The organism is Pedobacter sp. N23S346, from assembly GCF_048515415.1.
Taxonomy (GTDB): Bacteria; Bacteroidota; Bacteroidia; order Sphingobacteriales; family Sphingobacteriaceae; genus Pedobacter.
On record NZ_JBLYEE010000007.1, the window covers coordinates 1 to 57671 of the forward strand.

At 37.7% G+C, this 57671-nt stretch carries 54 protein-coding genes (1 of these 54 running past the window's edge); 29 read left to right on the forward strand and 25 right to left on the reverse strand.

Annotated features, from left to right (window positions below):
• Window positions 1-921: 921 nt before the first annotated feature.
• The 5 genes from ACN1CD_RS13340 to ACN1CD_RS13360 are packed head-to-tail and all read right to left on the reverse strand — an operon-like array spanning window position 922 to window position 8016.
• Window positions 922-2487, reverse strand: a complete 1566-nt coding sequence (locus ACN1CD_RS13340; protein WP_419130891.1) for a malate:quinone oxidoreductase — start codon at window positions 2485-2487, stop codon at window positions 922-924.
• A 25-nt stretch (window positions 2488-2512) separates the two neighbouring features.
• A complete protein-coding gene (locus ACN1CD_RS13345; RefSeq protein WP_419130892.1) occupies window positions 2513-3700 on the reverse strand; it encodes a cation:dicarboxylate symporter family transporter in 1188 nt (395 codons plus the stop codon).
• A gap of 35 nt (window positions 3701-3735) precedes the next feature.
• Entirely contained in the window at window positions 3736-5328 is a 1593-nt protein-coding gene (gene pckA / locus ACN1CD_RS13350; RefSeq protein WP_419130893.1) for a phosphoenolpyruvate carboxykinase (ATP), read from the reverse strand.
• A 10-nt stretch (window positions 5329-5338) separates the two neighbouring features.
• Entirely contained in the window at window positions 5339-6646 is a 1308-nt protein-coding gene (locus tag ACN1CD_RS13355; protein WP_419130894.1) for a cation:dicarboxylate symporter family transporter, read from the reverse strand.
• A 14-nt stretch (window positions 6647-6660) separates the two neighbouring features.
• Entirely contained in the window at window positions 6661-8016 is a 1356-nt protein-coding gene (locus ACN1CD_RS13360) for a hypothetical protein (protein ID WP_419130895.1), read from the reverse strand.
• 180 nt (window positions 8017-8196) lie between these two features.
• On the opposite strand from ACN1CD_RS13360, the gene ACN1CD_RS13365 reads away from it, so the two are divergent.
• The 6 genes from ACN1CD_RS13365 (at window position 8197) to ACN1CD_RS13390 (ending at window position 13638) form a co-directional block, all read left to right on the forward strand.
• On the forward strand, window positions 8197-9282 hold the full coding sequence (locus ACN1CD_RS13365; protein WP_419130896.1) for a sensor histidine kinase: 1086 nt from the start codon (window positions 8197-8199) through the stop codon (window positions 9280-9282).
• Entirely contained in the window at window positions 9279-9956 is a 678-nt protein-coding gene (locus ACN1CD_RS13370) for a LytR/AlgR family response regulator transcription factor (protein ID WP_419130897.1), read from the forward strand. Before ACN1CD_RS13365 ends, ACN1CD_RS13370 begins: the two co-directional genes overlap by 4 nt.
• Window positions 9957-10079: 123 nt before the next feature.
• Window positions 10080-10823 (forward strand): hypothetical protein, encoded by a 744-nt coding sequence (locus tag ACN1CD_RS13375; RefSeq protein WP_419130898.1) that lies wholly within the window; start codon window positions 10080-10082, stop codon window positions 10821-10823.
• A 23-nt stretch (window positions 10824-10846) separates the two neighbouring features.
• Window positions 10847-11431, forward strand: coding sequence for a Crp/Fnr family transcriptional regulator (locus ACN1CD_RS13380; RefSeq protein WP_419130899.1), 585 nt, complete (start codon window positions 10847-10849; stop codon window positions 11429-11431).
• A gap of 62 nt (window positions 11432-11493) precedes the next feature.
• The gene (locus ACN1CD_RS13385; protein ID WP_419130900.1) at window positions 11494-12261 is read left to right on the forward strand and encodes a hypothetical protein; all 768 of its coding nucleotides are present in this window, start codon (window positions 11494-11496) and stop codon (window positions 12259-12261) included.
• Between the two features lie 264 nt (window positions 12262-12525).
• A complete protein-coding gene (locus ACN1CD_RS13390; RefSeq protein ID WP_419130901.1) occupies window positions 12526-13638 on the forward strand; it encodes a pectate lyase family protein in 1113 nt (370 codons plus the stop codon).
• Between the two features lie 182 nt (window positions 13639-13820).
• On the opposite strand, the gene holA is transcribed toward ACN1CD_RS13390, so the two are convergent.
• Complete coding sequence (gene holA, locus ACN1CD_RS13395; RefSeq protein ID WP_419130902.1) at window positions 13821-14843, reverse strand: DNA polymerase III subunit delta; 1023 nt, start codon at window positions 14841-14843, stop codon at window positions 13821-13823.
• A gap of 136 nt (window positions 14844-14979) precedes the next feature.
• Here holA and ACN1CD_RS13400 point away from each other — a divergent pair, with 136 nt between their 5' ends.
• On the forward strand, window positions 14980-15438 hold the full coding sequence (locus ACN1CD_RS13400; protein ID WP_419130903.1) for a type I restriction enzyme HsdR N-terminal domain-containing protein: 459 nt from the start codon (window positions 14980-14982) through the stop codon (window positions 15436-15438).
• Window positions 15439-16058: 620 nt separating this feature from the next.
• Here the strand turns inward: ACN1CD_RS13400 and ACN1CD_RS13405 are convergent.
• The 5 genes from ACN1CD_RS13405 to ACN1CD_RS13425 form a co-directional block, all read right to left on the reverse strand.
• The gene (locus ACN1CD_RS13405) at window positions 16059-17258 is read right to left on the reverse strand and encodes a Gfo/Idh/MocA family protein (protein WP_419130904.1); all 1200 of its coding nucleotides are present in this window, start codon (window positions 17256-17258) and stop codon (window positions 16059-16061) included.
• Entirely contained in the window at window positions 17258-18622 is a 1365-nt protein-coding gene (locus ACN1CD_RS13410; protein WP_419130905.1) for a 3-keto-disaccharide hydrolase, read from the reverse strand. Before ACN1CD_RS13410 ends, ACN1CD_RS13405 begins: the two co-directional genes overlap by 1 nt.
• Before the next feature lie 25 nt (window positions 18623-18647).
• Window positions 18648-20003, reverse strand: coding sequence for a Gfo/Idh/MocA family protein (locus ACN1CD_RS13415; protein WP_419130906.1), 1356 nt, complete (start codon window positions 20001-20003; stop codon window positions 18648-18650).
• Window positions 20004-20034: 31 nt separating this feature from the next.
• Window positions 20035-20898, reverse strand: a complete 864-nt coding sequence (locus ACN1CD_RS13420) for a sugar phosphate isomerase/epimerase family protein (RefSeq protein WP_419130907.1) — start codon at window positions 20896-20898, stop codon at window positions 20035-20037.
• Between the two features lie 299 nt (window positions 20899-21197).
• Window positions 21198-23888 carry a valine--tRNA ligase gene (locus tag ACN1CD_RS13425; RefSeq protein ID WP_419130908.1) on the reverse strand — a complete coding sequence of 897 codons (2691 nt, stop codon included), beginning with the start codon at window positions 23886-23888 and terminating at the stop codon, window positions 21198-21200.
• Window positions 23889-24217: 329 nt separating this feature from the next.
• Here ACN1CD_RS13425 and ACN1CD_RS13430 point away from each other — a divergent pair, with 329 nt between their 5' ends.
• Window positions 24218-24427, forward strand: a complete 210-nt coding sequence (locus ACN1CD_RS13430) for a DUF6434 domain-containing protein (RefSeq protein WP_419130909.1) — start codon at window positions 24218-24220, stop codon at window positions 24425-24427.
• Between the two features lie 20 nt (window positions 24428-24447).
• Here the strand turns inward: ACN1CD_RS13430 and ACN1CD_RS13435 are convergent, their stop codons facing one another.
• The 5 genes from ACN1CD_RS13435 to ACN1CD_RS13455 all read right to left on the reverse strand — a co-directional run bounded on the left by ACN1CD_RS13435 (window position 24448) and on the right by ACN1CD_RS13455 (window position 29266).
• A complete protein-coding gene (locus ACN1CD_RS13435; protein ID WP_419130910.1) occupies window positions 24448-25080 on the reverse strand; it encodes a Uma2 family endonuclease in 633 nt (210 codons plus the stop codon).
• Window positions 25081-25170: 90 nt separating this feature from the next.
• Window positions 25171-25803: a Uma2 family endonuclease gene (locus tag ACN1CD_RS13440; RefSeq protein ID WP_419130911.1), complete on the reverse strand. Its 633-nt coding sequence runs from the start codon at window positions 25801-25803 to the stop codon at window positions 25171-25173.
• 93 nt (window positions 25804-25896) lie between these two features.
• Window positions 25897-26529: a Uma2 family endonuclease gene (locus tag ACN1CD_RS13445; protein ID WP_419130912.1), complete on the reverse strand. Its 633-nt coding sequence runs from the start codon at window positions 26527-26529 to the stop codon at window positions 25897-25899.
• Window positions 26530-26622: 93 nt separating this feature from the next.
• Complete coding sequence (locus ACN1CD_RS13450) at window positions 26623-27255, reverse strand: Uma2 family endonuclease (protein WP_419130913.1); 633 nt, start codon at window positions 27253-27255, stop codon at window positions 26623-26625.
• Between the two features lie 28 nt (window positions 27256-27283).
• The gene (locus ACN1CD_RS13455; protein WP_419130914.1) at window positions 27284-29266 is read right to left on the reverse strand and encodes a heavy metal translocating P-type ATPase; all 1983 of its coding nucleotides are present in this window, start codon (window positions 29264-29266) and stop codon (window positions 27284-27286) included.
• 382 nt (window positions 29267-29648) lie between these two features.
• Here ACN1CD_RS13455 and ACN1CD_RS13460 point away from each other — a divergent pair, with 382 nt between their 5' ends.
• From ACN1CD_RS13460 to ACN1CD_RS13470, 3 genes are all read left to right on the forward strand, one after another.
• A complete protein-coding gene (locus ACN1CD_RS13460; protein ID WP_419130915.1) occupies window positions 29649-31685 on the forward strand; it encodes a M13 family metallopeptidase in 2037 nt (678 codons plus the stop codon).
• A gap of 227 nt (window positions 31686-31912) precedes the next feature.
• Window positions 31913-32689 carry a DUF2625 domain-containing protein gene (locus tag ACN1CD_RS13465; protein ID WP_419130916.1) on the forward strand — a complete coding sequence of 259 codons (777 nt, stop codon included), beginning with the start codon at window positions 31913-31915 and terminating at the stop codon, window positions 32687-32689.
• A gap of 14 nt (window positions 32690-32703) precedes the next feature.
• Window positions 32704-33168 (forward strand): DinB family protein, encoded by a 465-nt coding sequence (locus ACN1CD_RS13470; RefSeq protein WP_419130917.1) that lies wholly within the window; start codon window positions 32704-32706, stop codon window positions 33166-33168.
• Between the two features lies 1 nt (window position 33169).
• Here the strand turns inward: ACN1CD_RS13470 and ACN1CD_RS13475 are convergent, their stop codons facing one another.
• On the reverse strand, window positions 33170-33508 hold the full coding sequence (locus ACN1CD_RS13475) for an MmcQ/YjbR family DNA-binding protein (protein ID WP_419130918.1): 339 nt from the start codon (window positions 33506-33508) through the stop codon (window positions 33170-33172).
• A 298-nt stretch (window positions 33509-33806) separates the two neighbouring features.
• Here ACN1CD_RS13475 and mnmD point away from each other — a divergent pair, with 298 nt between their 5' ends.
• The 7 genes from mnmD to ACN1CD_RS13510 all read left to right on the forward strand — a co-directional run bounded on the left by mnmD (window position 33807) and on the right by ACN1CD_RS13510 (window position 39853).
• Window positions 33807-34469: a tRNA (5-methylaminomethyl-2-thiouridine)(34)-methyltransferase MnmD gene (gene mnmD, locus ACN1CD_RS13480; RefSeq protein WP_419130919.1), complete on the forward strand. Its 663-nt coding sequence runs from the start codon at window positions 33807-33809 to the stop codon at window positions 34467-34469.
• An 89-nt stretch (window positions 34470-34558) separates the two neighbouring features.
• Window positions 34559-35506 carry an aldo/keto reductase gene (locus ACN1CD_RS13485; RefSeq protein WP_419130920.1) on the forward strand — a complete coding sequence of 316 codons (948 nt, stop codon included), beginning with the start codon at window positions 34559-34561 and terminating at the stop codon, window positions 35504-35506.
• A gap of 250 nt (window positions 35507-35756) precedes the next feature.
• Window positions 35757-36866 (forward strand): AI-2E family transporter, encoded by a 1110-nt coding sequence (locus ACN1CD_RS13490; RefSeq protein ID WP_419130921.1) that lies wholly within the window; start codon window positions 35757-35759, stop codon window positions 36864-36866.
• A gap of 63 nt (window positions 36867-36929) precedes the next feature.
• Window positions 36930-37379 (forward strand): hypothetical protein, encoded by a 450-nt coding sequence (locus ACN1CD_RS13495; protein WP_419130922.1) that lies wholly within the window; start codon window positions 36930-36932, stop codon window positions 37377-37379.
• 10 nt (window positions 37380-37389) lie between these two features.
• Entirely contained in the window at window positions 37390-38196 is an 807-nt protein-coding gene (mazG, locus tag ACN1CD_RS13500) for a nucleoside triphosphate pyrophosphohydrolase (protein WP_419130923.1), read from the forward strand.
• A 2-nt stretch (window positions 38197-38198) separates the two neighbouring features.
• A complete protein-coding gene (locus ACN1CD_RS13505) occupies window positions 38199-38603 on the forward strand; it encodes a hypothetical protein (RefSeq protein WP_419130924.1) in 405 nt (134 codons plus the stop codon).
• A gap of 125 nt (window positions 38604-38728) precedes the next feature.
• Complete coding sequence (locus tag ACN1CD_RS13510) at window positions 38729-39853, forward strand: ATP-binding protein (RefSeq protein ID WP_419130925.1); 1125 nt, start codon at window positions 38729-38731, stop codon at window positions 39851-39853.
• On the opposite strand, the gene ACN1CD_RS13515 is transcribed toward ACN1CD_RS13510, so the two are convergent.
• Both ACN1CD_RS13515 and ACN1CD_RS13520 read right to left on the reverse strand, forming a co-directional pair.
• Window positions 39848-40222 (reverse strand): YchJ family protein, encoded by a 375-nt coding sequence (locus tag ACN1CD_RS13515; RefSeq protein WP_419130926.1) that lies wholly within the window; start codon window positions 40220-40222, stop codon window positions 39848-39850. The two genes, ACN1CD_RS13510 and ACN1CD_RS13515, sit on opposite strands and share 6 nt — an antisense overlap.
• Before the next feature lie 2 nt (window positions 40223-40224).
• Window positions 40225-41970 carry a DNA integrity scanning protein DisA nucleotide-binding domain protein gene (locus ACN1CD_RS13520; RefSeq protein WP_419130927.1) on the reverse strand — a complete coding sequence of 582 codons (1746 nt, stop codon included), beginning with the start codon at window positions 41968-41970 and terminating at the stop codon, window positions 40225-40227.
• A gap of 181 nt (window positions 41971-42151) precedes the next feature.
• Between ACN1CD_RS13520 and ACN1CD_RS13525 the strand changes: the two genes are divergently transcribed.
• Window positions 42152-42952: a tRNA pseudouridine synthase A gene (locus tag ACN1CD_RS13525; protein ID WP_419130928.1), complete on the forward strand. Its 801-nt coding sequence runs from the start codon at window positions 42152-42154 to the stop codon at window positions 42950-42952.
• A gap of 16 nt (window positions 42953-42968) precedes the next feature.
• Here the strand turns inward: ACN1CD_RS13525 and ACN1CD_RS13530 are convergent, their stop codons facing one another.
• The 3 genes from ACN1CD_RS13530 to gyrB all read right to left on the reverse strand — a co-directional run bounded on the left by ACN1CD_RS13530 (window position 42969) and on the right by gyrB (window position 46123).
• Window positions 42969-43667, reverse strand: a complete 699-nt coding sequence (locus tag ACN1CD_RS13530) for a hypothetical protein (RefSeq protein ID WP_419130929.1) — start codon at window positions 43665-43667, stop codon at window positions 42969-42971.
• A gap of 1 nt (window position 43668) precedes the next feature.
• Window positions 43669-44007 (reverse strand): PadR family transcriptional regulator, encoded by a 339-nt coding sequence (locus tag ACN1CD_RS13535; RefSeq protein WP_419130930.1) that lies wholly within the window; start codon window positions 44005-44007, stop codon window positions 43669-43671.
• Between the two features lie 157 nt (window positions 44008-44164).
• Window positions 44165-46123: a DNA topoisomerase (ATP-hydrolyzing) subunit B gene (gene gyrB / locus ACN1CD_RS13540; RefSeq protein ID WP_419130931.1), complete on the reverse strand. Its 1959-nt coding sequence runs from the start codon at window positions 46121-46123 to the stop codon at window positions 44165-44167.
• Between the two features lie 504 nt (window positions 46124-46627).
• On the opposite strand from gyrB, the gene ACN1CD_RS13545 reads away from it, so the two are divergent.
• From ACN1CD_RS13545 to ACN1CD_RS13555, 3 genes are all read left to right on the forward strand, one after another.
• The gene (locus tag ACN1CD_RS13545; protein ID WP_419130932.1) at window positions 46628-47227 is read left to right on the forward strand and encodes an OmpH family outer membrane protein; all 600 of its coding nucleotides are present in this window, start codon (window positions 46628-46630) and stop codon (window positions 47225-47227) included.
• Between the two features lie 66 nt (window positions 47228-47293).
• Entirely contained in the window at window positions 47294-47776 is a 483-nt protein-coding gene (locus ACN1CD_RS13550) for a nucleoside deaminase (RefSeq protein WP_419130933.1), read from the forward strand.
• A gap of 54 nt (window positions 47777-47830) precedes the next feature.
• The gene (locus tag ACN1CD_RS13555; protein WP_419130934.1) at window positions 47831-48601 is read left to right on the forward strand and encodes an EcsC family protein; all 771 of its coding nucleotides are present in this window, start codon (window positions 47831-47833) and stop codon (window positions 48599-48601) included.
• Here ACN1CD_RS13555 and ACN1CD_RS13560 read toward each other — a convergent pair.
• Window positions 48598-48996 carry an RNA-binding S4 domain-containing protein gene (locus tag ACN1CD_RS13560; protein ID WP_419130935.1) on the reverse strand — a complete coding sequence of 133 codons (399 nt, stop codon included), beginning with the start codon at window positions 48994-48996 and terminating at the stop codon, window positions 48598-48600. The two genes, ACN1CD_RS13555 and ACN1CD_RS13560, sit on opposite strands and share 4 nt — an antisense overlap.
• A 309-nt stretch (window positions 48997-49305) precedes the next feature.
• Between ACN1CD_RS13560 and ACN1CD_RS13565 the strand changes: the two genes are divergently transcribed.
• Together ACN1CD_RS13565 and ACN1CD_RS13570 are read left to right on the forward strand one after the other, a co-directional pair.
• Window positions 49306-50124, forward strand: a complete 819-nt coding sequence (locus ACN1CD_RS13565) for a 2,3,4,5-tetrahydropyridine-2,6-dicarboxylate N-succinyltransferase (RefSeq protein WP_419130936.1) — start codon at window positions 49306-49308, stop codon at window positions 50122-50124.
• Window positions 50125-50139: 15 nt separating this feature from the next.
• Window positions 50140-51345, forward strand: a complete 1206-nt coding sequence (locus ACN1CD_RS13570; RefSeq protein ID WP_419130937.1) for a glycosyltransferase family 4 protein — start codon at window positions 50140-50142, stop codon at window positions 51343-51345.
• Window positions 51346-51349: 4 nt separating this feature from the next.
• Here the strand turns inward: ACN1CD_RS13570 and ACN1CD_RS13575 are convergent, their stop codons facing one another.
• Window positions 51350-51916: a DUF4136 domain-containing protein gene (locus ACN1CD_RS13575; RefSeq protein WP_419130938.1), complete on the reverse strand. Its 567-nt coding sequence runs from the start codon at window positions 51914-51916 to the stop codon at window positions 51350-51352.
• Between the two features lie 193 nt (window positions 51917-52109).
• Between ACN1CD_RS13575 and ACN1CD_RS13580 the strand changes: the two genes are divergently transcribed.
• The 5 genes from ACN1CD_RS13580 to ACN1CD_RS13600 all read left to right on the forward strand — a co-directional run bounded on the left by ACN1CD_RS13580 (window position 52110) and on the right by ACN1CD_RS13600 (window position 57150).
• A complete protein-coding gene (locus ACN1CD_RS13580; RefSeq protein WP_419130939.1) occupies window positions 52110-52676 on the forward strand; it encodes an L-threonylcarbamoyladenylate synthase in 567 nt (188 codons plus the stop codon).
• 87 nt (window positions 52677-52763) lie between these two features.
• Window positions 52764-54218 carry a CCA tRNA nucleotidyltransferase gene (locus tag ACN1CD_RS13585; protein WP_419130940.1) on the forward strand — a complete coding sequence of 485 codons (1455 nt, stop codon included), beginning with the start codon at window positions 52764-52766 and terminating at the stop codon, window positions 54216-54218.
• 98 nt (window positions 54219-54316) lie between these two features.
• On the forward strand, window positions 54317-54961 hold the full coding sequence (locus ACN1CD_RS13590; RefSeq protein ID WP_419130941.1) for an IS1096 element passenger TnpR family protein: 645 nt from the start codon (window positions 54317-54319) through the stop codon (window positions 54959-54961).
• A 74-nt stretch (window positions 54962-55035) separates the two neighbouring features.
• Entirely contained in the window at window positions 55036-55989 is a 954-nt protein-coding gene (gene miaA / locus ACN1CD_RS13595) for a tRNA (adenosine(37)-N6)-dimethylallyltransferase MiaA (RefSeq protein WP_419130942.1), read from the forward strand.
• Window positions 55990-56061: 72 nt separating this feature from the next.
• Window positions 56062-57150, forward strand: a complete 1089-nt coding sequence (locus tag ACN1CD_RS13600) for a matrixin family metalloprotease (protein WP_419130943.1) — start codon at window positions 56062-56064, stop codon at window positions 57148-57150.
• A 66-nt stretch (window positions 57151-57216) separates the two neighbouring features.
• Here the strand turns inward: ACN1CD_RS13600 and ACN1CD_RS13605 are convergent, their stop codons facing one another.
• Window positions 57217-57671: the end of a G-D-S-L family lipolytic protein gene (locus tag ACN1CD_RS13605; protein ID WP_419130944.1), read on the reverse strand. 844 nt of this gene lie beyond the right edge of the window; the window shows 455 of its 1299 coding nt (coding positions 845-1299); its start codon lies beyond the right edge, outside the window; its stop codon occupies window positions 57217-57219.

The window sequence follows — 57671 nt, forward strand, 5'->3', positions numbered from 1 at the left end:
TTTACTGCGTAGCTTTCCGCTTCGCTACAGGTCAGCATGACGATTCGTGTTAACGCATCCTTTCAAAAAAATCGTCATTGCGAAGCAGATCTTTCATCTGCTGAAGCAATCTCCATCGAAGAAATCTTCAAATGAGATTGCTTCGTCGTGCCTCCTCGCAAAGACGATTCTGCGCGGGGATCTTGTTCCAGCATGATGCCAAAGGTTAGTTCCGCAGATCTAAATGATCACCGCAGGTTTTACAACTCGCTTCTGCGGAAATCTCCTTAATCTGCGGGAAAATTATTTGAGTGGTCTTCCTGAACCCACGAAGAATCGTCCTCCTGAACTTGTTTCAGGATCTTATCACAAAAGGTGCTGTTCTGAAATGAATTCAGAATGACGCTAAATTTACTGCGTAGCTTTCCGCTTCGCTACAGGTCAGCATGACGATTCGTGTTAACGCATCCTTTCAAAAAAATCGTCATTGCGAAGCAGATCTTTCATCTGCTGAAGCAATCTCCATCGAAGAAATCTGCACATGAGATTGCTTCGTCGTGCCTCCTCGCAAAGACGATTCTGCGCGGGGATCTTGTTCCAGCATGATGCCAAAGGTTAGTCCCGCAGATCTAAATGATCACCGCAGATTTTACTGATCACTTCTGCGGAAATCTCCTTAATCTGCGGGAAAATTATTTGAGTGGTCTTCCTGAACCCACGAAGAACCGTCTTCCTGAACTTGATTCAGGATCTTACCACAGAAAGGTGCTGCTCTGAAATGAATTCAGAATGACGCTAAATTTACGCCGTAGCTTTCCGCTGCGCTACAGGTCAGCATGATGATTTGGTTATGGTATTCCCAGATAGTCGTCCTCATAAATTCACAAAAGTTACTAACTCTACCAGCAATTAGGCAGATAGAGTTAGTAACTTTTAAATGTGCTAATCAAGCGTAAAATACTTTAGTCCAAGCGTAGTGCTATTTGCCTTTCTTACTTTATTGGCTAAATCCTTATCATCAGAAAGTTGCTGATCGTATGATGGAATCATTTCTTTCATTCTCGATTGCCACGCTGTTGTAGCCATTTCTTTTGGAAAACATTTTTTCAGTAAAGTAATCATAATATCAACAGAAGTTGATGCACCGGGAGAAGCGCCTAACAAAGCAGCCAAACTGCCATCTTCTGCACTCACTACCTCGGTTCCAAACTGGAGTACACCGCCCTCTTTCTCGTCTTTTTTAATAATCTGCACCCGTTGCCCGGCAGTTTCCAATTTCCAGTCTGAAGCTTTTGCTTCTGGAAAGTATTCTTTCAAGGCTTTTAAACGCTCTTCATCAGATTGTGTAACCTGACTGATCAGATATTTGGTTAACGGAATATTATCCGCTCCAGCCGACATCATTGGCCAAATATTCTTCAAAGTAATCGAACGGGTTAAATCTAAATAAGATCCCTGTTTTAAAAACTTAGAAGAAAAACCAGCATAAGGACCAAAAAGCAAAGCCTTTTTACCATTAATAATCCTGGTATCTAAATGCGGAACAGACATGGGCGGTGCGCCCACTCCTGCTTTGCCATAAACTTTTGAAATGTGTTTGGCAATCACCTCCTGGTTATTACAAACCAGCCATTCGCCACTTACCGGGAAACCACCGAAGCCTTTCCCCTCCGGAATTTGTGATTTTTGCAGTAACCTCAAAGCACCTCCTCCGGCACCAATAAACACAAACTTTGCTTTTATATTTCGCTCTTTCTCGGTTTTTTTATCCAGCACGGTAACCAGCCAGCTGCCATCATCCAGGCGTTTCAAATTTTTCACTTCGTGATTCAATTCTACCTTCACGCCAGCTTCCTTTTTCAGAGAAGCCACTAAACCCCTGGTTAAGCTTCCGAAATTAACGTCGGTACCAATTGCCATATAAGTTGCCGCAACCTTTTGCTTCCGGTCTCTGCCAGTCATTACCAAAGGCATCCACTTAGCAAGCGTATCAAAATCTTCAGAATATTGCATGCCTTTAAACAGTAACTGCTTGCTCAATACCTCATAACGTTTTTTAAGGTAGGCTACATTTTCATTACCCCAAACAAAACTCATGTGGGGCACATTGTTGATGAAAGATTTAGGCGCCGGAAGTTTCCCCTTGTTCACCATATAAGCCCAGAACTGCTTCGAAATTTCAAAATGCTCATTAATGGCGATGGCTTTATTAAACTCTATTGTTCCATCCGGACGTTGCGGTGTGTAATTCAGTTCGCAAAAGGCCGAGTGTCCTGTACCGGCATTGTTCCAGGCATCAGAACTCTCTGCCGCAACCAGATCCAAACGCTCGTAAATATTGATTTTGAGTTTTGGATTGAGTGTCTTCATCATCGAACCCAGTGTTGCGCTCATTACCCCCGCACCCACCAACACCACATCAGTCTGCTCATCTACCTCTTTATTTTTGCAACCTACACTTAAACCTATAAAAAGGATAAGCAGGTATGAAATTGATTTTTTTATCATTTTAATTTATTTTAATTGCGGAGCGTTATGATTCGCTCCTGGATATAATTAATGCGGCAACAGCATGCCCAATGGTATTGGTAATTGCCCTTGCCTCACTCATAAACCGATCTATGCTCAACAAAACAGCTAAACCTTCTATCGGGATTTTATGAATGCTGCTTACAGTAGTTACCAATGCTAAAAAACCTGTTCCCGGAATGCCCGATGCACCTTTGGAAGTAAGTAAAATAATCACCACAATCCCCGAGAGCTCGGCAAATGAAAAGCTAACATTATAAAGTTGAGCTAGAAAAATCACTGCCATTGCCAGGTAAATACAGGTTCCATTTAAATTCAACGAGTTTCCGGTAACCGTAACCAACGATACTACTGGTCTTTTCAAACCCACTTTTTCCAATTTCTCCAGCAGTAATGGAATAACAGAACTGGATGATGACGTTCCTAAAGCATAAAGTAATTCGTTTTTAATTGAGCCTAAATAAGTAAAAAGATTCACTTTCAAAGCCGCTAAAACCGACCCGAAAAGAATCACTACGAATAAAAACATCGTGATATAGGTTCCGGCAAGCATTTTTCCGATTGGAACCAGTGTATCCAAACCAAAGCGGCCCACCGTATAGGCGATGCCGCTAAAAGTAACCATTGGCGCCAAAATAAAAACATACCTTAGTAGCCGAAGTACAATCGATTTTAACTGTTCGAAAACATTTACCACCTGATCCCGCTTCGCCAATCGATTAATGATCATACCAACCACAACTGCCAAAATAAATAGCAGGAACATGCTGTTCTGCATCACAGTTTTAAGCCATCCTTCATAATTGGTCGAAATTAACCTGGCGGGCGAAATAGACTCTACCAAACTCCTGTCTATTCGCCCCGGCCGGATAATCAACGCGCTGCAAATTCCGAAAACAATGGCCAGTGTACTCACTACTGCAAAATAGATAATGGCTTTCCCTGTGATTCTTCCTGCTACTTTAAGATTCTCCAGGCTTCCGAAAACACTAACGATACTCAAAAATATCACCGGCGGAACCAAGGGCTCTATCACGGAAACGAACAATCTCCCTACCCACTGTAACTTTATCGCAAAATCTGGAAGGTACACGCCAACCAGGGTACCCAAAATAATGGCTATGAAGATTTGTAAGCTTAAAGACTTGTTTAGCTTCTCAATAATTGGATCTGTTTTATCTATCAGGGTCAAATTTCGTAGGAATGATCTTCAATATAACAAAAATTCTACACAAACGATGGCGCTGCTTCCTTAATTACTTCACTCGCCTGTTCTGCATAATTCGAAAAATGATCTTCAAACAAAAGGGCTAAATCTGCAGCTTTTTGATCATATTCATTCACATTATCCCAAAGCGCTCTCGGATTTAAAATTTCTGCCGGCACATTCGGACATTCTTGCGGTACCGCAAACTTGAAAACCGGATGAGATTCAAACGCAACATTTTCCAAATCACCACTCATGGCTGCCGCGATTAAGGCCCTGGTGTACTTCAAACTGATTCTGTTCCCTGTTCCAAAGGCACCCCCAATCCACCCGGTGTTGACCAGCCAAACATTGATTTCTGGATTTTCATCTAATTTTTTACCCAGTAACTCCGCATACTTCAGCGGGTGTAAGGGCAAGAATACCCTTCCGAAACAGGCAGAAAATGTAGATTGAGGTTCAGAAACACCCATTTCCGTACCGGCAACTTTTGCAGTATAACCTGAAATGAAATGGTACATGGCCTGCCCTTTATCTAGCTTGCTAATGGGCGGCAAGATGCCGAAAGCATCACAAGTTAAGAAGAAGATATTTTTTGGTGTACCTCCTACTGATACTTCTTTGGCATTATGAATAAAATCGATCGGATAGGCTACGCGTGTATTTTCAGTTTTACTGGTATCCGAAAAATCAACTGTGCCAGTTACTGCATCAACAACAAGATTTTCCAAAAGCGCGCCTGGTTTAATGGCCCCAAAAATTTCTGGCTCTTTTTCAGGATTCAAATCAATAGCCTTTGCATAACAACCACCTTCGAAATTAAATACCCCTTCATCAGACCAGCCATGCTCATCATCACCAATTAAAGAACGACTGGAATCTGCACTTAACGTTGTTTTTCCAGTTCCTGATAAACCGAAAAATAAGGAAACATCGCCACCAAGACCTTCGTTCGCAGAACAGTGCATACTTAAAACACCTCTTTCTGCTGGTAGAATATAGTTTAAGACACTGAAGATTCCCTTTTTCATTTCCCCAGTGTAAGCGGTTCCGCCAATTAGGATAATTTTACTGGTAAAGTTCACCACCGTAAAGTTTTTTTCCCGTGTACCATCAGTTTCAGGATCGGCCTCAAAACCAGGAGCCTGTAAAATCAGCCATTCGGTTTCACCAATAAGGATATTTTCTTCGTCAGGTCTTAAAAACAAATTATAGCAGAATAAATTTGCCCATGGCGTTTCATTCACAATTCTAATGCTTAAACCATATCTGGGATCAGCGCAAGCATGGGCATCTCTTACCCAAACTTCTCTTTCTGAGAGATATGCCCGCATTTTACTGTATAAGCCATGAAAGTGAGCCTGAGAAATTGGTCTGTTTACATCGCCCCAGTCTACCGTATCTCTAGTCGTATCGTCAATTACGGTAAATTTATCTTTTGGGGAACGGCCTGTAAATTTGCCAGTATCTACACAAAGTGCACCGCTACTACTCAGACTGCCCTGCCCACGCTCAAGCGTTTGACTAACCAGCTTTTCTGCGCTTAATTGATAATGCACCTGCTTACCATAAACGCTGAATCTTAATTCATTGAATGTTTCTGATGTATTCATTTTATTAGATTTAGTATACAAATTCTTCTTTAGCTAATCTCTTTTCCGTTTTGATCAAATCCGGCTCCTGCTCCACTTCAACCTTTGGATGAAATTCATTTTCACTTTTGGAGATGACGATAGTAGCCACACCGTTCCCGATAATATTGGTTAGGGCACGTGCCTCGCTCATAAATTTATCTACGCCAAGTAAAAATGCCAGACCTTCGATCGGGATTTTGTGGACAGCTGCCAAGGTAGAGGCCAGCACAATAAAGCCACTTCCGGTAACACCTGCCGCTCCTTTTGAAGTCACCATCAGGATGCCAATAATGCTAAGCATTTCCCAAACGGAAAGTTGAACGCCATAGAGCTGGGCAAGGAAAATAACTGACATAGAAAGGTAAATCGAAGTTCCATCCAGATTAAAAGAGTAACCTGTAGGGATCACCAAACCAACTACGGATTTACTACAACCCATCTTTTCCAACTTGAGTATGATAGAAGGCAATGCTGATTCTGAAGATGAGGTGCCAAGAACAAGTAAAAGTTCTTCTTTAATGTATTTAATAAACTTCCAGATGCTCATTTTGTAATACTTCATAATCCCGCCAAGAATTAAAAAGATAAACAGCCCCATGGTAAGGTATACGGTTCCCATCAGTTTCGCCAAAGGAACAAGCGTGTGTAAACCAAACTTACCAATGGTGTAGGCCATGCCGCCGAATGCACCCAATGGAGCGAGATACATTACGTACTTTAAGCCCATAAAAACAATTTTAGAGGCATAGCTTAAACCCTGTACCGCTTTTTCTCGGTGTTTAGAGTAATTTAAAATAATGCCCACAATGATGGCTGCAACTAACACCTGAATGGTTAGATTGCTCATAAAGAAGTTAATCCAATCAAAACCTTTTGCTGGTGCATTGGTATATTTGGAAGCATTTTGAATCTGTAAGCCAGATTTATCTATATTTCCCGGCCTGATTAAAACGGCCATCAGGATGCCGATGGCCAATGAAATGGTAGAAACCACTTCAAAATAGATTAACGATTTAAGTCCGATTCTGCCAACTTTCTTTAAATCGCCCATCCCACTAATGCCTAGCACAATGGTTAAAAATATGATCGGGGCAATGAAAAGCTTAATAATATCGATAAAGGTCTTACCAATAATTTCCATCTTTACCGCCGTTGCAGGTGCATAACTCCCAAGCACTACACCGGCAATAATGGCGATAAGTACCCAAAAGGTAAGGTTAGATAAAATTCGCATCCCAACGCTCCTGGAACGTTTGGTTTGATGATTTGCTGGTTGAGGAATTTCTTTAATTAACATGTTGTGCTGTTTTATTAATCTATATTGATATGGTACATGAGAACGAACATCATTTTCCTGTCAGAAACTTTGAGGTCGCTACCCTGAAGCGTGTAAATAGGTCTGCTTTGAGCATTAAAAACAAATTTGGAAGCATGATCTTTCAATAATAAGCTCAGGCCAAGATCGTAAGTAAACATGGGATCGGCCAAGCGATCAAATTTCGAATATTGAATGGCAATAGCTGGCATCAGTCTGGCTTTCTTTTTCTGCTGATTAAAGTAAGGTAAAGTAAACCCCGTTTGGAAAAGCAAACTATTACCCGTACCCACTACCGGATAACTGTTCCCCGAACCATTAAAAGAGGCCATATTTGCATCCAAACCATTTGCAGTGTTGTTAATGCCTAAATTGCGAACGTAACCGGGGCCATAATCATGATGAAAAACCGCCGCATAAACATTAAATGAAGTTCCTTTTTGTAAGTTGATTGGTGTATCATAAAATACATCAGCACTATAAAGCTTCATATCATTTAATACCGTATCTGTTCCGGCCAGGTGCCACAATAGGTCTTTCTGTAATTCTGCACCAACGCCAACAGCAAGCACTTTTTTCTTCCCCAGATAGCTCCCCGCGGATGTTGGCCCGGCATTGCTCTCCTTTTCAAAAAACTCCCATTTTACGTAAGCAGACAGATTTGGTTTAACTGTTAAATTGTTAAATCCAGAAATGCCCTGAACTGGTTTCGTGGTGGATGGCACATAAGGTTTTGCCAGGATTACCCTATAATCCAGTCTTCCCAATTGGCCTTTGGCGAATAAATTTAGGTTTCTTAAAGTTAAGTCTGTTTTATTTACATTTCCAAGATCAAGAAAGGGAACATCGTAAAGTAAGGTAGCGGTGGGCCCGGCAGCAAAGCGGGTAAGTCCTTTCCAGTTGGAACGCCCGGCACCAACGCTTAATTGATCATTGAATTTATATTCGCCGAAAGCATCAAGCAAATCAAAAGCGCTTTCATTATCATTTAAGTAAGTTAGATTAGTGGTACCTCCCTGAAAAGTAAGCGTTAAATTATCAGTGGGGGCAATAATCATTTTCATCCTCAGCCTGCGTAAAGAAAGGTCTGCCACATTTTTTTTAAGGCTTTCATTTACTTTACTTCCAGGATTAAGTTGTGTATACCTTGCCCAGAACTGTCCGTAACCAGAAAATTTAATAAAATGCGTTTTATCCTCATTAAGGTAGGCAATGAGTGGTTTATTTTGTTTTTTATCCTGAGCAGATACAGCGTTAATAAAAAGACAACAAATTATTGCAGGGAAAAAGTATCGTAAAATACGTGGCAGAGCGATATTTATTTTAAGAAAAAACGATTGACCAGCCATCATTGATTGTTGCCCATTAAATTGAAATAGTAAATCCTATGTTTATATTTGGTTAATTCAGATACAAAAACAGATGTAGCTGTTTATTAAAGATGAGTATAAGTAGTGCGCAAAAATATTTATATCAATAAACAACAGAAATTATAAACGAACTACAGAAACAACCCAAATGCAATGATCCTTTTGATTAATTTAGTCTTCCTGATTTTAGTACTCCGGCTATCTTTTGATAAGAAAGTAATGGATTTTCTGTTAAACGGAAGGTGGCCAGGGGTGATCACCATACAGCATATTTTGTTTTGGATAGCTTTTTCTGGCGTTTGCAGCTATATTTATGTCAGCTTTTTTAATCTTACTGAAGCAGCATTAGCCATGCTGTTTATGCTGGCCATAAATGTTCCGGTCTATATCCTGTGTTTCAAAAAATTAGTTCCAGAGTTTTACCAGCGGGCCAGATACGGCGAATACGTGCGCTATACTGCATCTCTATTTGTGATTTCTTGCCTGATCAGGATCTTGATTGAGCCAGAACTTTTTAGTGCTTTTAAATTTTCGGACGGTAAATACCTGTTTATGGTTTACTTTATGCAGGCAATGATTATTCTGGTGCCATCCATGCAAGGCATTTCAAAATATAAGCTTATTGCCGAGCGGGAATTATCTGCACTTACACTTCGGAAAAAAGAGGCAGATATGGAACTTTTAAAATCTAAAATCAATCCACATTTTCTCTTTAACACACTTAATAATATTTACGCTCATAGTTACGCTACAGATGGCAGTTCTGCTGATCTGATTAAGCAGCTCAGCCTCCTGATGCAGTATACTACTTATGAAATAGAGAAAAAAACCATTCCCATTGAGCGGGAACTTCAGATGATAGCTGCCCTTAGCAAACTTTATCAATTAAAAAGCAATAGAAATTTAAATCTGCTAATGGATTTTGAGGCGAGTGAACTCACGGGAATTGTAGAGATTCCACCAACCATTTACCTCACTCTATTCGAAAATGCGGTGAAATATGCTGCACTGGGCAGAGATGAAAAGGCACAGGTTACCACAGCACTGTCTTTTACGCCATCTACAGTAGAATTTAAGGTCTCGAATTCTATATCTGAAAAAAAAATAAAGGATGATGCTTCAACTTATCGTGGCGCAGGGCTAAAAGTGCTGGAAATGATTTTAGACCAGGGATACGGAGAAAAATACGAAATGAAAACTGAACAGAACGAAACTTCTTACTTCACCAAACTAACCATTAACATATGAAACCAATAAAGGCTATCTATGTTGATGATGAGGCGCCGGCACTTGATCTGATTCGCAAATATTGTGAAACCATTGACGATATCGAACTCCTGGCCTGCTTTCAGGATCCAACGGAGGCTGTAATTTATAACCGCATGGATGAAGTTGATTTACTTATTCTGGATATCGAGATGCCTGGCATTTCGGGCACAGAAATGGTTGAACTCGTGCCCAAAGGTAAACTTTGCATCTTTATCACAGCAGATCCAACTCATGCGGCGAAAGCTTATGAACTGGATGTGATCGACTATCTTGTTAAGCCCGTATTTCCTGAACGTTTTGTTAAGGCAGTTCAAAAAGCGGTAGATTACCTGAAGTTTATCGGCCTTGATCAAGAGCAAGATTTTTTGGTTTTTAAATCAGATTATATGGTGAACAAGATTCCGACTAAAGATATTCTGTGGATTGAAGGCTTTGGAGAGTACTTAAAAATCATCACCCGCTTTAAACAATATATGGTGTTACAGCGCCTCTCAGATTTTATTGAGAAAAATGAAAAACTAGGTTTTGTCAGGATTCATAAATCTTATATCGTTCATCTTAAACAGGTAAAATCACACAATTCGCAATTTGCTATTTTAGCAGATGATAAGCAATTACCCATCGGCCGGAAATTTAAAGACTGTTTTAAGTAGCAGATCTCATGAAAATCTGAAAACCATTTTTGTAAGATCAAATAGTTGATGGCTCGCTTTATTAAAAGAGTGGTGTAACAAGTTTCTGAAGATGGCATCAAACAGATACATTCAGTAAACTTTATGAAAAAAATCTACTTTACGCTGTTCTGGCTTGCCACTATACCCTTTTTAGGCTTAAGCCAGGAAATGATTACTCCTAAGAAAAACCTTATTGATAAGAAGTGGATTAAAAATCGAAGTTACCAGATGGTTTGGACAGTGGTTAGAGATACCAGCAAGATGAAGATAGGTGTTGTAGATACTAAAGTTGAAGTTGCAGGAGATCAAATCCTGGTTATTACAGCGGTAAAAATGAACGCAAATCCTTCACCCTGGATAGATTCTACTATTGTAAATCGTGCAGATCTTTCTCCAGTTTATCACGCTTCTTACAATATGCAAAGAGACATGTCACTTCATTTTAATGATGTAATTACTGGCTTCTATAAGGATAAAGCAGCGAACAAAACCACCGAAATTTCACAAAAAGTAGCTTCCGGTTACTTTGATAGCAACTTTTATCCTATGCTAATTAACTGGCTCCCTTTAAAAATGGGTTACCAGGCAGACTTTGATATTTATGATTATAATCCTAAGGGAAAAACAGGTGTAATTAAAGCGCATATTTTAGGCGTAAGTGAGGGAAAATACCGCAGCTCAAAACTCGGTGAAAGAAAAGTTTGGGTGGTAAATGTGAGCGATGATATTAGTGGCAGTGCCGATAGTAAAAGTATTTATGTGATTGATCAGCTCACGAGACAGCTTTTTGAACAGAAGATTACTGTTGGCAACCGCATTATGGAAATGACATTGGTAGAGAAGTGAGTAAAGACTTAAGTTTATTGTTAATGTATACCAAACTAAAGGAATATTGCAGCAAGCGCGTTCCCTTTTCCGTTTCAGAACTCGAACTTATTGATAAATACTTCGAAAAAAACATCTTAAAGAAAAAGGATTTTCTGCTAAAGGATGATCGGGTCTGCAATTTTATCGCCTTTATTGCAGAAGGTTCGATCAGGCATTTTCATGTTAAAGATGGTGTAGAAAAAACCTGCGATATTTCTTTTGATACGTTTTGGGTAACCGATTTTCAAAGCTTCACTTACGATACCGCCGGGAAGATGAATCTCCAGGCAATGGAAGACACAACAGTTTTCTTAATTAAAAAACAAAACCTTTTTAAGCTGTATCAGGAATGCAGTAAATATGAAACTTTTGGGCGCTTAATGGCAGAACAAGTGGCGCAGCGGGCTACAGAAATTGCAATGTCTTTATCTTCAGAGAAACCAGAAGAACGTTTTCAAAACCTGTTGAAAAAACAACCTGATTTATTTCAAAGGGTTCCACAAAAATATATTGCCAATTTTCTGGGCGTAAGTCCGGAAAGTTTAAGCCGCATACGAAACAGGATTATACAGAAGGAAAAGTCTTAACTTAAGTTATCGTTGCCGATAAATCTGCCCATGCATCTTTGTATCTCATTCAGATAACAAAAATGAAACACAGATTTATCACCTTAATTATTACAACGATGACATTCATCCAAGGCCTATCGGCTCAGCAACCTGAATTTTCTAAAGTTAAAACCTACATACATCAATTGGATAATGTAATGGAAATTATAGATACTACCGAATTGAAAGTTAAGCTTAAAGAAGTAGAACTCCAATTTCGCGAGGTACCAAATGAGTTAAATAAAGTACGACTTGGAATTATTTATCATGAAACGGCATTAAATCTCTCCTTCTTCTCTAAAAACGAATATAAAGGTTATGCTCAAAAAAGTTTTGATCAGTTAAGCAATTTGTTCAACTCATCGATTACCAACCAGGAACTCATGCCTTACATCACATCTTACCGGGCTTCTGCATTAGCTTTAGTGGGAGCCGAAACCAAGAAACTTAAACTCTTGGATGAAGCGTTTAAACTATTTGAAGATGCGATCACCAAATATGCAGCAGTAAGTTACCTGCCAGAGTTTTTAAGGGGAAGTGTTGCAGAAAATTTACCCTGGTTTTTGATCACGAAAAGAAAGCTTGCGATACAGGATTTTCAGAACATGATTAACAAACAAGAGAATAATCCAGAATATGCGGATTGGAAGATTATGAGTTTTACTTATTGGGCCTGGGCAAAACAACACCAGGGCAGAAAGTATCGGACAAAAGCTTTGGCCTATCTTGAACAAGCTATTGCTTTAGATCCAAACTATAAAGCCGGGCGACATAATGCTGAAGAATTAAAATCAAAGTTTGTGAAATAAACCCTTAATTAATTTGACACAAGCTAAAATCGGAACGACCAATATCTAAAGAGGCATATAATTTTTCATTTTAGTTCAATAGTAGGTGTTTTTAGATGCTTGCAATCGTTATCGGGAACGATTGCACAAGTTTTTATCCAAAAGAAGACAATTTTAACTGATACAATATGTAATTTTAAAAATACAATCATATCGTAATATCCGAATTCTCGAGAAAAACAGCGCTCCAACTTTCCTTTAAATTCTAACCAAATTAAAATCAAAATGAAAAATTATTTCGTTATTAGCCTCATGGCTGTCGCCGTGGCGTTTACAATGCCCGCCTGCAAAAAATTTAATCAATCTGATGATGCAAGCACAGTCGCAGGTCAGTCATTAACCATCCCAAAGGCAATTACCGAAGCTGCATGTCCATCAAAGGGCTGGTCATCTCAAAACGGTGGAACAACTGGAGGTGGCGAAGTTACCCCAACAATAGTAACCAATTATGCTACGTTAAAAGCGGCAATCCAGAATACTGGTGTTAAAGTAATCCAGGTGAATGGAACGATCACAATTCCTTCTGGCGGGAGAATATCTTTTCAGGATCAAACCGGAAAAACATTGTTTGGATCAGCTGGCGCAAAAATTGTTTCCGCAGATCAGAGTAAAGACAATTCAGGATTGATGTATATCAAGCGGTGCAACAACATTATTATCAGAAACATTATTTTCGAAGGCCCGGGGGCCTATGATGTAGACGGCTGGGACAATGTTACTGTTGATGCCTGCAATAATGTTTGGGTAGATCACTGTGAATTCAGAGATGGTGTTGATGGAAACTTCGACATTAAAAACACATCAGACTTTATTACGGTATCTTATACAAAATTCGCCTATCTAAAAGCACCTAAACCAGATGGACCAGGTGGATCAGATGATCACCGTTTCTCAAATTTGATCGGCTCAGGAGATAATATCGCTACAGATAAAGGTCATTTCCGTATTACTTTTGTGCGTTGCTGGTGGGCGCAGGGCTGTGTAGCCAGAATGCCGCGTGTAAGGTATGGAAGAGTTCATATTGTAAATAACTACTTTAACAGTTCTGTGAGTACCAGTTGTGTGCAAGCCGGTATGGAGTCAAATCTGTTAATTGAATCAAATGTTTTTGAAAATGTTAAAAAACCTATTGATTTGATGGAAAATAATGCCACAGCTGTTCAAGTGAAAAATAATCTTTTTACCTCGGTAACAGGAAATACTGCTGGAAATGGCGTTAATGCATTTATGCCACCTTATAGTCTTACTGTTCTTAACGCATCTAGTGTGAAAGCCACTGTAACAGCATCTAATGGTGCAGGTGCAACCTTGTCAGGAAATGTTTGCTCGTCTTTATAGAGACAAACAATCTTTCTGTAAAATTAAAATAAGCGATTGATTGTATTCGGAAGAAGTCGGTTTATATTTCACAGTCGAAACTATGTGGAGCAATAGTCTTTCGACCAGTAAAAAATAAGGAAGCCCTCATTAAGGTGCTTCCTTGTTTTTTAATTATGCGAATAAGTTCACATGTTGCTTTATTAATGGATAACTTTAAAAACCAGTTCTTTTAATAATTCGCCATCGCTTACATTTCCAGAACTATCCAGGCCTTTACTTTTCAAATCATATTCCCTAAGGAGACTGATCACCTGAAAAACTTTCCCTGTATTGTAATTTCTTGCTGCCGTTTCATAATCCTTTATAAAAAACGGCGGAACCCCTAAAGCTGATGCAGCGTCGGCTTTATTCGGAATATAATGGTATTTGAGCAGTTTGGTAAAGTACCCTCCAAGATTAGCCAAAACCATTACCGTTGGATTAGCCTTTGGGTTACTGGCGAAATAATTAATGATTTTATTGCATTTTAAGACATCCCGAATAGCTAGTGCTTTTTGCAATTCGAAAACGTTATACTCTTTACTTATCCCGATGTTTTTTTGTACCAAATCGGTATTGATCATCACATCCTTCGGAACATTTAGCATCAATTTTTCAATTTCATTGGCAATTTTGGAAAGATCAGTCCCCAGGTATTCTGCCATTAAAGCAGATGCCTGCTGATCGATTTTGTATCCTTTCTCTTTGATAAATTCTTCGATCCAGGGTACCAGTTTATAATCACGAACAGGGTCAGACTGAAAAATTAAGCCAGACTTATTGATGGCTTTATAAATCTTCTTACGCTTATCGAAGTTTGCATACTTAAATGCCAATACCAGAATGGTGCTGGGTAAGGGTTTTTCGAAATAATTGAGTACAAATTCTGCTTCTTTGTTACCGGCATCTTCTTTGCCCCATTTTAAATCTTGTGCCTCTTTTACAATCACCACCTGAAAGTCAGACATCATTGGATAACGTTTTGCTGCGCCCAAAACAGTTGCCATATCTGTATCTTTTCCGTAGAGCACCGTCTGGTTAAATCCTTTTTCGGCATCATTCAAAAGATTTTCTTCTATATAATCAGCAATCTGATCAATGTAATAGGCTTCTTCTCCATGCAATAAGTACACGGGTTTGAATTTTCGGGCTTTTAAATCTTTAATAATTTCGGCAGCAGTCATTGAGGGTAAAATTACAATTTAGCTTTTAGGATTTATTAAATGTTTATAAACAATATTAACTTTGAAGGCCACAGCAATTATTCGATTGTTTAATTGTTAACTGGAAAATTCCAATTGAAAACTGCTAACTGATAAAATGTTTAACCCTACCCCGCTTAATCTTCCACCCTATCCTTTTAAGATTACCAGAAAAGATGATGTGGTTTTTATTTTTGATGAATTGCGAAAAAAGCATCTGGTTTTAACTCCGGAGGAATGGGTTAGGCAACATTTTATCCAGCAGCTGATTGCCGAAAAGAAATTCCCAAAAACGCTGATTCAAATTGAGGGTGGCTTGGTGTTGAATCAGTTACAAAAACGCAGTGATATTTTGGTGTATAATACCGCTGGAGAAAAGTTGATGCTGATTGAATGTAAGGCGCCGAAAGTGAAAATTACGCAGTCGGTTTTTGAGCAGGCCTCCAGATATAATTCCATTCACCAAGCCAAATGGATTGTATTAACCAATGGCTTACAGCATGTTTATGCTAAAATGGATTTAGAGAAAGGTAGTTTTGTTTTTACGCAAGAGATGCCAGATTATTTGGATTTGTGATTGGTTAAAGCTATAAATTAACCAGCTGAATCCTTAATGCTGGTTTTAGTTCAGTACTTATATTAAAAAGATCCTGAATCAAGTTCAGGAAGACGACCGCTTTAACCCACCGTTTATACCATTGCGAAAAACCTATTTCTCATAGATAAACTCATAATTTTAGAATCGAACCCCGCTATTGCCGCCCTGCTCACTGGCCTAGGAAATGATGGAAGGAGAAATCGTTTAAAGCATCAACCACAATCTCTCATACCACCACAACCCAAGGCAGCGCATCCTCTCCCGATTCTTCATCGGGTGCTTGTGCTGCCGAAATAAAGCTTTAACGAATTTACCCGACATCAGTTCCAAGCCTTGATTTTTGCTTCTTTTCATCTAAGGAAAAGAAGGTAGCCCTTCGGCGGCCAGCCGAGGCAAGCCAAGCGCAGTGGGAAAAACTCTTTGACTTTAAAAATCAAAACCGCAGGCTAAAAAGGCCCCTCCACTGCAGTAAGGGTGATGGGTATGGAGATAGTGAAACCCTACTACTATCAGCATCTTTATAAATAAGATCTTGAAACACGTTCAGGAAGACGACTACTAGCGTAGTATTGCCTTAGCGAGTAAAAACGACGAAGCAATTAAACACCATATTCCTTTTTCCAAACCTGTTTATTCCCGGAGTAAACCGCCTCATTACACATCGCTACACAAATCGAAGCCTGGGTTCCCGTTTTTACATTTGATGCCGGAAGCTTGCCAGAAATAATCGACTCATAAAACTCATCCAAAGCATAATTAGTACCATCTAAAGTAGGCTTCGGAAGAATAGGAATTCCACCATCTGTATTCACTACAATTTTAGATGCCCCCGTAACGCCATCAACTATTCCCAATTCCTTTATAGTTTCCTGCTCCGGATAAAAAATGCCCGTATTGGTCAGCAGCGAAATCGAACCCTTAGTACCCTTAATTTTGAACAGATAACCATCATGCGCATTGCCACAGGTGGCTCCGAAATTTCCAATCATACCAGCCTGATCATATCGAAGCATGGCTTGAATGTTATCATAAGTCTCGCGACCGTCTTTAAAAACGTCGATTCCTCCGGTTCCGGTAATTTCATCGGGTTGCGTTTCGAAAGCCCAGTTAATGAAATCGATTTGATGAGAAAGCAATTCGGCCGCTAATCCGCCAGAATATTCTTTGTACATGCGCCAATTAATCTGCCTTTCTAGCTTAGGGTCATTCACTTTTCTGCGCCAATTCCCATTCCTGTCCCAACGGCAATCAACCTGTGAGACTTTGCCCAAATACCCGGTTTTGATCATATCCTTCACCCTGAAATATAATGGTGAATAACGATATTGATAACCAACCTGATAAACTTGTTTAGGATATTTCAAAACCAAATCCCTCAATTCTAATGCTTGTGGAATATTGTACGTCATGGTTTTTTCTACATACACATGCTTTCCGGCAAGAACAGCGTCTTTCGCAATTTTAAAATGTTCGCTAAGTGGTGTCGCGATAAAAACAGCATCAATATTCCGATCATCTAAGATCTGCTTGTAGTTCTTGATACTTTTTGCAGATGAAGGAACATATTTTTTAGTTTCATCCAATCGAAAATCCAAAACATCGCAATAAGCAGTAATATTAAACTTTGCAGGCATCGACTTAATTACAGAAAGTACGCCTTTTCCCCGATCGCCGCAACCAATCATCGCCACATTAATCACTTTCTCGCGGTTAAGCGTGAGGTTGGCTAACACTTGCTCTGAAGCTAAAACGCCCGTGCCAAACAAAGCAGATTTTTTTAAAAACGAACGACGGTGCATTATAAAGTCTTGATTTTAATCGTTCTAAAATCTACCTTATTCCCATGGTCCTGGAGCAGAATATGGCCTTTTGGCGCCTCACCAAAGTTCTTCCAGTCTTTGTATTTACTTATAGCAACCAATTTTTTAAACTCCTCAGATCCACGAACGTATTCTAAAACTTTTACGCCATTTAAGTAATGTTCCACCTTATTATTTGGATAAACAACTACACGGGCATTGTTCCAACTGCCAATTGGCCGCAAATACCTTGCTTCTTTTTTCGAAGTGATTAAATCATATAAAGAGGCTAGCGTTCGGTTTCCATCTCTTCCTAATTTCGCATCAGGATGTAATTCATCATCCAAAACCTGGTATTCCAGGCCAATTGCAGAGCCTGTATTTTTTTCGCTCAGGGTAACAAAATATTTCAATCCACTATTCGCACCAGGCGTAAGCTTAAATTCAAAAGACAGATCGAAAGCCGAGTATTCTGCTTTGGTGACAATATCTCCACCATTGGTAGATTCTGACCCGCCCGATGGCTCTACACTGATTACGCCATCCGCTATTTTCCATCCTTTTGCAGGGAAGTCGGTTTTATAAGCGCCAACCCAGCCATTATTAGTTTTTCCATCAAAGAGTAATTTGTAGCCTTCCGATTTTTCATAGGCAGATAATGTATTCGGAGTTATATTAACCGTATAAATTCCTTTTGGAAACGCCTTTGATTTCAGGCCAGTTGTTTCAATATTGATATTCTTGAAATAGACTTTTTTTCCATCATTTTCTAAATTATTGCCAATACTGTGCACCTGCAAACCAATAAATCCAGATTGATCAAGTGTATCAATAACATCAGCAACCGGGCTCCCATTTACCCATGTTTTAAGTTCATTTCCAATGCATTCTATTCTGTAATGATTAAACTCATTCTTTTTGTATAAGGATTTTTCCGTCGGATTTAACTCCAGTGGATAAAGCCATAATCTTCTTGCTTCGTCATAAATACCCCCGGTCCATGATCTGGGCGTTGGATCGATTTCCACCTGCCTGCCAAAAACCAGTCCTTTACCCCTGTTTCCTTCTGGTTTAATATGGCTTCTGGTCTGGATCCCGGAATTGGTGTTTTCGCCTTCCAGTTTTACATCGAGTTCGAGAATAAAATCGCTATACTCTTTCTCTGTAATGAGGAATGAATTCGGCGTATCTTTTGTCATGGTACCTACAATCATTCCATCTTCAACCTTATAAGGCGCCGCACCTGCAACAGCTTTCCAGCCAGTTAAGGTTTTTCCATCAAAAAGGGGTTTTGCTTTTTGGGCGAAGGTTGAAAAACTGATTAATGCAAGGGCTAGAATACTGTATTTTTTGAGATTTGACATAGTTCTTACTTCTTCGTGCTTGATATTAATATTTAAATACTTTTCCATTGGCAATTACTTCCTGCCTACCTTCATCAAAAGTAGATTTAGCTCCGGTGCGAACCGCTGCATTCGTCATGATGTTGGCGATAGAATGAGAATAGCCAGCCTCCACAGGTGCATTTGGTGTTTTGCGACTCCGCACACATTCCATCCAGTTTCTCATATGCCCGGAAGTTAATGAATCCCCACCCATATTCGCACCCGTCGCCGCCTTGATGGCTGTTTTACTCAAATCAAATTCTGGCAAAAGATTGGCTTTCATACCCATTGCTGCCGCTTCCTGTTGTTTTAATCCGCCTTTTGGTGAAACTTTATTGGTAATCAGATTTAATTCACCTCCATTAGAATAGTAAACTTCGCCAACATCACCCACGCTATTTTGCATTCTGGAAGTAAAGGTTACCTGAAATCCATCTTCAGAATTCGGCTGACCATAATCAAATACTGCAACCATAGAATCCCAGTTTCTGCGTCCATCTTTCCAGGTATAAATCCCACCATTGGCCACTACGCTCCGCGGATGTTTTAAATTAGTAAACCAATGAACGGTATCAATCTGATGCGACATCCACTGCCCGGGCATCCCTGATGAGTATGGCCAAAACAAGCGGTATTCTAGATATTTTCTTGGATCGAAAGCTTCAGAAGGACGATTTAATAGAAATCTTTTCCAGTCGATATCTTCTTCTTTTAATTTCGCAACCAAATCTGGTCTGCGCCAACGGCCCGGCTGATTCACGTTCCACACTAAATCTACTGCCGTGATGGGGCCAAACTTTCCGTCTTGGATAAACTTCGCTGCATTGGCATAGTTTTCTCCGCTCCTGCGTTGCGAACCAATTTGAACAATGCGATCTGTTGCTTTAACGGCTTTCAAAGCAGCCTTTGCATCATCCATCGTTTCTGCAAAAGGTTTCTCCACATACGCATCACAATTTGCTTTCACAGCTTCGATGGTATGTAAAGCATGTTGAAAATCTGCAGTGCTAATGATTACAGCGTCAAGATCTTTCATGGCGTATAATTCATCATTATTTCTACATGCTTTTATATCGTGTCCGAATTTCTCTTTCAAATGGGCAATACCTAAATCCCTTCTATAGTTCCATAAATCTGAGAGACCAACTACGTCAAAATTGAGTTCTTTATTGTGATTGAGGAAACAAGGAAGTAAGGTATCTTTAAAACGGTCAGAAAAACCGACAATACCCACACGAACCCGATCATTTGCTCCGATAATTCGTCCATAACTTTTGGCACTCATGCCCATTGTTCCTGCATAGGTAGCCGCAGCAAAAATGGCCGATTGTTTAATGAATTTTCTCCTGGAATTTTCCATAAATAGTTTTGTGATTGACAGCAGTACAATGTTAATCCGTATAAACGGCTTCAATTTGTTTGGTTAAAAACTGGTAGGATTCTGCAATTTGAACAGGCGTATAATTTGCGCCTGCTTCTATAAATATTGGTCCTTTGTATTTTGCTTCTTTTAAAGCCCATAAGTAAGGTTTGAAATCGTCACCCTTAATTCCAGGTAGGGTTCTGGCTTCATGCTCGGCAATTTCACAATGGATTAGAACCTCGGCGGCATCAATAATACTTTGAGGGGATTCATTTTCACGCCGCATGTGAAAAATATCTGCATTGAGCCCGAAATTGGGATGATTTACTGCCCGTACAATTTCCGCAGCGGTTTTTACATTATTGATAAAATTAGTCTCCTGGCTTTGAAGGTTTTCGAGCGCTATCTTAACATGATGTTTTCCTGCAGATGCGGCTAACTTTTTGCACAATTGAACGAAATCGGCTTTCGCTTTCTGAAGATCATATCTCTCTGGGATTCTACGGGCCGTTCCACTCCCCAAAACAATTACACTTACTTTGGCTTGTTCGGCTCTGGAAAATAAACCTTCTGCATAAGCCAAAACATCTTGTTCCACCACATCAGGACCAGCAATCTTCATCTCCCCTGGAAACATGACGTTACACATATAGAGTTTGCCTTTGGCTTTTTTGATGAGTTCGAGATTTTGTTTAAATTTTTCTATCGGTAAAGCTGGAGAAATCATCCGTCCAACTGACTCACCGAAAATTTTGAAGCCAGCTGCAAATACCAAACTATCTTTATCTATAGGTGCTACTATTCCAACTTGGAGATAAGTCTTTTTTTCTAATTGAAAACTAAAAAGGAAAATGGAAAGTAAGAGCAGTACAATAGTAATTCTTGACTTCATTTTAAACTGGATTGGTTATTAAATTAATTCATAACAATACCTAATTGCAGTTTAAATGCAAATAGCAGGTTTAGATTTGGTTAGAAAGCTTAATTTTAATTACCCTAAAATAGGGTTTTAAATTTAGAGATTACAGGAAGGTTTGGTAACAATTTAGAAACCGGAGCAATGTAGCCGTTCAAAATTAATCGAGTAGCAGGATTTAGTTGTGAACTTTTAATAAACAAAAAGCCCTTTAGAAAATTAATTCTAAAGGGCCATTCCAATCCTATAAGGTTTTAAAAACCTTATAATATAATCTATCCCAGCATCGCTAGGCTTTCTTCAATAATCTTAATTTTCGCCTCAGCATCTGCTTTCTTATTACGTTCATTAGCAATAATTTCGGGTTTAGCATTCTGCACAAAACGCTCGTTGCTTAGTTTGGCATCTACAGATTTTAAGAAACCTTGAAGATAAACTAAATCAGCATTTAGTCTAATCCGTTCTGCATCAACATCAATGTTTTCAGTTAATGGAATAAAAAATTCATCTTTCCCTGCCATGAAAGCAGTAGCACCCGGGATTTTATCATTCACAATTTCAGCTTCCGATACATTAGCTAATTTGAAAACAATATTCAACCATTTTTCATAATTGATATCAGAATTTACTTTCAAGCTTAAAGGCAAAGCCTCTTTCGGCGAAATTTGTTTTTGGTTCCGAACATTTCTGATTTCAGCAATTACCGTTTTAACTACTTCAGCATCTTTTAATAGCTTTTCATCAATTGCTCCACCTTTAGGAAAGTCCGCAACAATACAGCAATCCATTTCTCCACGTTCCGCGAATAAATCATCATGCCATAGCTCTTCCGTTAAGAAAGGCATATTCGGGTGCAATAGTTTAATGATGTTTTCAAAAAATCCGATCGTTGCCTGATAACTCTCTGCATCAATTGGCTGTTGATAGGCAGGCTTAACCATTTCCAGGTACCAGGCACAGAAATCATCCCATACCAATTTATAAGTGATCATCAAGGCCTCAGATAAGCGATACTGCTTAAAGTTATCCTCGATTTCCACCAAAGCTTCGTTGAAACGGTTTTCAAACCAAGAAATCGCCTGTGTATTTGGATTTTCTAATTGATGATCAACCTCCCAGCCCTTAACCAAACGGAAAGCATTCCATATTTTTGAAGCGAAATTACGCCCTTGTTCGCAGTAACTTTCATCAAACATCAAATCGTTACCTGCCGGAGATGACATTAACATCCCCACGCGAACTGCATCGGCACCATATTTTTCGATCAATCCAATCGGATCAGGTGAGTTACCTAAAGATTTAGACATTTTACGACCTAACTTATCGCGAACAATACCGGTAAGATAAACATTAGTAAATGGCTTTTTGCCCATAAACTCATGCCCGGCCATAATCATACGCGCCACCCAAAAGAATAAAATTTCTGGCGCCGTTACCAAATCATTGGTAGGGTAATAGTAATTGATATCTTTATTATCAGGATTTTTAAATCCGTCGAAAACAGAAATGGGCCATAACCAGGAAGAAAACCAGGTATCCATTACATCTTCGTCTTGCCTTAAAAAAGGTTCCAATTGGTGTTTAAATCCTACTTTATCTGCTTCAGAACCGTTTTCGTCTAAATGTTTCTTTTTCCAGAATTCTTCCAGCGCTTCATCTTTGGTTTTTGCAACCACCCAATTTCCCTTATCATCGTACCAGGCAGGGATTTGTTGCCCCCACCAAAGTTGACGGGAAATGTTCCAATCTCGAACATTCTCCATCCAATGGCGATAAGTGTTTTCAAATTTATTTGGAATCAGGTTTACCTCACCGTTTAAAACATCATCCAAAGCAGGCTGTGCCATTTCCTTCATCTTTACAAACCACTGCATCGAAAGTTTCGGTTCGATAGCAGCATCAGTACGTTCAGAAAATCCAACCTGCGATTTATAATCCTCAACTTTTTCTAAATGACCCGCCTCATCCAACAATTTAGCAATCTTTTTACGGGCGACAAACCGGTCTTCACCCACCAAAATAACGGCTAACTCATTTAAAGTTCCATCGTCATTTAAAATATCAGTAACTGGCAAATTATGCTTAACACCCAACTCATAATCATTCAAATCATGCGCTGGTGTAACTTTTAAACAACCTGTACCAAATTCAATATCAACATACTCATCTTCAATAACTGGAATTTCGTGATTAACCAGCGGCACAAAAACTTTCTTCCCTTTTAGATGTGTAAAACGCTCATCATTTGGATTGATGCAAATTGCGGCATCGGCCATAATTGTTTCCGGACGAGTAGTTGCTACAACAAGATAGTCGGGAGTCTGAAGTCCGGAGTCCGAAGTCTTTTCGCCAACAATGGTATAGCGGATGTAATAAAGCTTTTGATTTACTTCCTTACGGATTACTTCCTCATCAGACACAGCCGTTTTACCAGCCGGATCCCAGTTTACCATACGGATACCGCGATAAATCCAGCCTTTTTTATATAAATGAATAAACGAATCGATAACAGCAGCCGAAAGGTCTTCCTCCATCGTAAAACGCGTACGGTCCCAGTCGCAACTCGCACCCAATTTTTTCAATTGCTCTAAAATAATCCCACCATATTTTTCTTTCCACTCCCAGGCATATTTCAAAAATTCTTCACGAGAAAGGTCTTTTTTATTGATCCCTTGTTCCTTTAACATGGCTACAACTTTCGCTTCAGTAGCGATAGAGGCATGATCAGTTCCCGGAACCCAGCAGGCATTTTTTCCTTGCATACGGGCTTTACGGATCAAAACATCCTGAATCGTATTGTTTAGCATATGCCCCATGTGCAACACTCCAGTAACATTTGGCGGCGGAATAACGATGGTATAAGGCTCGCGCTCATCAGGTTCTGAATGGAAAAACTTTTTCGATAGCCAATAGCTATACCATTTATCTTCTGTTTCTGCTGGATTATAATGTGTGGAAATGCTCATGAAAAATTATTATAAAAGCCCAAAAATAGCTAATTAAGCTCAAAGCTGAAAGACTAAAGCAGAGAAAGCTGAAAGACATAAAGCAGCAGACAAAAAGTTAAGCACCGCATCATCCCCCTATACCTAAAGAGTACTAGAAGGCGGGATGTTTCCTTTATTTTTGAAAAGCAGAGCCAGCATTCATTTTAACATTAGTCATGGTTTTCGTTACTTTTTTTTGTGAACCTTAGCATGAGTTTGTTGAACCTGTACCGAAAGTACTTTCATTTTACTACGGTTTATAAACACCGGTTTGTACTAAAAATCAATTAAATTCCCCAAATTAGTACATGAGCAATTTTGATTGGCATTCTGAGCCTCTAAATGATGAAACTATAATTACCAAAAATTATAAAAATACGCAAAATGTAAGGCATTATTTCTATTCTCATTTTGGCAATAACTGGAAAAACAACAGAACTTTTATGGCTTGGCTTAAAGAAAATGAAGGAAAGACACTTAAAGATGCTGTTAAGGAGTTTAAAAAGAATTATAAATAAGCTTTCTTCTTTAAGCTTTTCTAATCCAAATCACCAAAGACATCATCCAGCGCCAATTCAAACCCTAGTAGTACAGTAGAAGTAATTTTCTCACTTAAGGTAAATATTTTTGATGGTTGAAATTTACCATGTTCATTTAACGTGTAAATCAGAATACTCTGATCACTTTGGCTCACCACCCAATATTCTTTAACACCAAATTCTTGGTAAACCTGGTATTTATGCAAGAGCTCCACTTTGGTATTTCCAGGCGATAAAATCTCTACAATCAAATCAGGCGCGCCAATACAGCCACGGTCATCTAATTTACTTTTATCGCAGATGACACAAATATCGGGTTGCAACACAGTATACACATCCTGGTCTGCATTACTTTCTTTTGGGAAACGGACGTCAAAAGGTGCAGAATAGGCCTTGCAATTTTGATTTTTGAGGTAACTGACAAGCGGATGAAATATCTCTCTGGAAATTTCTTGATGCACCCTGGAAGGCGCCGGACTCATCTTAAAAATTTTGCCTTTAATCAGCTCAACCCGATCCTGAAAAAGCCAGTTCAGATAATCTGCATAACTATAAGTTAATGATGCATCAATATCGTTGAATTCCCATACAGGTTCGTCGTGTAAATCTGGATATGGAACTGGTTTATTCATAATCAAATATACTAAAATCTATAGTATAATAAAAAAGAATAAAGCGTTGCTAACAAATCTCTTATGGAAATTTGAATCTTAATTAGTTATCTAATCCAAATCACCAAATACATCATCCAGCGCCAATTCAAAACCTGGTAATACAGAAGAAGTAATTTTCTCACTTAATGTAAATATTTTGGAGGGTTGAAATTTACCATGTTCATTTAAAGTGTAAATCAGAATATTTTGATCACTTTGGCTCACCACCCAATATTCCTTGACGCCAAATTCTTGGTAAACATGGTATTTATGCAAGAGCTCTACTTTAGTATTTCCTGGTGATAAGATTTCTACAACCAAATCAGGCGCACCGATGCAACCTTTATAATCAATTTTATTTTTATCGCAGATTACACAGATATCAGGCTGCAGTACGGTTTGAATTGCTAAATCTTGTTTATCCTCTTTATAAAAACGAACATCAAAAGGTGCGACAAAAACCTTACAGGGTTTCTTTTCCAAAAAATTGCCAATCTTTCTAAATATATTCCCAACAATTTCCTGATGAATACTCGAGGGAGCAGGACTCATTTTGAAAACTTTACCTTTAATCAGTTCAACCCGATCCTGAAAAAGCCAGTTCAGATAATTAGCATAGCTGTAAGTTAATGATGCGTCAATATCATTGAATTCCCGAACAGGTTCGTTAGATAAATCTGGATATGGAATTGGCTTATTCACAACCAAATATACTAAAATTTATAGTATAAAAAATAAGATGAAACCAGTACTAAGAAATTTTATTGCCAGATTTTTAGTCTTACATTCAGCTATCTAATCTAAATTACCAAATACATCATCCAGCGCCAATTCAAACCCTAGTAGTACAGTAGAAGTAATTTTCTCACTTAAGGTAAATATTTTTGATGGTTGAAATTTACCATGTTCATTTAACGTGTAAATCAAAATACTCTGATCACTTTGGCTCACCACCCAATATTCTTTAACACCAAATTCTTGGTAAACCTGGTATTTATGCAAGAGCTCCACTTTGGTATTTCCAGGCGATAAAATCTCTACAACCAAATCAGGTGCACCAATACATCCATGATCATCTAATTTACTTTTATCGCAGATGACACAAATATCAGGTTGCAATACAGTATACACATCCTGGTCTGCATTACTTTCTCTTGGGAAACGGACGTCAAAAGGTGCAGAATAAACTTTACAAAGCTGATCTTGTAAAAAAACACCAATTTTTAAAAAAATGTTCCTTGAAATTTCTTGATGCACTCTAGAAGGCGCCGGACTCATTTTAAAGATTTTACCTTTAATCAACTCAACCCGATCCTGAAAAAGCCAGTTCAGATAATCTGCATAACTATAAGTTAATGATGCATCAATATCATTGAATTCTCTAATGGGCTCATCATGTAAATCTGGATATGGAATTGGCTCATTCATAACCAAATATACTAAAATCTATAGTATAAAGAATAAGGATAAGGCATTACTAATAAATTTTCTTGCCAGATTTTTAGTCTTACAATCAGCTATCTAATCTAAATTACCAAATACATCATCCAGCGCCAATTCAAAGGCCGGTAAAACAGAAGAAGTAATTTTCTCACTTAAGGTAAATATTTTTGATGGTTGAAATTTACCATATTCATTTAAAGTGTAAATCAAAATGCTCTGATCGCTTTGGCTCACCACCCAATATTCTTTTACGCCAAATTCTTGATAAACCTGGTATTTATTTAATAGCTCCACTTTGGTATTTCCAGGAGATAAAATCTCTACAACCAAATCAGGTGCGCCAATACAGCCGCGATCATCTAATTTACTTTTATCGCAGATGACACAAATATCGGGTTGCAAAACAGTGTAAACATCTTGGTCTGCCTTACTTTCTTTTGGAAAACGAACGTCAAAAGGTGCAGAATAAACTTTGCAAGGTTTACCATCCAAAAAATTTATGAAAGATTTTAATAAATTAATTGAAATTTCCTGATGCACCCTGGAAGGCGCCGGACTCATTTTAAAGATTTTGCCCTTAATCAGCTCAACCCGATCCTGGAAAAGCCAATTTAAGTAATTTGCATAGCTATAATTTAATGATACATCAATATCATTAAATTCCCTTACAGGTTCATCATGTAAATCCGGATATGGAACGGGCTTATTCATAACCAAATATACTAATTTTTATAGTAAATTAAAACTTCATTTTCTGAATTCTAACTGCATTTAAAATTGCTAGTAAAGCTACTCCAACGTCAGCAAAAACAGCTTCCCACATGGTTGCAATTCCGCCAGCACCTAAAATTAATACCAATGCCTTAACTGTAAAAGCCAATGTAATATTTTGTATAACTACCTTTCTGGTTGCCTTGCCAATTTTAATGGCAGTTACTATTTTTGATGGCTGATCGGTTTGAATCACTACATCGGCAGTTTCAATAGCCGCATCACTACCCATTGCGCCCATTGCAATTCCAATATCGCTGATGGCTAAAACCGGTGTATCATTAATTCCATCACCTACAAAAGCCACAACATTAGATTTATCACTTTTAATCTCCTCTAACCGGGCAACTTTATCTTCAGGAAGTAAATCACCAAAGAAGGAATGAATACCCAACGTGTTAGCCACATTTTTAACAATGCTGGTTTTATCACCACTTAACATCACCACTTGTTTGATCCCGTTTTCATAGAGTTGCTTAACGGCATCTGCAGCATCTTCTTTTATTTCATCGGCAATTAAAACATAGCCAACATATTTTCCATCCACTGCCATGAACACGACCGTATCATCTGTGTCATTAATCCTCACATCGAAATTAATATTAAACCGGGTTAGTAACCGGGCATTTCCGGCCAACAGTTGCTTTCCATCCACATTCCCTTTTAGGCCCATGCCCGAAATTTCCTCTACATTTTCTGCAGCATGAATAACATCCTTACCGGCATACTTCACTATCGCTTTGGCAATAGGATGTGTAGATTTTGCCTCCAGAGCAATTAAAAGACTTAGAAACTCAACCTCATCAATATTACTTTTTACTTTCTGAACCATAAAAACACCTTTTGTTAGCGTCCCGGTTTTATCCATTACCACGGTATTTAACTTCGTAATGAGATCTAAAAAGTTCGATCCTTTAAAAAGTATACCGTGAGCAGATGCGGCACCAATACCACCAAAATAACCAAGTGGAATAGAGATAACCAATGCACACGGGCAGGAAATAACCAGAAAAACCAATGCACGGTATAACCAGGTCTGAAACTGGTATTCACTTCCCAGAATTAAAATTGGAATAGTCACCAGTGCCAGCGCCAGGAAGAAAACAATTGGCGTATAAACTTTTGCAAACTTGCGGATAAACAATTCCGTTTTTGCTTTTCTGGTGGTGGCATTCTGTACCATCTCCAGAATCCGCGAAAGCGCACTATCAGCAAAGACTTTTGTTACCTTCATTTCAATCACCAGATCCACATTCAGCATTCCGGCCAATACACTTTCACCCTTGCTAATGGTTCTTGGATTGCTTTCACCAGTTAATGCAGCCGTATTAAAACTGCTTTTTTCTGATAGCATTTCTCCATCCAGCGGAATCTTCTCTCCTGCTTTGATTTGTATGGTTTCGCCAATCGCCACTTGTTCCGGACTAATGCTTTCATATTTGCCATTGCGTAAAACGCTGGCCACATCTGCCCGAACATCCAATAAAGCAGAAATATTTCTTTTTGCCCGGTTAACTGCAGCCATTTGGAATAATTCTCCAATGGTATAAAAAAGCATTACGGTAACGCCTTCCGGGTATTCGCCAATAGCAAAGGCACCTATCGTAGCAATTGACATTAAAGAAAATTCAGTAAAAAAATCTCCAGCTTTAAAAGTTTCCCAAACTTCTTTCAATACCGGAATACCAACTGGTAGATAGGCAACAATATACCAGTAAGGCCGAATAATTTTGAAAACTTCTACTTTAAAAATATGATCAAATGCAATACCAATAAGCAACATACCCAAAGTAAAAATTGCCGGCAAATAAGTTTTAAATGACGACGGATCGCCACCATGATCGTGATCGTGTTCATCGCCATCTTCATGTGAGTGGCTGTGGTTATGAGGGGGTGTTGAATGGGCTTTACTATTGCAGCAGCTATCTTCTTGATTATGGGTATGGCTCATTATTTTCTTTCGCTAACATTCATTTTTTTGATAGGCTTCCGGTTTCATCTACTAAATCAGGAAGTTCATGAGCGTTGATCGGTTTGATGTATCGCACCTAACACAACAAATTTAGATAAAAAAAACGCTTTATTCTGAATCATTCTTGATAGCGATATTTTTGACAATCACACAATAAATAATGTTAAAAAATGTTAATAGTGTATTAAAGATTGAAAATCATGAAATCCATTAAAATCTCATTTTCAGCATCGGAAATTATCAGACGTTTAGGTTTGGCAAAAATCTACTACTGGTTTAACAAGTAATATTCTTAATATATTGCTTCAGTATTAATTAGTATTTCATAAATTTCGCATTAATAACTAACTTATTAAAACGAATGAAATACAAAAGTTCCAAAAGATATTTTGCAGCACTTGCTATAGTTGCTGCTGGCTTTTCTGCCGATGCACAAACTACAAGAAAATACATTGACCCAGCAAACATGGATTTATCTGTTAAGCCGGGTGATGATTTTTATACCTATGCCAGTGGCACCTGGGTTAAAAACAATCCTGTCCCAGCTAAAGAAACACGTTGGGGTTCTTTTAATGAACTTCGCGATTTCAACATCAATGCCGTAAAAACATTAGTAGAAGATGCAGCAGCTGATAAATCTGCGCCTGCAGGTTCTGTAAAACGACGTGTTGGCGACTTTTTCGCTGCAGCAATGGATACTGTGGCTATCGAAAAATTAGGATACACGCCAATCAAAGCAGATTTAGAAAAAATTAATCAGATTAAAGATTTGCAGGGCGTTTTGGACAATGTTGCATACATGCGCGTTAGCGGAATTGCAAGCCCAATGTTTGGCATCGGCGTAGGTCAGGATCGTAAAAATGTGAATAAATACATGGTTAATATTGGTCAGGGTGGCACCACCTTACCTGATCGCGATTATTATTTAAAAGATGACGCCCGCAGCGTTAAAATTCGCGAAGCATACAACACCTATATGACTACCCTGTTTACCTTAACAGGAAGCAATGCTGAAACTGCAAAACAGAAAGCTGCAACGGTTTTCAAAATAGAGAAACAATTTGCAGAAGCGCAAATGAGCCGTTTGGAAATGCGTGATCCTTATGCAACTTACAATAAATTAACTGTTGCTGAACTGAATAGCAAAACACCAGGCATTAACTGGGCAACTTATTTAACAAAGTTCAAAATTAAAGGACAAGATACCTTATTAGTTTCTTCACCTAAATTTATGACAAGCTTAGATGGGATGTTAAAATCTGTTTCTTTGGCAGATTGGAAAACTTATCTGGAATGGAATGTTTTAAAAGGTTCTGCTGGCAGTTTAAGTTCGCCGTTTGTTAAAGCTAGTTTTGCCTTTACACAAGCACAAACCGGACAAAAAGTTCAAACGCCACGTTGGCAACGCATGTCATCATTAACTGATGGCACCATCGGCGAATTATTAGGCCAGTTATATGTAGCTAAATATTTCAAACCCGAAGCAAAAGCTCGTATGGATGCTATGATTGTGAACTTGCGTAAAGCATTTGAAATCAGAATTAAAGGTTTAGAATGGATGAGCGCTGAAACCAAGACAAAAGCACTTGAAAAACTTGCTGCATTTGAACCAAAAGTTGGTTATACCACTAAATGGGAAACTTATACCGGATTAAATATCAATAGAGCTACCTACTTTCAAAATTTACGTAATGCAAGTGTTTGGGGCTATAATGAAAATGTAAATAGATTGGGTAAACCAGTGGATCGCACCAAGTTTGGTATGACACCGCCAACGGTAAATGCTTCCTATAGTCCAACCATGAATTCTATTACTTTCCCTGCCGGAATTTTACAGTTCCCTTTCTTTGATCCAAATGCTGATGATGCTTTAAACTACGGTGGAATTGGTGCGGTAATTGGCCATGAAATGAGCCACGGTTTTGATGATAGCGGAAGTCAGTATGATGCAAAGGGTAACTTAAAAAACTGGTGGACTGCAGAAGATAAAGCTAAATTTGATGCCAAAACAAAAGCTTTGGGAGAGCAATTTGATGCTTACACAGTTTTAGATACCGTTCATGTAATTGGTAAATTAACAATGGGTGAAAACATTGGCGATTTAGGTGGTTTAAACGCGGCTTACACAGCTTTCAAAATGACAAAACAAGGTCAAGGTAATGAGAAAATTGATGGTTTTACACCCGATCAACGTTTCTTCTTAGCTTGGGCGCAGGTTTGGAGAGGTAACATTTTACCAGAAAGCGCAGCGCAGTTGATTAAAACAGACCCACACTCACCTGGTCCGTACCGTACAATTGGTGCACCAGTTAATATGGATGCCTGGTATACAGCTTTCGATGTTAAACCTGGAGATAAATTATATAAAAAACCAGAAGATAGAATTAGAATGTGGTAAATTAAGGTGGAGGGTTGAAAGGTGGAAGGTATAGGGCTATCGCTCATTCCTTCTAAAAAACCGCTGCTAAATAGCATTCAAGACATTACAGCGAACGCTCCCACTATTCTGGGAGCGTTTCGTTTTATAATGCTGTTTTAAATATTCGTATAGATTTGTTTCTTTTCAAACAAAAATCCCTTATAATCATTATATCTTTGATAAAATAATTGCATCCATCATCACCCATGAAAGGTACACTCAAAATAGCTTCTTTAATTGCTTTAATCCTGTTTTCATTTAGTGTTTCAGCCCAGAATAAATTAATCAGTTTAGACAAACTCATTAATAAAACCGATCCTGCCTGGCCACTGGTTAAAAAGTGGATCGATTCAGCAAAAAACAAGGTCGAAGTTTTACCAGTTGATTCGGCCAAAGCCAAAGAAGTGCTCTATAATGCACAAATGACCACCTATGCTACGCTTGGTTCGGTGATTTATAATACTGGCGGCATCATGGTAGATAATGGCTGGATCAGAATTTTAGGTTCTGGAAGTGAAAGAATGACCCGCAACATTGCAGATTGGAACAAAGGCAAAACCATTAAAGAATATGGTGATAACATTCCGTACCTTTTAATTGCCGATGATGCCATTGGGGGTTTCTTCGCTATTAATTACGGAGGTTTAGGTCCGGATATTAAAAATGTTTATTACTTAGAGCCAAACACCCTTACCTGGCAACCACTTGGAGCTGGTTATGGCGAATTTCTAATTTTTTGTTTTGATAGCGATCTTTCTAAATTCTATAAAGGCTTGCGTTGGAGTAGCTGGGATCAGTTCATCGCCAATTTAGATGGAACAAAAACTTACAGCTTCAGGCCTTATTTGTGGGAAAAAGATACAGACATAGAAAAATGTTCCAGGAGACTAGTGGGCATAGAAGAAATGTATAATTTCAACATCATGAAGTCAAAAGAATTAAACGCCGATAAAGGAATTAAAAAAGACGACGCTAAACAATAACCCTATTTAATAAAATGTTAAGTGGGCTCGAACAGATAGATCAAATAAAAAGCACGAGAATTTTTATTTTAGATTTAGTAAAGGATTTAAGTATTGAACAGCTCAATAAAATCCCTGATGGTTTTAACAATAACATCATCTGGAATATTGCGCATCTTACCGCAGCTCAGCAAAACCTTTGTTATACCAGATCTGGATTATTACCTACTGTAGCAGATAAACACCTCTTCCCTTTTTTAAGTGGAACAAAACCTGATGCATCGATTAATGAGCTAGAAATTAAAGGCATTTACTCAACCCTTATATCCAGCATAGATCAGTTTAAAATGGATTATGCTAACCAGCTGTTTTTAGAATTTGATCAATGGGATAAACGCTATGGAATGAAATTAAAAACCATTGATGATGCCATAAATTTTATTCCTTTTCATGAAGGCATGCATATTGGTTATATCATGGCGCTTAAAAAACTGGTATAACTTAAATATATTTTGCCTGTGTCTTTTTTGGAAGTTTAGCCAAAACCATCGCACGCGAATCAGCAACCCTGCTCTTTAACTCCTGATCATTTAATACATCAAGATTTTCTACCTGAATCCATTGGCGTTTTGCCAAATGATAGGCCTGTGCAATTCCATCTCTTGCGGTTAAGGAATCAAAATCATCAGGATTACACTTTATCGAAAATCGAGTCCCCTCATCGATAGCGATAATAATATATATCTTTTCTTCAATCATGAAACACAAATGATCCCATTTCATACCTTCAGTAGTTCCAGGGAGACTTAAACAATATTCTCTGAAAGATTCTATATCCATTTGTCTTTAGTCTTTAGTCTTTAGTCTTTAGTGTAAACAAAAATCCACTTAAATCAGGTTTGATCTTATTTGAATCTTTTTCCAAACGAAAGTAATAAAATTATACTTTAATCTTAAAATCCCAAGGCCATCAAAATCTCCCTTTATTACCTGCCCTTTAATCCTGATTTTTTTCACACTTATTCTTTAAACCCTGAAAACTCTTTGCTCCCTGATCTTACAATCCTATAAATCCTGTCCAATCTTATTTATCTTTACCCACTGATCTTAAAATCCTTAAATCTTGTAAATCCTGGCTATGAATATTATCACACCAACTGCCGACGGCTCCAATACACTTTATAACGAAACCATTGGCGAACATTATCATAGCAAACATGGCGCTTTGCAAGAAAGCAAACATGTCTTTATCGATGCAGGATTAAAATATGCCACAGCTGAAAAATCAGAAATTTCCATTCTGGAAGTCGGTTTTGGAACCGGATTAAACTTTATACTGAGCTTCGAGTATGGCGTTCAAAACAATATTCGTCTGGATTACACCAGTATTGAAGCTTTTCCATTAACTACAGAGGTGATTAACCAAACCGGTTATTCAGCTTATGTTTCTCCACAAACCTGGGATGATTTTATCTCCAATTACAATGAGGCTTTAAAAGGAGAACAAACGCTATCATCACACTGCAAACTCGAAATTCCACATACAACGCTTGCAGATTTTAATACCGAAAAGAAATTTGATGTAATCTATTACGATGCTTTTTCCGTTCAGCACCAGCCAGAAATGTGGAGCAATGAAATCATTGCCCATGCCTGCAGTTTTCTTAAATCTGGAGGAACCTTCGTCACCTATGCGATTACCGGAAACCTAAAACGAGCGGTGAAAGCCTGCGGTTTTACCATCGAAAAACTTCCAGGCGCACCAGGCAAGCGGGAAATGCTTAGGGCAACAAAAATGTAACCAACATCTCATTAAATCTGACAGAAATGCGACGGCCTGTAAAAACCACCGTTGCGTTCATTTGTTAAAGCTATATTAAAATGTAGATCATGGAAAAAAGAAGATTAGGTAAAACAGATTTAAATATAGCACCCATCGTATTTGGAGGAAATGTTTTCGGCTGGACGATTGATGAAAAAAAATCATTTGAAATATTAGATCAGTTTATAGATAGTGGATTTAATTTTATTGATACAGCAGATGTGTACTCCCGTTGGGTAGAAGGCAATAAGGGCGGCGAATCAGAAACCATTATCGGTAACTGGCTGAAAAAACATAATAAACGCCACGATGTGGTTATTGCCACCAAAGTAGGTTCTGATATGGGCTTCGGCAAGTCGCTTAAAAAAGATTATATCATTAACCAGGTTGAACATTCTCTTTCCCGTTTGCAAACGGATTATATCGATTTATACTTTTCTCACTTTGACGATGAAACAACTCCGGTAGAAGAAACATTAAGTGCTTATGAAACCCTAATCAGGGCTGGAAAAGTACGTTGGATTGGTGCTTCAAATTTTTCAGCGGCCAGACTTAAAGAATCTTTACTATTTTCAGCACAGCATCACCTGCCCCGCTACGAAGTTTATCAGCCTGGCTACAATTTATTTGATAGAGAAGAATTTGAGCGCGAACATGAAAAAATCTGCCTGGAAAATGACCTGGGTGTAGTTACTTACTATTCTTTGGCCAGTGGCTTCCTGACTGGAAAATACCGCAGCGAAGCCGACTTAAAGAAAAGTCAGCGTGGCGGTGGCGTTAAGAAATTTTTAAACGACAGAGGCTATCAGATTCTCGATGCCTTAGATGAAGTTGCAAATAAATACAATGTAGAACAAGCATCAGTTGCTTTAGCCTGGTTAATTCATCACCCGTCTATCACTGCACCTATTGCAAGTGTAACCAATCTGAGTCAGTTGAAATCATTTACAGAGGCCGCCAATTTAAAATTAACGCCAGAAGATATATCACTTCTTGATAAAGCAAGTATCTATTAAGAAGCTGTCTAAAAATTATAATTTATCAACTTACGAAATTTCCAAAGCCTGTGCGCTGAAGAATTTCGTCAGTTTGATGATAATACCACAAACTTTCGAAGTATTTCCCCCAACAAAGGCCACCAAAACTTCGTAAGTTAATCTTCGTTTATGAAATTAGACAGTTTATAAGAAAATCAACTATATTTAAATGCCCGATTAATCAAACCATTAATCGGGCATTTTGTATTAATGTGGATTTAAAATTATCATGAGAGAAAAATTAACGTTCCTGCCTAAACTGGCTCTTATTCTTTTTTGCCTAATCAGTTTAACCTACATCGCTATATTAGGTCAATCACTTCTGGCGCCACTCCTTTTTTCTTTCCTGATGGCCATTCTATTACTTCCAGTAGGAAACTTTTTAGAACAAAAGTTTAGATTAAAGAGAAGCCTGGCAACGATTGTTGCGGTGATTCTAATGATTGCGGTAATAGGCGGAATCATGTATTTTTTCGGAAATCAATTGAGCGATTTGTGGGCAGACTGGCCTTTACTGAAACAGAAAGCCAATGTCTCTTTCCATGAATTGCAACACTGGATTTCGGTCACCTTCCACGTAAATACCGAAAAACAGCTGACTTACCTAAACGATAGTACAGAAAAAGCCCTGGCAACAAGTGCTACCATTGTGGCTACAACCCTGGCAACTTTATCTTCTACCCTACTCTTTTTAGGTTTTACTTTACTATTTACTTTCTTTATTTTAAACTATCGAAGGGTATTATTTACTTTCTTAACTGCCGTATTTAAAGAAGAACATAAGGAAAAAGTAACCGAAATTGTGAGCCAGATTCAATACATCATTAAAAAGTACATCATTGGTTTATTCTTGCAAATGCTGATTGTTACCGTTTTAATGATCGCTATCTTGAGCATTTTAGGCGTAAAGTATGCAGTGCTGTTAGGCCTGGTAGCAGGCATTTTCAACGTAGTTCCTTATCTTGGAATCTTTTTCGCATTATTGATTAGTTGTTTAATCACTTTTGCAACTGCTGGCGCAGGAAAGGTTCTGCTCGTTTTGATTACGTTTATTGGTGTGCATGCCATTGATGGAAATATTTTAATGCCATTAGTAGTAGGCTCTAAAGTAAAAATCAATGCTTTGTTTGCCTTCCTTGGAATTATTGTTGGCGAAATGGTATGGGGAATTTCCGGCATGTTTTTGTGTATTCCATACCTGGCCATGCTGAAGATTATTTTCGATCGGATAGATAACCTTAAACCATGGGGAATTTTAATGGGCGAAGAGCATAAACCAGCAAAGAAAAAGCGCGTTTACCAGATTACCAAAAAAATAAAGCTAGAAGAAAAGGATTAATTATCGAACACATATGCATTTCTCAACGCCACAGCGTTTATTATAAAGAAATTTATTAACCTAATGAAACCATTATTCGTTTTACTTATTGTTTATGTGGCTATACTTGCATTTGGGAGCCACACTAATTTTGATAAAGGAAATATTTTCGCTGGAAATATGGCAATGGCAGTGATGCTCTTATTTACAGCCATTGGTCACTTTAAATTTAAGACTTCTATGGCCGCCATGATTCCACTTTTTATTCCAAAGAAAGTAGAGATTGTAATCTTCACTGGCATTTTAGAAATTCTTTTCGCTATTGGCTTAGGAATTGAAGTTACGCGTTATTACACCGGAATAGCATTAATTGTATTCTTACTGGCAATTCTACCTGCCAACATCTATGCAGCCAAAAACCGGATTAACTATGAAAATTTATTCAAGGCCGGGCCGGGAGTTAAATATTTATGGTTCAGAATTCCGTTTCAATTTTTCTTAATCGCCTGGGTTTGGTATTTTAGCATTCGATAAAACACATAACATGCCCAATAACCCAATTCCCGTTACTGCGAATAACCCTGCTGATGCTTTCAACAGACTTCTTACTGTACTCGATACCCTTCGTACACAATGCCCATGGGATAAAAAACAAACCATGGAAACCTTGCGTCATTTAACCATCGAAGAAACTTATGAATTAAGTGATGCCATTTTAGAAGGTGATTTAGAAGAAATTAAAAAAGAGTTGGGCGATGTAATGATGCATTTAGTTTTTTATTCGAGAATTGCATCGGAAACCAATGATTTTAATATTGTAGATGTTTTAAACGGTGTTTGCGATAAATTGGTTAACCGCCATCCGCATATCTATGGTGATGTGGAAGTAGAAAATGAAGAAGACGTAAAGCGGAACTGGGAGCAAATCAAACTTAAAGAAGGAAATAAATCAGTTTTAGCTGGCGTTCCAACTTCTCTGCCAGCTTTAGTCAAAGCATCTAGAATACAGGAAAAGGCCCGTGGCGTAGGGTTTGACTGGGAAGATAAAAATCAGGTTTGGGAAAAAGTAGAAGAAGAATTACAAGAATTTAAGGCTGAATTTAACGTTGCAGACAACGTAGCTATTGATGTAGAAAAAGCAGAATCCGAGTTTGGCGACGTTCTTTTCTCCTTGATTAATTATGCCCGTTTCATTAATATTAATCCAGAGAACGCATTAGAGAAAACCAATAAAAAATTCATTAAACGTTTTCAGTATCTGGAGAACAAAGCCAAAGATAATGGTAAAGCACTGGCAGATATGACACTTGCCGAAATGGACATTTATTGGAACGAAGCGAAGAAATTATAAATATGACTACAGCATCCAACGAAAACCAAAGCCCCAAAAATCTGATTCAGATTATCACTTTCAATGTTAGGGCAACCCGAACTGCTGGAGATGACGGCATCATTCCTTGGATCAATATCGGCCGTGGAAACGAAGAAATCCTGAATCTAATTGATGCGGAAGAAATTATCATTCCTGAACACGAAATCACAGTTTCCATTGATTATCCTTTAGCTAATCCTGCATCGTTTAATTTATTCTCGTCGATTGGCTTTTCTAGAAAGTTATTATTGATTGAAATCAGAGAGCAGTTTTTAACATTTTCAGAAACAGAATCATTAGATATCTCAGCTATTGATTTAGTTGCTTTAGATGTTTACAAAACCAACGCCGGAAAAATTGAAATTACTTTAGATATTGATTTGTAAATTTTTAGTAGTCAAATAAGCTAATCAAATATAAAATTTACAATTTACTCTAAAAAAGAGTATAATCGCAAATTTAATATAAATTTTGCGATTACATTCGCAAAATTTATATTAAATTTGCGATTATGATTTCCAGGGAAATATCGAATTCTATCGAAAAACATCTAAAAGACGAAAAAGCAATAATCCTTTTAGGTCCAAGGCAAGTTGGCAAAAGTACTTTGCTCCAGCAACTTTCGTCAACATTTTCGAGTCCTGTTACCTGGTGGAATGGAGATGATGCAGACATCAGGGCTATTTTAACCAACACAACCTCTACCGCCCTTCGTTCTTTGTTAGGAAAAACAAAAACATTGGTAATTGATGAGGCACAACGAATTGATAATATTGGTATATCCATCAAAGTAATTATCGACCAATTAAAAGATGTTAAGGTAATTGCTACAGGTTCTTCTGCTTTTGAATTGGCTAACCATATCAACGAACCCCTAACCGGCAGAAAATGGGAATACAATTTATTTCCTTTCTCTTTTGGAGAAATGGTTAATGAACACGGATTACTTCAAGAAAAAAGGCTCTTAAATCATCGTTTAGTTTATGGCTATTACCCTGAAATTGTTAATAATCAAGGCGAAGAGGAAATTAGATTGAAACAGTTATCTGATAGTTATTTATATAAAGATATTTTAACCTGGGAAAAAATTCAGAAACCTGATAAAATGGAGAAATTGATTCAGGCGTTAGCTTTTCAGGTTGGAAATGAAGTTTCTTATCATGAATTGGGGCAACTAACAGGACTAGATAATCAAACCACAGAAAAATATATTGATTTACTGGAAAAGGCATTTATTGTTTTTCGATTAGGTTCACTAAGCAGAAATTTGAGAAATGAATTAAAGAAAAGCAGGAAAATTTATTTCTATGATAACGGCATCAGAAATGCGGTGATCAATCAATTTAGTCCGGCAACTTTAAGACAAGATATTGGTGCGCTTTGGGAGAATTTTGTAATTAGTGAAAGGGTAAAGTTTCTTGCTTACAACCAAATTAATTACAATCAATATTTTTGGCGAACACATGCGCAGCAAGAAATTGATTACATCGAAGAAAGAAATGGTGTAATGAATGCTTATGAAGTGAAATGGAATCAAAAAACGAAGGCTAAATTTCCAAAAACATTTTTAGATGCCTATAAAAACGTAGAAACTAAAGTGATTACGCCTGATAATTTACACGAGTTTCTGTTATGAGTAAAACACGCCATCAACATAATACCATTTCCCATCTTCCAATTTGAAATTAGATTTTTCATGTAATACTTCAGGCAGGAATTTTTTATTTAGATAAAACGCTTTAAATTCTACCATATCAAAATCTGAGGAAATAATTTCAAGTTTAAGCCACTTCGTATCTTTCGCACTTTTTAAATATGCCTCTTTCGAGTTGCCTTTCCGTTTGCTCATATGCGTGGTTTGATACAGGTAATCAGCATCGGCAACAACAAATGCCGAATAACGTGAGCGCATTAAGGCCTCGGCAGTTGGTGCTACCTCTACATTTAAATGATAAGGCATACAGCAGTTTTGATAAGGCAAAACATTTCCACAGTGACAATTCATGGTTATTCGTGATTAACTTCTTTCAGGTAATAAGAAGAATTCATTTTCTTATTGGGTTTAAAATTATCATAAATCATTTTAATACCATCAATAAATCTGTATTTATGTTCTAAAGTGGCCTTTAATTGATTAATTAAATCACATTCCTTTTCACTGAAATAGAAATTATTTTGGTTAAAAAACTCCATGATCAGATTAAATCGTCTTCGGTCATTATAATTAGCCTGTACCAAAGCCTTTAAATCTTCAATTTTTTGCACAATATGAGAATGCATTACTTGTGGTTTCAGTTCTGGAATAAGGTTAATCATGCCATCCTCAGATATAACTACCACAACAATCCCGGTTTTCTTTTCCATAAATTCATAATAACGTACTGCCGAATTAAACCTTGCACCTCTTGATGAATCCCCGTAAGAACTGGCAATTCCATCCAAAATAACACCAATCCCATGGCAATAGCAATTCGTATCCAACAATACGGCACCATCTATAGAAGTAACCTGATGTACTGCATTTTTAGTTAAAATAACAGGCTTTACCTTAAAAGATTGCTCACTTAAACGTTGCGCCTCTTCTTCCGCTGCATCTGTGATCACCAGAATTGTTCCATGTTTCTGTTTGGTCGATTCAATAGCAATTTCCCATAGTTTGTTTAGTTTTTCCCGGTGGATATTTTTAAAAACACGGTTCAGGGTAGAATAAAACTTTTCTTTATTTATCTGTTCGCTGTACAAACTTGGCATCCTGAAAGCAACAGAAAGCATAATTTTATCATGATGCAAAACCTCCCAATGAAAATGTTTGGTAAAATGAATGACAAATAAAGATTCTTCATGATGGTTATATTTCCCGGTTAGTTTACCTAGGCCATAAATGAAAACAGAATCAGAGATCAGCAGATTTTTATGATCGGCTAATTCTAAAAACTTTCTTACCTTTCTAAAGTCCTTAATGTGGATTGGATCTTCCAACACCAGGGTTAAAGCTACATTTTTATGATTTTTGTTGGCGATAATCATTTTTCCCAATCCCTCTTCACCCTCGTATTTTAAAGATGAAATGGTATTACAAGCATCGTACAAAACATGAAGGTGATGTGGGTGCTGCCCAACTCCCGAAACGGTAATCATAAAATCATGCGCCGCAGAACTTACCAATTCATCCCTGCTTTTAGATAAAATTTTAAACTCCAATTGCGATTTAGCTTTTAAAGCATTTGTACTGGCATTTAAATAAATCTTTATTATACTTTCTATAAAAGAGCGACTTATTTTAAAATCCCTATCCGCATTTGAAAAATCTTTAGTTAAGGTATAATAGGTATTCAATACAGCTTTGCTTAATTCTGTAACGACGAAAACCAGATAGCCATTAATGTAAGCAGGGTTAGAAATGAAACTTTCTACAGATTTACTTTTGGGATGCTGCCTTAAAACCCGCTGTATCTCAGTAAAATATGCATGAGTAAGATAGGAAGATACATCAATTTCCAAATCATGCTGAACAGGATGAATAATTTTCGGAATGGATTGCAGACTTAAAAAATTAGTCACAAAGTAATCGCAATCCTTACATTCTAAATTAATAAAAGCCTTACTTGCATCATCAATTACACGAATACCAATCATAAAAACTTTTGGATATAAACGTTCATCTAAAGAATCGAAAAGTTCTTCTGCGGCCAATTGAAGCGAAATCTGACAATGCAACTGCTCATCCCATATTAAATTATTCCCACTAATCATGGTTGTTATCTATTTAAATAAGGTATAGGTATTTACATTTTTGGCTTTAAATTTATAGTGAGTTCAAAGATATTTTTCTTTCCATAATATGGGTGTTAAAAAAAGTTAAGCTTTCGCAACATTAATACTTACGAATGCCCGTTCTACTCAACTTATTTTCCGTAAAATTGCAGTTCGAAAAATGAGGTATTTCTTTCACATTGCATATCAGGGTCAGTATTTTAGTGGTTGGCAAAGACAGCCTGGCGTAAAAAGCGTACAAGAAGTTATCGAGCAAACACTTTCTAAAATTTTTAAGACAGCAATCGCTATTATTGGTTGCGGCCGAACTGATGCGCATGTGCATGCCAGTCAGTTTTTCTTTCATGCAGATCTAGAAGAGGCATTTGAGTTTGATTTGGTTTTTCGCCTCAATAAAGCCTTACCTTACAATATAGCTGTTTTTGATATCATTAAGATGGAGGGCAAGCCTCATGCCCGTTTTGATGCCGTGCAGCGGAAATACGACTATTTTCTTCATACCTATAAAGATCCGTTTCTTAGTACACAAAGTTCGCTATACCAGGAAGCAAATCTTGATCTCTATAAAATGAAGGCAGCGGTTAGCCTTTTAACAAAATATAATGACTACAGGGCTTTTTGTACCCATCCAAATAAATACGACCATACAAAGTGTAATGTAATGGAGGCCGGTTTATTCGTGAATGCTAAAGGAGATAGGTTTAGGTTTCACATTGCCAGTAACCGTTTTCTTGGGAAAATGATTCGAATAATTATGGGCCAACTTTTAAAAGTTGGCAAAGGCGAATTAAGCGTAGATGCGTTCGAAAGTCATTTTATTGATTTGCAAATTGGTAATGTTATTGCACCTGCTCACCCAACAGGTTTATATTTATCGAAGGTAACTTACCCTTATTTGAACCTCGAACCACGAACAGATTTTCTAACAGCAACCCAAGGAACGGATTGGCTGTCGGTTTGATATCTAACAAGAATAATTAAATTTTTTTTGTTTTATGATTCATCAATTGAAACTTCTCAAGCAGTTGCTTACTTTCAAAAATACCCTGTTTAGCTATCCTAACTGCAGAAATATAATATAATCCATACAGCGTGATGGCAAACGAGGTAAATAGAAAAGATGCATTTACACCATCTAAATGGACCTTTAACGGCGTAGTTATAGATTGAAAAATTAGCACCAGGAATAGACCAGTATAATTTATATAAGATCCTGAAATCTTACAAAGCATGTATCTCTTATAATTTACAGTATTTAAACCTGAAGTTAGTGATGCTACGAGTACCATCATCATACCTAATATCACGAAAGTTAAAAATTTATCTTGATTACCAAAAAATTGCTGAATCTTGTAAAACAAAAAACAGGAGAATAAAACTAATGAAATGTATTTGAGGCTAAAAAAAGATAGAAGTTGATTGAGAAAAAGCTTTCTATATTTTCTGGTAATGCCCTTTATAATGGAGGCTTCTATCTGTCTAAAGCCCTTTGGTCCAAAAGAAGAATGCGTTTGATTAACGGCATCCTGAAAGGTTAAACCTACATTTTCAGTCATTCTCACTTCCACTGCGGTTGCCACATGATCCAAAATTTCCATCTGAACATCAATATATTTAAATCCACTTTCCTCTAAATGGATTCTCAATTTCTCAATCTGTTGTTTAGTGAGCTGCATATTAAATGTTCGGCTTTAAGTTTAACAATAACTGTAATTGCGAAATAAATTCTTTTGCTTCCTGAAGTTTGCTAACCACCTTTTTTTCTCCATCCTTCGATAAAGAATAGTATTTACGAACCCGGTTATCTACAATTTCTGTTGAGGTTTCCAATAGCCCATCCGCTTCCAACTTATGCAAAGCTGGATACAAAGCGCCCTCCTTTAACAATAATTCTCCTTGCGTAATATACTTTACCTTTTGAGTGATTTCATAACCATACATTCGCTCATTTTCTGATAATAGGTTTAAAATGATGGTTTGTAAAGTACCCTTAAATAACTCATTATTTATTGCCATTATCAAATATATAAATAATTACATACATAGTTCATATAGGTATATAATTATAATACTAAAAAACCCTCCCCAAGTTTTTAACTCGAAGAGGGTTTTTTATTTGCTTTAGTCTTTAAGCTTACAGCTTTGACCTTTCAGCTTTAGTCTCTCAGCTTAACTAAGCATCAATCTTCGCATATTTCGCATTACGTTCAATAAATTCTCTACGTGGTGCAACCTCATCGCCCATCAACATAGAAAAAGTATGATCACATTCTGCAGCACTTTCAATAGTAGCTTGTAACAAAGTACGTGTAGCCGGATTCAAAGTAGTATCCCAAAGTTGTTCTGCATTCATCTCACCCAAACCTTTATAACGTTGAATGTGTACACTATCTTCTTTACCATTACCTTTAATTCGTTGTACAGCCGCATCACGTTGTACATCATTCCAGCAATATTCAAAATCCTTACCTTTTTTAACCTGATAAAGCGGTGGTGATGCAATATAAACATAACCAGCCTCGATTAAAGCCCTCATATAACGGTAGAAGAAAGTTAAAATCAGGGTAGTAATGTGCGAACCATCAATATCCGCATCCGTCATGATTACGATTTTGTGATAACGAAGTTTCGTCATATTCAAAGCCTTATCATCCTCAGGCGTACCAATGCTTACACCAATTGCCGTGAACATGTTTTTAATCTCGTCGTTCTCGTAAATCTTGTGCTCCATCGCTTTCTCCACGTTCAGAATCTTACCCTTCAAAGGTAAAATAGCCTGAATGTTTCTATCGCGACCTTGTTTAGCGGTACCACCCGCCGAGTCACCCTCTACTAAGTAGATTTCGCATTTTACAGGATCACTATCAGAGCAATCGGCAAGTTTACCTGGCAAACCAGAACCACCCATTACACTTTTACGCTGAACCATTTCGCGGGCCTTACGTGCCGCAGCACGGGCCGTTGCCGCCAAAATTACTTTGTTAACGATCATCTTCGCTTCCTTCGGATTTTCTTCCAAATAAGCACCCAATGCCTCGCCAACAGCAATATCTACAGCACCCATTACCTCACTGTTACCCAGTTTAGTTTTAGTTTGCCCTTCAAATTGCGGTTCTTGTACTTTTACAGAAACTACAGCTGTTAATCCCTCTCTAAAGTCATCACCGGTAATTTCCATTTTAAGGTTCTTTAACAAACCCGATTTATCTGCATAACTTTTTAAAGTACGCGTTAAACCTCTACGGAAACCAGCAATATGTGTTCCACCCTCATGTGTATTAATGTTGTTTACATAAGAGTGAACATTTTCAGAATAACTGTCGTTGTATTGAAAAGCCAGCTCAACCGGAACACCATTTTTAATCCCATCAATATAAATTGGTTCTGGTAAAAAAGATGCCCTGGTTCCATCTAAAAAGGAAACAAATTCTTTTAAACCACCTTCAGATTGGAAAACTTCTGATAAGAATGTTCCATCCTCTAAAGTTTCACGCTCATCTGTTAAGGTTAATTTAATTCCTTTATTCAAGAAAGCCAATTCGCGCAAACGAGAAGCTAACGTATCGTATTTATATTCAGTTGTTTGTGTGAAAATTGAAGCATCCGGACTGAAAGTTACAATTGTACCACGCTTATCAGTTACTCCAACCTCTTTTACATCGTACTGTGGAACACCAATTTTGTATTCCTGCATCCAGATTTTACCTTCACGGTGTACTTCAGCCTTTAAATCAGTAGATAATGCGTTAACACAACTTACCCCCACACCATGTAAACCACCAGAAACTTTATAGGTATCCTTATCAAATTTACCACCCGCGTGTAAAACCGTCATTACGATTTCTAGCGCCGATTTATTTTCTTTTGTATTAATTCCGGTTGGAATACCACGACCGTTATCTTCAACCCGGATCGAGTTTCCTTCTAAAATCCTTACGTCGATTGTATCTGCATGACCGGCCAAAGCCTCATCAATAGAGTTATCCACAACCTCGTAAACCAAATGGTGTAAACCCTTTACACCAGTATCACCTATATACATCGAAGGGCGCTTACGCACCGCTTCCAAACCTTCTAAAACCTGTATATTATCTGCCGAATAATTTGACTTTGAATCTTGTTCTTCGCTCATATTTTAATAAAAACTATAAGCACCAAAAATACGCAAAATTTGCCATTTATACTAATATGTGGATAAGTTTTAAGCCTGCAAACCACTAGAAAGATAATGCCTTCCAGGTGGTTTAAATCAGGTTTTGAAAAGCAAAACCTGTGTTTCAATTCAGTGTTAGTCCCGCTTTACATTTCAAGGCCCGTAGAAAGAACGGGCGCTTTCCATTTCAATCGGGTTTAATAGGCAAAACAAGTCATTCTTAGGTCAGCTTAGCCGCCATGCAACCGCCAATTTTTGCTGTAAAAAGCCACCTAAACCCGATAAAAGCGAACACGTAGCAGCAGCCTTTTCGGCTGATTAGCGGAGTAAAGCGATTAGCGGGAACAAACCTAAAAATGAAAAACTCAACCTGCTTTCCAAACCATCTTTAGCCATTAATCTAATTTGGCTTACGTTAAGCGTAACTCTTAATTGCATTTAAAAACTAATTTCTATAAGTTTGTTAAAATTTATTAAACAATAATGGAAAGAAAAACCTTTAAAACCTTTGGTTTATTTGCTACGGCTGCTTTAATCACAGCATTTTCTGCATGCCAAAACAAAGACGCTAAAACCACTGAAACTAAAAAGACAGATAGCACAACCGCGGCAGTTTCTGTTAATGAAAAAATAGTATTTGTAAATCAAGATTCATTATTGAATAAATACGAGTATTACAAAGATTTGAGAACTAAATTCGAAACTAAAACTAAAAATGCTCAGGCAGATTTACAATCGAAACAACAAGCTTACCAACGCGAAGTAACTCAATATCAACAATCTGCTGGTACACTTTCTGCAGATCAACGCAAAACTACTGAAGAACGCTTAGGCAGAAAAGGTCAGGAATTACAAGCTTACCAACAAAATGCTGGCGGTGCTTTGCAAAATGAGCAGGCTGTAGAAACAGAGAAACTTTACGATAAAGTGGCTGGTTATTTAAAAACATATTCGAAAGAAAAAGGCTATAAAATGGTACTGACTTTCTCTAAAGGCAATAGTGCAATTCTTTTTGCTGATGAAACTTTAGACATTACTTCTGAAGTAATTAAAGGCTTAAACGCAGAATACACTAAAAAATAGTTTGTAAAAACAGAAAATTTAAATGCTCCGATTTAATCGGGGCATTTTTTTTGCTTAAATTTTTGAATGGAGAACGAAAAACAACACGAAGAATTTATGCAGATGGCTATTGCGCTATCAGTAAAAAATGTAAATGAGAATCTTGGCGGTCCATTTGGCGCCGTTGTGGTTAAAGATGGCAAGTTAGTTGCCGGCTCGGCAAATAAAGTTACTTCCACCAACGATCCAACTGCACACGCAGAAGTTTCAGCAATCAGGCTGGCCTGTACCGAACTGAATACATTCGATTTAACCGGCTGTGTAATCTATACCAGTTGCGAACCCTGCCCAATGTGTTTAGCCGCTATTTACTGGGCCAAAATTAGTACCATTTATTATGCGAATACGAAAGTAGATGCAGAAAATATTGGTTTTAGTGATAAATTCATTTACGAAGAAATAGATAAACCGATGGAAGAACGGGCTTTACCAGTGGTACAAATGTTGCGCAGTGAGGCCATTGAAGCTTTTAACCTTTGGGCAACATCTCCACTTCGACTTGAATATTAAGCTGCCTTTGAAACAATTGCGCGCTATAAAACGTCTCAATATAAACGAAGCGATATGACTTACGAGCAAAAAATTACCAATGAGCTGGATTTCTGGAAGTTTAAAACACTACAGAATTCTTCTCTTTTTAGTAAGGTTACAGATAGCGTTCAAAAGAAAATCAACAGTTACATCCCTGATAAAATCCACAACGCAATTACAACAGCCATTAAACAAATGGTTAAGGCAGTTTTATTTGGATCGACCTATACCACTTCAAAACCTATTTTAGATTTAACGCTTATGCACCGTGAGGCGCTGGTTAAACAAAAAATAGAAACCTATAAAAAAACCGGTGCTGCTGAAGGAGGCATTACTGGTGCGGGCGGGTTTTTAATGAGTCTGGCTGATTTCCCTTTATTGCTCGGAATTAAAATGAAAATGCTTTTTGATATCGCCGCCACTTATGGCTACGATGTGAAAGATTACCGCGAACGCCTTTACATTTTGCACATCTTTCAGCTGGCATTTTCAAGCAAAGAAGAAAGTAAAAACGTTTATCTGAAAATGCAAAACTGGGACGAAATAGCCCATAAATTGCCTACCAACATCGATGAATTTGATTGGTTAACCTTTCAGCAACAATACCGGGATTATATCGACTTGGCCAAACTGGCACAAATGGTGCCGTTTATTGGTGCAGCCGTTGGCGCCGTAGCAAACTATAAACTGATCGAAAAATTAGGAAAAACGGCGATGATGAGTTACCGAATGAGGTATTTTAGTCTTCAGTCCATAGTCATCAGTCATGAGTCGACTAACGACTTCAGACTCAAGACTAACTAATCTTCCTCAAACATTCCTCCTATCAGATCATCAGTTTCTCTTCTATCTTTTTTGGTTGGTCGGCCTGTACCTCTATCCCGTTTTAAACTCGGTGCATGAAAAGCAGATTTGAAAGCATGTGTTTCCTCTACAGGAGTTAAATCTTTGTATTTTGTTAATGCCGTTGGCGAATCTGTTCTGTTGTAAGAAAAATCAACCACTTCGATAATTTTCTTTTCTATTCCTTTAGATACCTGATAAACCTCCCCTATTTTAACAATTGCGGATGGCTTAATGTTCTGTCCCTTTAACTTAACCCGTCCAGCTTTGCATGCGTCTGTTGCCAGGCTCCTGGTTTTAAACAACCTGATTGCCCACAGATATTTATCTATTCTAAGTTTTTCTGCTTCTGCCATAATGGTTTGTTAGTTGATTGGTTTGTTAGTTGGTTAGTAACCATAGCCCAAAAATCCAAAGAGACAAAGTTAAGCAACGATAGCCCAAAAAACCAAACAACCAAAAATCTAAAAAACCAAACAAGCAACTGTAGCCCAAAAAACCAAACAACCAAAAATCTAAAAAACCAAACAAGCAACTGTAGCCCAAAAAACCAAACAACCAAAAATCTAAAAAACCAAACAAGCGATTGTAGCCCAAAAAACCAACCACCTAAAAACTAATAAACCAAAAATTTTAAGTTATTTTGCATAAAATTTAAAAACATCATGTATTCAGATTTAAAGAAATTAATTGAAGCCGCTTGGGAAGACAGAACCCTTTTAAAGTATAGCAACTATTGCGAAGCCATCGAAACCGTAATTCAAGGGTTAGATAAAGGCGAAATTCGCGTTGCTGAACCAGTTCTAAATTCATGGGGCATTAATGAGTGGGTAAAAAAAGCTGTTATTTTATATTTCCCGATTCGCGAGATGAAAGAAATTAAAAGCGGTCCTTTTGTATACCACGATAAAATGGATTTAAAAACAGACTATAAAGCAACTGGTGTACGTGTTGTGCCTATGGCAAGCGCACGTTACGGTGCATTTTTAGCAAAAGGTGTAATCATGATGCCATCTTATGTAAACATTGGTGCTTACGTAGATGAAGGCACAATGGTAGATACCTGGGCAACAGTTGGATCATGCGCTCAAATTGGAAAACGTGTTCACTTAAGTGGTGGTGTAGGTATTGGTGGCGTTCTGGAACCAATCCAGGCAGCGCCGGTAATTATCGAAGATGATGCATTTTTAGGTTCAAGAGTAATCGTTGTTGAAGGTGTTAAAGTAGAAAGAGAAGCAGTTTTAGGTGCAAATGTGGTTTTAACAGCATCAACCAAAATTATTGATGTAACTGGACCAACACCTATCGAATACAAAGGCATTGTTCCGGCGCGTTCGGTGGTCATTCCAGGTAGCTATACCAAGAAATATCCTGCCGGAGAATATCAGGTTCCTTGCGCGTTAATTATTGGTAAACGTAAAGAAAGTACAGATAAGAAAACTTCACTTAACGATGCGTTGAGAGAAAACAATGTAGCAGTATAAGCCTAAGGTAAAAAGGTGAAAGCTGAAATCGAAAAGCAAATATTAAAAGCCGAAAGTCAGGAAATTGAGCAATCAAGCCCTAGTCTTTCGGCTTTGGGCTTTCCGGTTAAAATTGGCTTCGATGGCAAACGCGCAGCAAACAATTTAACAGGTCTCGGCAATTACAGCCGCTCTTTAATCGAATCCTTAGCACATCAGTTCCCAGAAAATCAATATTTTGTTTACTCGCCGAAAGTAAAAAATGCCAGGCAAATTGATACATTTTTTGAAAAAGATAACATCATCCTAAAACTTCCAAAAGACGGTAGTTTTCTTTGGAGAACTTTAAATATCCTGAAAGATCTGGGCAGAGATCACGTTCAGATTTTTCATGGCTTAAGCCACGAAATTCCATTCGCCATTCAGCATACCAAAATCAAATCTATAGTCACCATTCATGATTTGATATTTCTTCGATTCCCGCAATATTATCAATTTATCGATCGCAAACTGTACGAATGGAAAAGCAAATCGGCTTGTAAGCGAGCTGATAAAATTATTGCGATCAGTGAGAAAACAAAAGCAGATATTGTAGCGTTTTACGGAACTGATCCAGATAAAATTGAAGTCATTTATCAAAGTTGCGATGATAGTTTTAAAACTGCATTGCCCGAGCAAAGCCTGAAGCGAATTAAACTGACTTACAAACTTCCTGATCAATATATCCTAAATGTGGGCACAATTGAGGCGCGTAAAAACCTGAAGGTGATCATTCAGTCGCTCAAAAATGTAAATGATCAATACAAACTTGTGGTGATCGGGAAGCAAACACCATACTTTAAAGAAGTAGAAAAAGAAATAGATAAGTTAGGACTCAGAAACCGGGTCATTTTTCTGAAAAATATTCCATTTTCAGATCTACCAGGCATTTACCAGATGGCAAGTCTTTTTGTTTATCCATCATTTTATGAAGGTTTTGGAATTCCAATTATCGAAGCCTTATATTCTAAAGTACCGGTAATTGCAGCAACAGGTTCTTGTTTAGAAGAAGCCGGCGGACCAGATAGCATTTATATCGCTCCTACTGATGTAAATAGTTTGAGTGAAGAAATCAACAAGGTATTGGGCCATGAAAAATTGCAAAAAGAAATGAAAGAAAAAGGGCTGGAATTTGTTCAAAAATTCAACAGCCCTTATGTTACGCAGCAATTAATGAATTGCTATAAAAATCTATTAAGCTAAGCTATTATTTAGCAGCTAATGCATTTGGCGGATATTGCGCTAAAATCTCTTTAACTCCAGTATAAAGGCGCTCTTCTCTTTTCTTCAGGTTATCTAAATTAAAGCCGCTTCCTCTTCCATGCCAGAATAATTCTTTTTTCTCCGGATCAAGAAAATCGATAATGATTGTTCCTTCTATATATTGGTTGACATAGTTGCCGCCTCCCCAGAATGGAGAACCCCAACCTCCACGCCAGCCCCAGCCGCCGCCCCAACCCCAGCCACCGTAGTAACCAGGCCCGTAGATATCAGTTTTTTCTCTGGCAACAACCACTAAGTTTACCAACATGTCTGGTCTTTCAGACTTAGTAAAACCCTTGGCATTCATTTCAGCTTCAACAGCAGCCACCAAACGCCTTTTGTCAAGATTATTTAGTTTAACTCTTGCAATTCCTTTATCGTAAAAGTTGTAAGTTTTATAGCGGTTGAAATCCGCATTTTTATCAAAATCAGATGCCGTGCGAAGACTCGAACATCCAGCTAATGCGATTACAATCGTAAATAGCATCAGTAAGTTTTTAATTGTTTTCATTGTGTGTTGATTTATTTAAATAACCGATAATAAAAATAATAAAATTTAAATTGAAATCCCCAAAACAGGTATAATTTTACAATCAAATTGTTTGGATAGAACGTGTTATGAAACAGAAAGTTTTATGGCAAATGTTAAATATTTTACGAATAGTGCATATTTAACATTTCAACTAAAAAATTACCTTTGTATTATGCTAAAAGAGGAAATAAATAAAGCTTTGGAAGTGCTGAAAAATGGCGGCGTAATCCTTTACCCTACAGATACGATTTGGGGTTTGGGTTGCGATGCTACTCACGCTGATGCAGTTGAGAAATTGCTGAAGATTAAAAACCGTCCTGCTGAGAAAAGCTTAATTGTACTGCTCGATGTTGATAGTAAACTTCAAAGTTATATAAATGAAGTTCCCGAAGTGGCATATGATTTAATCGAATACGCAGAAAACCCATTAACCATCGTTTTCCCTGGGGCAAAAAACCTGGCGCCAAATGTAATTAACAACGATGGAAGCGTTGGCATTAGAATTGTAAAGCACGATTTCTGTACACCACTTATTCAACGCTTCCGTAAGCCAATCGTTTCTACCTCTGCAAATTTAAGTGGTAAGCCATCTCCAAAATTCTTCGATGATATTGATCCCGAAATCCTGGATTTGGTAGACCTTGTTGTCGATTTTGAACAAGAAAACCGCAATATCAAAAAGCCATCTACCATTATGAAACTCTCTCCTGGCGGACAGTTTGAGTTTATCCGCAAATAATCACCAGGCTAATCAGGTGCCTAATCGAGCCAAAACCCTTTGCGCACCGAATGTTTTTAGTAATTTTGGCGCTTATTGCCTTTATATATGGAATCTAATTTAAGCGATGGAAGTGTGAAGTCCTCTTCAACGGATTTAAGCGTTCATCTGAAAAATCCGATATTCAAAACACTTTCATCTGTAGCCGATCAGCTTAACATAGAAGCCTATGTTATTGGAGGTTTTGTTCGCGATATCTTTCTCAATCGTCCATCAAAAGATATTGATGTGGTGGTGGTAGGTAGCGGAATAGCTTACGCAGAAGCGGTTGCAAAGAAACTAAATACAAAAGTTGCCGTTTTTAAAAATTTCGGCACGGCCAATATCAAATACCACGATTTAGAGGTTGAATTTGTTGGTGCACGAAAAGAATCATACCGCTCAGAATCCCGCAAGCCAATTGTAGAGGATGGTACTTTAGAAGACGACCAGCTCCGTCGTGATTTCACCATTAATGCTTTGGCTATTAATCTTAATGCCGCTCGTTTCGGCGAACTGTTGGATCCGTTTGATGGTCTCATCGATCTGAAAAGTAAATTCATTCGTACGCCACTCAATCCGGAAATTACCTTTTCTGATGATCCATTGAGAATGATGCGGGCCATTCGTTTTGCTTCTCAGCTTAATTTTAAGATTGATCCGGCGGCACTCCACGCCATTCAGACTCAAAAAGAAAGAATTAGCATTGTTTCTAAAGAGCGAATTACAGATGAAATGAATAAAATCATCCTGTCTGCCAAACCATCTATTGGTTTTAAACACCTTTTTGATACCGGCTTATTACAGATCATTTTCCCTCAAATGGCACAGCTGTACGGCGTGGAAGTTATTAAGGGAAAAGGACATAAAGATAATTTTTACCATACATTAGAAGTGCTGGATAACATCTGTGCCTATACAGATGATTTATGGTTACGTTGGGCAGCTATTTTACACGATATTGCTAAACCCGCAACCAAGCGTTTTGAAGATGGACATGGCTGGACATTTCACGGCCATGAAGATAAAGGTGCCAGGATGGTTCCGAAAATTTTCGCTCAGCTTAAATTACCTTTAAACGAAAAAATGAAGTACGTACAAAAACTTGTTCAACTTCATTTAAGGCCGATTGTATTGGCACAGGAAGTGGTTACAGATTCTGCCGTACGAAGATTGCTTTTCGATGCTGGTGAAGAAATTGACAGCCTGATGCTGCTATGCAATGCAGATGTTACAACGAAAAATGAATACAAAAAAACAAAGTATCGGAACAACTTCGACTTGGTTAAACAGAAGCTAAAAGACGTTGAAGAAAGGGATAAAATTCGTAACTGGCAACCTCCAATTACAGGAAACGATATTATGGTTACTTTCGGCTTAGACGCAGGGAAGGAAGTGGGTTTAATTAAAAATGCCATTCGAGAAGCTATTCTGGAAGGCGAAATTACAAACGACTACCAGGAAGCATTTGATTTTATGCTAAACCAGGCAAAACAAATGGGATTAAATCCTGTTCTTAAATAATTTAATTGACCAAACACCAATAGAAGGCGATTTTTGCGCCACAAGATGTTTGTTGTTAATGTAAATTAACTTTATTTTTACGATTCCAAAATACAATAATGGCAATTTATAAATTCAGAATTACTTTCGAAGATTTTGATGATGTGGTGAGAGAGATCGACATTAAATCAAACCAAACATTTGAAGACCTGCATAAGGCTATTCATAAATCAACTGGTTATAACGCAGAAAAATCTTCTTCATTCTATGTGAGTACAGACAATTGGTTGAAGGGTGATGAAATTGCCTATCTCCCGAATGAAAGAAAAAAAGATCGCGTGGTTTTAATGGAAAATTCTAAATTGAGCGGTTTTATCGAAGATCCACATCAAAAGTTTTATTACATTTATAATTTTGATCGCCCCTTTGATTTTCATGTAGAATTGGTGAAAATTGTTTTAGATGCTGATCCAAGTATAGAATATCCATTTTTAGCCAAAAGTTCTGGTGAAGCACCGAAGATTTTTGAAAAGAGTGCGGTGAGCACAGATGACATTGAAAATTCTGCTGTAGTTGTAGGTGAATTCGACTTTTTGAATGAATTGAATTTTGTTCCGGAGGATACAGACGAAATTGAAGCCATGGGTGAAATGGGAATCAATGAAAAAGAACGTGATGACGATGAAGAATCTGAAGACGACGAATTTGGCGATGAATTTTCAGATAGCGACAGTTACGATGAGAATCAAAAAGACGATTATTAGTCAATATATACAATATAAATAAGAGGTCAGATGGAAACATCTGACTTTTTGTTTTAAACCAAATAATAACACTAATGGCGGTCTGGAAAGAAAAAACATTAATATCCGTAGTTGGCCCAACGGCAATAGGTAAAACAGCATTAGCCATTCAGTTGGCGCAATATTTCCATACCGAAATAATTTCTGCTGATTCCCGCCAATTTTTCAAGGAAATGGAAATTGGCACAGCTAAGCCAACCCAAACTGAACTGGCAGCGGCCAAACACCATTTTATAAATTCTCATTCTATTCAACAACTATTCAGTACCGGAGATTTCGAAGCAGAAGGATTAAAAACACTAGATGAGATTTTTAAGACCCACAATTTAGCCATCATGGTGGGCGGTTCAGGGCTTTATGTAAACGCTTTAATCAACGGGCTGGATGAGATGCCGGAAATTGATCTTTCGATTAGAACACAGTTGAACGAACAGTTCAAAACGAAAGGCATTACCCCTATCCAAGCGAAACTGGCTGAGGTTGATCCTGAATATTTTGCAAAAGTTGATCAGCAAAATCCCCAAAGAATGATCAGGGGACTGGAGGTTTTTCTATCTACCGGACAAAAACTTTCCACCATGCTGTCTGCCACAAAAAAGGAAAGGCCTTTCAACATCATCAAAATCGGTTTAAATACCGATAGAGCTATTCTCTATAACAGGATTAACAGCCGGGTGGATCAAATGATCAGCAATGGACTGATTGAGGAAGTTAAATCACTTTCTGGTTTCAGGGCTTATAATGCTTTAAATACTGTAGGTTACAGCGAAGTTTTTGATTACCTCGATGAGAAAATTTCACTGGAAGAAGCCATATCAAGCATTAAACAAAACACCCGTCGCTTCGCCAAACGTCAACTTACCTGGTTTAGAAGAGATGAAGAAATCAAATGGTTTGAGCCCGATGAATTTAACAGGATTACAGACCATATAACTCAGACAATAAATTATAAAATAATACCACAAATCAACAATAATTTATACTATTAAAAATGTAGTTACATCTGGATAATAATGAATTAAATATTTAAGTTTGGTAATGAAAACTTCAAATATCTAATTATGAAAAGCAAAAATTACATTTCTACTCTTCTGGTTACAGTTTTTTTGAGCCTATTCGTTTCATCTTGTAAAAAGAATGAGACTTCAACAGAGGAATTGAAACCTGATATTTATAAAAATATTAAATTTATTAAAGATTGGATTCCTTTAGAAGGTGTGCCGCATTCTAGCACAGTTCAAAAATTAGCAACTACAGAAAATAAATCGCTCAATGACGTTCTAAAATCTTGGGTGGCCCAAGGTAATATCTTTCAGCCTGGGGGCCATCGTTTATTAATTACTTTTATTAATAATCCTAGCAATATTAATCCAGAAGTAGCCAAAGATGAAGTCTTAAAAGGAATAGCAGCCTGGTTTCGTCAAGATTTCCTTCCAGGCATTAATATAACAACTGGCTATACAACGTCCATCAATAATGCAGATATTAAAATAGGTTGGTATAAAGGAGATCATGGAGATGGCGCTAATAATGCTTTTGATGGCCGCGGTGGTGTATTAGCTCACGCTTTTTACCCGACGAGCGGAATTATCCATTTTGATGATGATGAAAACTGGTCTGCCTCTTCCTTTGGTCCTGAATTTGGCACTATAGATATAGCTGCTGTTGCTGCGCATGAATTCGGACATACCATTGGACTTGATCATTCAGAGTGTACAAATGCTACAATGACCCCTTCATATTTTGGAATTAATATGAGTACTTTAAGTGTTGATGATGTTGTAGGGTCTAGAATCATATATGGAAATAACCCAAATTATGTAAATGATTCTGCAGGAGGAAATATAGATCAAATCGTAGGTCAAGATTCATATTTTACCTTAAATTATGCTTATGACATTGAATTTTCCCCAATTGGCAATCCTCCAAAATATACATACAATCCAGACAAACAGCCCCCTTTTCTTCGCTATGGCACAATAAATTGGGTAATTCCTCCAGGCTTTGACTTAATTAGTGGCCAAGGGACAAATCAAGTATTGTTAAGACCTAATGGACAGTATCTTGGAAAGATTCGAGTTAAAGCTTATTTAAATGATTGCAATGCAAATATTGAAATGAGATCAAACGAAGTAGAAATACATTATTAATCTGTATAAACATTTAGAAATGAGGCTGTACAAATCCACTACAGCCTCACTTATTTGCATATAAAACTATTTTACATCCGGAAATTTCACGCCTCTATATTTTGTAATGTCAATGGTTGGAACCGTTGAACCATATTTGGCATTAATCGCATCAATAAATACATTAGCAATCGCCGCATTTCCTCTTGGCGTAAGGTGGATTCCATCTAAAGAAAAAGCACCACCAGAAATAAATGCTGCATTAATGTTGATTCCCTGAACGGCAATTCCTGTTTTTACAGAATTAAAATAGGTATAAGTATCTGCAATGGCTAATCCTTTGCTCGTGGCAATCGTTTTAATACTGCTATTGTAGCTGTCTACATAATCTTTAACCTTTATCACTTCATCCTTATCAAGTACCCAGTTGCTGGTAATCGGATTTCTTGGATCTAAGCCATAGAAAAAACTCAAAGCATTCGGACGTGCAAACAAATTTGCATTTTGGAAAGGCAAACGAATTAAATCTTCAGCAGTTGCAA

Excerpts from the sequence above, each read along its gene's own strand:
- ACN1CD_RS13340 (WP_419130891.1), bottom strand. The coding sequence starts at position 2,487 with ATGATAAAAAAATCAATTTCATACCTGCTTATCCTTTTTATAGGTTTA.
- pckA (WP_419130893.1), bottom strand. The coding sequence starts at position 5,328 with ATGAATACATCAGAAACATTCAATGAATTAAGATTCAGCGTTTATGGT.
- ACN1CD_RS13355 (WP_419130894.1), bottom strand. The coding sequence starts at position 6,646 with ATGTTAATTAAAGAAATTCCTCAACCAGCAAATCATCAAACCAAACGT.
- ACN1CD_RS13360 (WP_419130895.1), bottom strand. The coding sequence starts at position 8,016 with ATGATGGCTGGTCAATCGTTTTTTCTTAAAATAAATATCGCTCTGCCA.
- ACN1CD_RS13370 (WP_419130897.1), top strand. The coding sequence starts at position 9,279 with ATGAAACCAATAAAGGCTATCTATGTTGATGATGAGGCGCCGGCACTT.
- ACN1CD_RS13375 (WP_419130898.1), top strand. The coding sequence starts at position 10,080 with ATGAAAAAAATCTACTTTACGCTGTTCTGGCTTGCCACTATACCCTTT.
- ACN1CD_RS13380 (WP_419130899.1), top strand. The coding sequence starts at position 10,847 with ATGTATACCAAACTAAAGGAATATTGCAGCAAGCGCGTTCCCTTTTCC.
- ACN1CD_RS13385 (WP_419130900.1), top strand. The coding sequence starts at position 11,494 with ATGAAACACAGATTTATCACCTTAATTATTACAACGATGACATTCATC.
- ACN1CD_RS13390 (WP_419130901.1), top strand. The coding sequence starts at position 12,526 with ATGAAAAATTATTTCGTTATTAGCCTCATGGCTGTCGCCGTGGCGTTT.
- holA (WP_419130902.1), bottom strand. The coding sequence starts at position 14,843 with ATGACTGCTGCCGAAATTATTAAAGATTTAAAAGCCCGAAAATTCAAA.
- ACN1CD_RS13400 (WP_419130903.1), top strand. The coding sequence starts at position 14,980 with ATGTTTAACCCTACCCCGCTTAATCTTCCACCCTATCCTTTTAAGATT.
- ACN1CD_RS13405 (WP_419130904.1), bottom strand. The coding sequence starts at position 17,258 with ATGCACCGTCGTTCGTTTTTAAAAAAATCTGCTTTGTTTGGCACGGGC.
- ACN1CD_RS13410 (WP_419130905.1), bottom strand. The coding sequence starts at position 18,622 with ATGTCAAATCTCAAAAAATACAGTATTCTAGCCCTTGCATTAATCAGT.
- ACN1CD_RS13415 (WP_419130906.1), bottom strand. The coding sequence starts at position 20,003 with ATGGAAAATTCCAGGAGAAAATTCATTAAACAATCGGCCATTTTTGCT.
- ACN1CD_RS13420 (WP_419130907.1), bottom strand. The coding sequence starts at position 20,898 with ATGAAGTCAAGAATTACTATTGTACTGCTCTTACTTTCCATTTTCCTT.
- ACN1CD_RS13425 (WP_419130908.1), bottom strand. The coding sequence starts at position 23,888 with ATGAGCATTTCCACACATTATAATCCAGCAGAAACAGAAGATAAATGG.
- ACN1CD_RS13430 (WP_419130909.1), top strand. The coding sequence starts at position 24,218 with ATGAGCAATTTTGATTGGCATTCTGAGCCTCTAAATGATGAAACTATA.
- ACN1CD_RS13435 (WP_419130910.1), bottom strand. The coding sequence starts at position 25,080 with ATGAATAAACCAGTTCCATATCCAGATTTACACGACGAACCTGTATGG.
- ACN1CD_RS13445 (WP_419130912.1), bottom strand. The coding sequence starts at position 26,529 with ATGAATGAGCCAATTCCATATCCAGATTTACATGATGAGCCCATTAGA.
- ACN1CD_RS13450 (WP_419130913.1), bottom strand. The coding sequence starts at position 27,255 with ATGAATAAGCCCGTTCCATATCCGGATTTACATGATGAACCTGTAAGG.
- ACN1CD_RS13455 (WP_419130914.1), bottom strand. The coding sequence starts at position 29,266 with ATGAGCCATACCCATAATCAAGAAGATAGCTGCTGCAATAGTAAAGCC.
- ACN1CD_RS13460 (WP_419130915.1), top strand. The coding sequence starts at position 29,649 with ATGAAATACAAAAGTTCCAAAAGATATTTTGCAGCACTTGCTATAGTT.
- ACN1CD_RS13465 (WP_419130916.1), top strand. The coding sequence starts at position 31,913 with ATGAAAGGTACACTCAAAATAGCTTCTTTAATTGCTTTAATCCTGTTT.
- ACN1CD_RS13470 (WP_419130917.1), top strand. The coding sequence starts at position 32,704 with ATGTTAAGTGGGCTCGAACAGATAGATCAAATAAAAAGCACGAGAATT.
- ACN1CD_RS13475 (WP_419130918.1), bottom strand. The coding sequence starts at position 33,508 with ATGGATATAGAATCTTTCAGAGAATATTGTTTAAGTCTCCCTGGAACT.
- mnmD (WP_419130919.1), top strand. The coding sequence starts at position 33,807 with ATGAATATTATCACACCAACTGCCGACGGCTCCAATACACTTTATAAC.
- ACN1CD_RS13485 (WP_419130920.1), top strand. The coding sequence starts at position 34,559 with ATGGAAAAAAGAAGATTAGGTAAAACAGATTTAAATATAGCACCCATC.
- ACN1CD_RS13490 (WP_419130921.1), top strand. The coding sequence starts at position 35,757 with ATGAGAGAAAAATTAACGTTCCTGCCTAAACTGGCTCTTATTCTTTTT.
- ACN1CD_RS13495 (WP_419130922.1), top strand. The coding sequence starts at position 36,930 with ATGAAACCATTATTCGTTTTACTTATTGTTTATGTGGCTATACTTGCA.
- mazG (WP_419130923.1), top strand. The coding sequence starts at position 37,390 with ATGCCCAATAACCCAATTCCCGTTACTGCGAATAACCCTGCTGATGCT.
- ACN1CD_RS13505 (WP_419130924.1), top strand. The coding sequence starts at position 38,199 with ATGACTACAGCATCCAACGAAAACCAAAGCCCCAAAAATCTGATTCAG.
- ACN1CD_RS13510 (WP_419130925.1), top strand. The coding sequence starts at position 38,729 with ATGATTTCCAGGGAAATATCGAATTCTATCGAAAAACATCTAAAAGAC.
- ACN1CD_RS13515 (WP_419130926.1), bottom strand. The coding sequence starts at position 40,222 with ATGAATTGTCACTGTGGAAATGTTTTGCCTTATCAAAACTGCTGTATG.
- ACN1CD_RS13520 (WP_419130927.1), bottom strand. The coding sequence starts at position 41,970 with ATGATTAGTGGGAATAATTTAATATGGGATGAGCAGTTGCATTGTCAG.
- ACN1CD_RS13525 (WP_419130928.1), top strand. The coding sequence starts at position 42,152 with ATGAGGTATTTCTTTCACATTGCATATCAGGGTCAGTATTTTAGTGGT.
- ACN1CD_RS13530 (WP_419130929.1), bottom strand. The coding sequence starts at position 43,667 with ATGCAGCTCACTAAACAACAGATTGAGAAATTGAGAATCCATTTAGAG.
- ACN1CD_RS13535 (WP_419130930.1), bottom strand. The coding sequence starts at position 44,007 with ATGGCAATAAATAATGAGTTATTTAAGGGTACTTTACAAACCATCATT.
- gyrB (WP_419130931.1), bottom strand. The coding sequence starts at position 46,123 with ATGAGCGAAGAACAAGATTCAAAGTCAAATTATTCGGCAGATAATATA.
- ACN1CD_RS13545 (WP_419130932.1), top strand. The coding sequence starts at position 46,628 with ATGGAAAGAAAAACCTTTAAAACCTTTGGTTTATTTGCTACGGCTGCT.
- ACN1CD_RS13550 (WP_419130933.1), top strand. The coding sequence starts at position 47,294 with ATGGAGAACGAAAAACAACACGAAGAATTTATGCAGATGGCTATTGCG.
- ACN1CD_RS13555 (WP_419130934.1), top strand. The coding sequence starts at position 47,831 with ATGACTTACGAGCAAAAAATTACCAATGAGCTGGATTTCTGGAAGTTT.
- ACN1CD_RS13560 (WP_419130935.1), bottom strand. The coding sequence starts at position 48,996 with ATGGCAGAAGCAGAAAAACTTAGAATAGATAAATATCTGTGGGCAATC.
- ACN1CD_RS13565 (WP_419130936.1), top strand. The coding sequence starts at position 49,306 with ATGTATTCAGATTTAAAGAAATTAATTGAAGCCGCTTGGGAAGACAGA.
- ACN1CD_RS13575 (WP_419130938.1), bottom strand. The coding sequence starts at position 51,916 with ATGAAAACAATTAAAAACTTACTGATGCTATTTACGATTGTAATCGCA.
- ACN1CD_RS13580 (WP_419130939.1), top strand. The coding sequence starts at position 52,110 with ATGCTAAAAGAGGAAATAAATAAAGCTTTGGAAGTGCTGAAAAATGGC.
- ACN1CD_RS13585 (WP_419130940.1), top strand. The coding sequence starts at position 52,764 with ATGGAATCTAATTTAAGCGATGGAAGTGTGAAGTCCTCTTCAACGGAT.
- ACN1CD_RS13590 (WP_419130941.1), top strand. The coding sequence starts at position 54,317 with ATGGCAATTTATAAATTCAGAATTACTTTCGAAGATTTTGATGATGTG.
- miaA (WP_419130942.1), top strand. The coding sequence starts at position 55,036 with ATGGCGGTCTGGAAAGAAAAAACATTAATATCCGTAGTTGGCCCAACG.
- ACN1CD_RS13600 (WP_419130943.1), top strand. The coding sequence starts at position 56,062 with ATGAAAAGCAAAAATTACATTTCTACTCTTCTGGTTACAGTTTTTTTG.